This window comes from Methanococcus maripaludis (assembly GCF_013760955.1).
GTDB classification, from domain to species: domain Archaea; phylum AGJL01; class Methanococci; order Methanococcales; family Methanococcaceae; genus Methanococcus; species Methanococcus maripaludis_A.
Genome location: NZ_JACDUL010000002.1, coordinates 115,343 through 173,013, shown reverse-complemented (window position 1 = coordinate 173,013; position 57,671 = coordinate 115,343). Strand labels below are relative to the sequence as shown.

The 57,671-nt window shown below is 33.3% G+C and carries 58 protein-coding genes (1 of these 58 cut by a window edge); 27 read left to right on the top strand and 31 right to left on the bottom strand.

Annotation, left to right across the window (positions count from 1 at the left end; genetic code table 11):
* The 4 genes from hemC to HNP90_RS03740 form a co-directional block, all read right to left on the bottom strand.
* A protein-coding gene (gene hemC, locus HNP90_RS03755) for a hydroxymethylbilane synthase (protein WP_011976527.1) crosses the window boundary here: on the bottom strand, nt 1-349 show its 5' portion. 566 nt of this gene lie to the left of the window's left edge; 349 of the gene's 915 nt are visible here — the first part of the coding sequence; the start codon lies at nt 347-349; the stop codon falls past the left edge of the window.
* A gap of 125 nt (nt 350-474) precedes the next feature.
* The gene (locus HNP90_RS03750; protein WP_011976526.1) at nt 475-1,668 is read right to left on the bottom strand and encodes an ABC transporter permease; all 1,194 of its coding nucleotides are present in this window, start codon (nt 1,666-1,668) and stop codon (nt 475-477) included.
* A gap of 49 nt (nt 1,669-1,717) precedes the next feature.
* Nucleotides 1,718-2,671, bottom strand: coding sequence for a D-2-hydroxyacid dehydrogenase (locus tag HNP90_RS03745; protein ID WP_011976525.1), 954 nt, complete (start codon nt 2,669-2,671; stop codon nt 1,718-1,720).
* A 28-nt stretch (nt 2,672-2,699) separates the two neighbouring features.
* Nucleotides 2,700-3,137 carry a nucleoside deaminase gene (locus tag HNP90_RS03740; protein WP_011976524.1) on the bottom strand — a complete coding sequence of 146 codons (438 nt, stop codon included), beginning with the start codon at nt 3,135-3,137 and terminating at the stop codon, nt 2,700-2,702.
* A gap of 172 nt (nt 3,138-3,309) precedes the next feature.
* Here HNP90_RS03740 and HNP90_RS03735 point away from each other — a divergent pair, with 172 nt between their 5' ends.
* The 8 genes from HNP90_RS03735 to bioA all read left to right on the top strand — a co-directional run bounded on the left by HNP90_RS03735 (nt 3,310) and on the right by bioA (nt 11,212).
* Nucleotides 3,310-3,495, top strand: a complete 186-nt coding sequence (locus HNP90_RS03735) for a hypothetical protein (RefSeq protein WP_048060397.1) — start codon at nt 3,310-3,312, stop codon at nt 3,493-3,495.
* Nucleotides 3,496-3,580: 85 nt separating this feature from the next.
* A complete protein-coding gene (locus HNP90_RS03730) occupies nt 3,581-3,736 on the top strand; it encodes a hypothetical protein (RefSeq protein WP_155810739.1) in 156 nt (51 codons plus the stop codon).
* 40 nt (nt 3,737-3,776) lie between these two features.
* Nucleotides 3,777-4,409, top strand: a complete 633-nt coding sequence (locus HNP90_RS03725; RefSeq protein WP_011976522.1) for a hypothetical protein — start codon at nt 3,777-3,779, stop codon at nt 4,407-4,409.
* 159 nt (nt 4,410-4,568) lie between these two features.
* Nucleotides 4,569-6,377: a tetratricopeptide repeat protein gene (locus HNP90_RS03720; RefSeq protein WP_011976521.1), complete on the top strand. Its 1,809-nt coding sequence runs from the start codon at nt 4,569-4,571 to the stop codon at nt 6,375-6,377.
* 346 nt (nt 6,378-6,723) lie between these two features.
* Complete coding sequence (locus tag HNP90_RS03715) at nt 6,724-7,893, top strand: quaternary amine ABC transporter ATP-binding protein (RefSeq protein ID WP_011976520.1); 1,170 nt, start codon at nt 6,724-6,726, stop codon at nt 7,891-7,893.
* Nucleotides 7,894-7,906: 13 nt separating this feature from the next.
* A complete protein-coding gene (locus HNP90_RS03710; protein WP_011976519.1) occupies nt 7,907-8,740 on the top strand; it encodes an ABC transporter permease in 834 nt (277 codons plus the stop codon).
* Nucleotides 8,741-8,755: 15 nt separating this feature from the next.
* Nucleotides 8,756-9,643 carry a glycine betaine ABC transporter substrate-binding protein gene (locus tag HNP90_RS03705; RefSeq protein ID WP_011976518.1) on the top strand — a complete coding sequence of 296 codons (888 nt, stop codon included), beginning with the start codon at nt 8,756-8,758 and terminating at the stop codon, nt 9,641-9,643.
* Nucleotides 9,644-9,808: 165 nt separating this feature from the next.
* On the top strand, nt 9,809-11,212 hold the full coding sequence (bioA, locus tag HNP90_RS03700) for an adenosylmethionine--8-amino-7-oxononanoate transaminase (protein WP_011976517.1): 1,404 nt from the start codon (nt 9,809-9,811) through the stop codon (nt 11,210-11,212).
* A gap of 53 nt (nt 11,213-11,265) precedes the next feature.
* Here bioA and HNP90_RS03695 read toward each other — a convergent pair whose 3' ends face one another.
* The 12 genes from HNP90_RS03695 to nifH form a co-directional block, all read right to left on the bottom strand.
* Complete coding sequence (locus HNP90_RS03695; protein ID WP_011976516.1) at nt 11,266-12,432, bottom strand: cation:proton antiporter; 1,167 nt, start codon at nt 12,430-12,432, stop codon at nt 11,266-11,268.
* Nucleotides 12,433-12,441: 9 nt separating this feature from the next.
* Nucleotides 12,442-12,918: a CBS domain-containing protein gene (locus HNP90_RS03690; protein ID WP_011976515.1), complete on the bottom strand. Its 477-nt coding sequence runs from the start codon at nt 12,916-12,918 to the stop codon at nt 12,442-12,444.
* A 149-nt stretch (nt 12,919-13,067) separates the two neighbouring features.
* The gene (gene ablB, locus HNP90_RS03685; protein WP_011976514.1) at nt 13,068-13,892 is read right to left on the bottom strand and encodes a putative beta-lysine N-acetyltransferase; all 825 of its coding nucleotides are present in this window, start codon (nt 13,890-13,892) and stop codon (nt 13,068-13,070) included.
* Nucleotide 13,893: 1 nt separating this feature from the next.
* A complete protein-coding gene (kamA, locus tag HNP90_RS03680) occupies nt 13,894-15,195 on the bottom strand; it encodes a lysine 2,3-aminomutase (protein ID WP_011976513.1) in 1,302 nt (433 codons plus the stop codon).
* A gap of 576 nt (nt 15,196-15,771) precedes the next feature.
* Nucleotides 15,772-16,092 (bottom strand): NifB/NifX family molybdenum-iron cluster-binding protein, encoded by a 321-nt coding sequence (locus tag HNP90_RS03675; protein ID WP_011976512.1) that lies wholly within the window; start codon nt 16,090-16,092, stop codon nt 15,772-15,774.
* On the bottom strand, nt 16,058-17,434 hold the full coding sequence (locus HNP90_RS03670) for a nitrogenase component 1 (RefSeq protein ID WP_011976511.1): 1,377 nt from the start codon (nt 17,432-17,434) through the stop codon (nt 16,058-16,060). Before HNP90_RS03670 ends, HNP90_RS03675 begins: the two co-directional genes overlap by 35 nt.
* 16 nt (nt 17,435-17,450) lie before the next feature.
* Nucleotides 17,451-18,893, bottom strand: a complete 1,443-nt coding sequence (gene nifE, locus HNP90_RS03665; RefSeq protein WP_011976510.1) for a nitrogenase iron-molybdenum cofactor biosynthesis protein NifE — start codon at nt 18,891-18,893, stop codon at nt 17,451-17,453.
* 23 nt (nt 18,894-18,916) lie between these two features.
* Complete coding sequence (locus HNP90_RS03660) at nt 18,917-20,305, bottom strand: nitrogenase component 1 (RefSeq protein ID WP_011976509.1); 1,389 nt, start codon at nt 20,303-20,305, stop codon at nt 18,917-18,919.
* The gene (locus HNP90_RS03655) at nt 20,298-21,728 is read right to left on the bottom strand and encodes a nitrogenase subunit alpha (protein ID WP_011976508.1); all 1,431 of its coding nucleotides are present in this window, start codon (nt 21,726-21,728) and stop codon (nt 20,298-20,300) included. Before HNP90_RS03655 ends, HNP90_RS03660 begins: the two co-directional genes overlap by 8 nt.
* Nucleotides 21,729-21,781: 53 nt before the next feature.
* The gene (locus tag HNP90_RS03650) at nt 21,782-22,147 is read right to left on the bottom strand and encodes a P-II family nitrogen regulator (RefSeq protein ID WP_011976507.1); all 366 of its coding nucleotides are present in this window, start codon (nt 22,145-22,147) and stop codon (nt 21,782-21,784) included.
* A 9-nt stretch (nt 22,148-22,156) separates the two neighbouring features.
* Nucleotides 22,157-22,474, bottom strand: coding sequence for a P-II family nitrogen regulator (locus tag HNP90_RS03645; RefSeq protein ID WP_011976506.1), 318 nt, complete (start codon nt 22,472-22,474; stop codon nt 22,157-22,159).
* Nucleotides 22,475-22,516: 42 nt separating this feature from the next.
* Nucleotides 22,517-23,344, bottom strand: a complete 828-nt coding sequence (gene nifH, locus HNP90_RS03640; RefSeq protein WP_011976505.1) for a nitrogenase iron protein — start codon at nt 23,342-23,344, stop codon at nt 22,517-22,519.
* A 331-nt stretch (nt 23,345-23,675) separates the two neighbouring features.
* On the opposite strand from nifH, the gene HNP90_RS03635 reads away from it, so the two are divergent.
* Genes HNP90_RS03635 through HNP90_RS03625 form a run of 3 tightly spaced genes read left to right on the top strand, consistent with a single transcriptional unit; the run spans nt 23,676 to nt 26,243 of the window.
* Nucleotides 23,676-24,152, top strand: coding sequence for a pyridoxamine 5'-phosphate oxidase family protein (locus tag HNP90_RS03635; protein ID WP_011976504.1), 477 nt, complete (start codon nt 23,676-23,678; stop codon nt 24,150-24,152).
* A 55-nt stretch (nt 24,153-24,207) separates the two neighbouring features.
* Nucleotides 24,208-24,837, top strand: coding sequence for a DUF1847 domain-containing protein (locus HNP90_RS03630; protein WP_011976503.1), 630 nt, complete (start codon nt 24,208-24,210; stop codon nt 24,835-24,837).
* A 44-nt stretch (nt 24,838-24,881) separates the two neighbouring features.
* Nucleotides 24,882-26,243, top strand: a complete 1,362-nt coding sequence (locus HNP90_RS03625) for a transglutaminase-like domain-containing protein (RefSeq protein ID WP_011976502.1) — start codon at nt 24,882-24,884, stop codon at nt 26,241-26,243.
* A gap of 6 nt (nt 26,244-26,249) precedes the next feature.
* Here the strand turns inward: HNP90_RS03625 and HNP90_RS03620 are convergent, their stop codons facing one another.
* Nucleotides 26,250-27,503: an APC family permease gene (locus HNP90_RS03620; protein ID WP_011976501.1), complete on the bottom strand. Its 1,254-nt coding sequence runs from the start codon at nt 27,501-27,503 to the stop codon at nt 26,250-26,252.
* A gap of 24 nt (nt 27,504-27,527) precedes the next feature.
* The gene (locus HNP90_RS03615) at nt 27,528-28,151 is read right to left on the bottom strand and encodes a LysE family translocator (RefSeq protein WP_011976500.1); all 624 of its coding nucleotides are present in this window, start codon (nt 28,149-28,151) and stop codon (nt 27,528-27,530) included.
* A 247-nt stretch (nt 28,152-28,398) separates the two neighbouring features.
* Here HNP90_RS03615 and msrA point away from each other — a divergent pair, with 247 nt between their 5' ends.
* On the top strand, nt 28,399-28,872 hold the full coding sequence (gene msrA / locus HNP90_RS03610) for a peptide-methionine (S)-S-oxide reductase MsrA (RefSeq protein ID WP_011976499.1): 474 nt from the start codon (nt 28,399-28,401) through the stop codon (nt 28,870-28,872).
* Nucleotides 28,873-28,904: 32 nt separating this feature from the next.
* The gene (locus HNP90_RS03605) at nt 28,905-29,504 is read left to right on the top strand and encodes a COG3904 family protein (RefSeq protein ID WP_011976498.1); all 600 of its coding nucleotides are present in this window, start codon (nt 28,905-28,907) and stop codon (nt 29,502-29,504) included.
* Nucleotides 29,505-29,530: 26 nt separating this feature from the next.
* Here HNP90_RS03605 and HNP90_RS03600 read toward each other — a convergent pair whose 3' ends face one another.
* From HNP90_RS03600 to HNP90_RS03585, 4 genes are all read right to left on the bottom strand, one after another.
* On the bottom strand, nt 29,531-29,800 hold the full coding sequence (locus HNP90_RS03600) for a hypothetical protein (protein ID WP_011976497.1): 270 nt from the start codon (nt 29,798-29,800) through the stop codon (nt 29,531-29,533).
* 689 nt (nt 29,801-30,489) lie between these two features.
* Nucleotides 30,490-31,221 carry a Bax inhibitor-1/YccA family protein gene (locus HNP90_RS03595; protein ID WP_048060396.1) on the bottom strand — a complete coding sequence of 244 codons (732 nt, stop codon included), beginning with the start codon at nt 31,219-31,221 and terminating at the stop codon, nt 30,490-30,492.
* A 113-nt stretch (nt 31,222-31,334) separates the two neighbouring features.
* The gene (locus HNP90_RS03590) at nt 31,335-31,562 is read right to left on the bottom strand and encodes a hypothetical protein (RefSeq protein ID WP_011976494.1); all 228 of its coding nucleotides are present in this window, start codon (nt 31,560-31,562) and stop codon (nt 31,335-31,337) included.
* A gap of 104 nt (nt 31,563-31,666) precedes the next feature.
* Nucleotides 31,667-32,065, bottom strand: a complete 399-nt coding sequence (locus HNP90_RS03585; protein WP_011976493.1) for a hypothetical protein — start codon at nt 32,063-32,065, stop codon at nt 31,667-31,669.
* Between the two features lie 940 nt (nt 32,066-33,005).
* Between HNP90_RS03585 and HNP90_RS03580 the strand changes: the two genes are divergently transcribed.
* Together HNP90_RS03580 and HNP90_RS03575 are read left to right on the top strand one after the other, a co-directional pair.
* Nucleotides 33,006-33,593: a TetR/AcrR family transcriptional regulator gene (locus HNP90_RS03580; RefSeq protein ID WP_011976492.1), complete on the top strand. Its 588-nt coding sequence runs from the start codon at nt 33,006-33,008 to the stop codon at nt 33,591-33,593.
* Between the two features lie 70 nt (nt 33,594-33,663).
* The gene (locus HNP90_RS03575; RefSeq protein WP_011976491.1) at nt 33,664-34,128 is read left to right on the top strand and encodes a hypothetical protein; all 465 of its coding nucleotides are present in this window, start codon (nt 33,664-33,666) and stop codon (nt 34,126-34,128) included.
* Between the two features lie 14 nt (nt 34,129-34,142).
* Here HNP90_RS03575 and HNP90_RS03570 read toward each other — a convergent pair whose 3' ends face one another.
* Together HNP90_RS03570 and HNP90_RS03565 are read right to left on the bottom strand one after the other, a co-directional pair.
* Nucleotides 34,143-34,811, bottom strand: coding sequence for a M48 family metallopeptidase (locus HNP90_RS03570; RefSeq protein ID WP_011976490.1), 669 nt, complete (start codon nt 34,809-34,811; stop codon nt 34,143-34,145).
* 25 nt (nt 34,812-34,836) lie between these two features.
* The gene (locus tag HNP90_RS03565) at nt 34,837-35,028 is read right to left on the bottom strand and encodes a hypothetical protein (protein WP_048060395.1); all 192 of its coding nucleotides are present in this window, start codon (nt 35,026-35,028) and stop codon (nt 34,837-34,839) included.
* Between the two features lie 134 nt (nt 35,029-35,162).
* On the opposite strand from HNP90_RS03565, the gene HNP90_RS03560 reads away from it, so the two are divergent.
* Complete coding sequence (locus HNP90_RS03560; RefSeq protein ID WP_011976489.1) at nt 35,163-35,768, top strand: ribonuclease H1 domain-containing protein; 606 nt, start codon at nt 35,163-35,165, stop codon at nt 35,766-35,768.
* A gap of 38 nt (nt 35,769-35,806) precedes the next feature.
* On the opposite strand, the gene HNP90_RS03555 is transcribed toward HNP90_RS03560, so the two are convergent.
* A complete protein-coding gene (locus HNP90_RS03555) occupies nt 35,807-36,928 on the bottom strand; it encodes a double-cubane-cluster-containing anaerobic reductase (protein WP_011976488.1) in 1,122 nt (373 codons plus the stop codon).
* Between the two features lie 222 nt (nt 36,929-37,150).
* On the opposite strand from HNP90_RS03555, the gene HNP90_RS03550 reads away from it, so the two are divergent.
* Nucleotides 37,151-38,455 carry an MFS transporter gene (locus tag HNP90_RS03550; protein WP_011976487.1) on the top strand — a complete coding sequence of 435 codons (1,305 nt, stop codon included), beginning with the start codon at nt 37,151-37,153 and terminating at the stop codon, nt 38,453-38,455.
* A 65-nt stretch (nt 38,456-38,520) separates the two neighbouring features.
* Entirely contained in the window at nt 38,521-39,384 is an 864-nt protein-coding gene (locus tag HNP90_RS03545; protein ID WP_011976486.1) for a uroporphyrinogen decarboxylase family protein, read from the top strand.
* Between the two features lie 57 nt (nt 39,385-39,441).
* Here the strand turns inward: HNP90_RS03545 and HNP90_RS03540 are convergent, their stop codons facing one another.
* The 4 genes from HNP90_RS03540 to HNP90_RS03525 form a co-directional block, all read right to left on the bottom strand.
* The gene (locus tag HNP90_RS03540; protein ID WP_011976485.1) at nt 39,442-41,220 is read right to left on the bottom strand and encodes an ASKHA domain-containing protein; all 1,779 of its coding nucleotides are present in this window, start codon (nt 41,218-41,220) and stop codon (nt 39,442-39,444) included.
* Nucleotides 41,220-42,248: a methylcobamide:CoM methyltransferase MtbA gene (locus HNP90_RS03535; protein ID WP_011976484.1), complete on the bottom strand. Its 1,029-nt coding sequence runs from the start codon at nt 42,246-42,248 to the stop codon at nt 41,220-41,222. Before HNP90_RS03535 ends, HNP90_RS03540 begins: the two co-directional genes overlap by 1 nt.
* Before the next feature lie 123 nt (nt 42,249-42,371).
* Nucleotides 42,372-43,463, bottom strand: coding sequence for a uroporphyrinogen decarboxylase family protein (locus tag HNP90_RS03530; protein ID WP_011976483.1), 1,092 nt, complete (start codon nt 43,461-43,463; stop codon nt 42,372-42,374).
* A gap of 24 nt (nt 43,464-43,487) precedes the next feature.
* Nucleotides 43,488-44,147 carry a corrinoid protein gene (locus HNP90_RS03525; RefSeq protein ID WP_011976482.1) on the bottom strand — a complete coding sequence of 220 codons (660 nt, stop codon included), beginning with the start codon at nt 44,145-44,147 and terminating at the stop codon, nt 43,488-43,490.
* A gap of 233 nt (nt 44,148-44,380) precedes the next feature.
* Between HNP90_RS03525 and HNP90_RS03520 the strand changes: the two genes are divergently transcribed.
* The 9 genes from HNP90_RS03520 (at nt 44,381) to HNP90_RS03480 (ending at nt 54,889) form a co-directional block, all read left to right on the top strand.
* A complete protein-coding gene (locus HNP90_RS03520) occupies nt 44,381-44,902 on the top strand; it encodes a hypothetical protein (RefSeq protein ID WP_011976481.1) in 522 nt (173 codons plus the stop codon).
* Nucleotides 44,903-44,986: 84 nt separating this feature from the next.
* The gene (locus HNP90_RS03515) at nt 44,987-45,334 is read left to right on the top strand and encodes a hypothetical protein (protein ID WP_011976480.1); all 348 of its coding nucleotides are present in this window, start codon (nt 44,987-44,989) and stop codon (nt 45,332-45,334) included.
* A 182-nt stretch (nt 45,335-45,516) separates the two neighbouring features.
* Nucleotides 45,517-45,840, top strand: a complete 324-nt coding sequence (locus tag HNP90_RS03510) for a hypothetical protein (protein ID WP_011976479.1) — start codon at nt 45,517-45,519, stop codon at nt 45,838-45,840.
* Nucleotides 45,841-46,245: 405 nt separating this feature from the next.
* Entirely contained in the window at nt 46,246-46,467 is a 222-nt protein-coding gene (locus HNP90_RS03505) for a YdbC family protein (RefSeq protein ID WP_011976478.1), read from the top strand.
* A 995-nt stretch (nt 46,468-47,462) separates the two neighbouring features.
* Nucleotides 47,463-47,612: a hypothetical protein gene (locus HNP90_RS03500; RefSeq protein ID WP_155810667.1), complete on the top strand. Its 150-nt coding sequence runs from the start codon at nt 47,463-47,465 to the stop codon at nt 47,610-47,612.
* 30 nt (nt 47,613-47,642) lie between these two features.
* Nucleotides 47,643-47,990 (top strand): hypothetical protein, encoded by a 348-nt coding sequence (locus HNP90_RS03495; RefSeq protein WP_011976477.1) that lies wholly within the window; start codon nt 47,643-47,645, stop codon nt 47,988-47,990.
* Nucleotides 47,991-48,052: 62 nt separating this feature from the next.
* Nucleotides 48,053-48,283 carry a hypothetical protein gene (locus tag HNP90_RS03490; RefSeq protein WP_012194555.1) on the top strand — a complete coding sequence of 77 codons (231 nt, stop codon included), beginning with the start codon at nt 48,053-48,055 and terminating at the stop codon, nt 48,281-48,283.
* A 1,276-nt stretch (nt 48,284-49,559) separates the two neighbouring features.
* Nucleotides 49,560-49,856, top strand: coding sequence for a hypothetical protein (locus HNP90_RS03485; RefSeq protein WP_011976476.1), 297 nt, complete (start codon nt 49,560-49,562; stop codon nt 49,854-49,856).
* Nucleotides 49,857-53,842: 3,986 nt separating this feature from the next.
* Nucleotides 53,843-54,889 (top strand): hypothetical protein, encoded by a 1,047-nt coding sequence (locus tag HNP90_RS03480; protein ID WP_048059352.1) that lies wholly within the window; start codon nt 53,843-53,845, stop codon nt 54,887-54,889.
* Between the two features lie 8 nt (nt 54,890-54,897).
* On the opposite strand, the gene HNP90_RS03475 is transcribed toward HNP90_RS03480, so the two are convergent.
* Nucleotides 54,898-55,659 (bottom strand): EFR1 family ferrodoxin, encoded by a 762-nt coding sequence (locus HNP90_RS03475; RefSeq protein ID WP_011976474.1) that lies wholly within the window; start codon nt 55,657-55,659, stop codon nt 54,898-54,900.
* A gap of 570 nt (nt 55,660-56,229) precedes the next feature.
* Nucleotides 56,230-56,622 carry a hypothetical protein gene (locus HNP90_RS03470; RefSeq protein ID WP_011976473.1) on the bottom strand — a complete coding sequence of 131 codons (393 nt, stop codon included), beginning with the start codon at nt 56,620-56,622 and terminating at the stop codon, nt 56,230-56,232.
* Nucleotides 56,623-57,671 lie beyond the last annotated feature (1,049 nt).

Below are 57,671 nucleotides of genomic sequence, written 5' to 3'. Positions count from 1 at the left end.
ATTCGTCATGTTCGATATCAAAATCGCTGTCTTTTCTCCAGATTATAATATCATCAGGACTTTCTCGTTTTGGGGTTGCAGTAATCTGTAATTCATCACTCCAAAGGGTTGGAACGTCTTTTAAACTGTGTACTGCAATATCAATTTCGTTTTCAAGCATTTTGCTATCAAGTTCTTTTGTAAAAACTCCAAGTCCAAGATCTACAAGTTTTTTAGTCTGATCCTTATCCCCAGTAGTTTTAACAATAACAATTTCTGTTTCAACACCGAGATCATTTAAAAGACCTGCGATATATTCTGTCTGGACCATTGCAAGCGTACTGCCCCTTGTTCCGATTCTTAACTTCAAAATTTCACCGCTAAATATCTAAACTATAATAAATATCGAAATCGAATAAATTTAAAATTTATAACTTGCTTTTAATTTTTAAACATTTTATTCTTATTACTTTTGCTTTAATTAATTTTTTAAAATTATTCCCCTCTCAAAGTATCAACAGGGTTTAATTTTGCACCGCTTCTTGCAGGGAAGTAGCCGCTTAAAATTCCTACTACAAATGAGAATATTAAAACTCCAACAATTAATTCCCAGGAAATCCACGCCTTTATAATGCCGTAACCAGAAGCTGCTGCAATATATTCAACTGCCTTTGCAATTAATATTCCAATTATCGTTCCGATGATTCCACCGAATAATCCTAAAAATCCAGCCTCAACTACAAATATTGAAAGAATCGTCGTGTTTTCTGCACCAAGTGCTTTTAAAATTCCAATATCTTTTCTTCGTTCTAAAATACTCATGTGCATCGTGTTTGAGATTCCAACCGCTCCAACAAGCAATGAAATTCCTGCAACACCAACTAAAAATATTGTTAAAACCTTAAAGATGTTGTTAATCGATTCAGCAAGTTGTTCTGCCGTTAAAACGGAAAAATTTTCGTCCCCCCTTGAATCTTCCACTTCTTTCTGAATATCTTCTGAAACCCGAATTACATCCTCGCCAGATTTTACGGATACAATCATCCTGTTGTATTCGTCATCAATTTCGAAAAGTGCCTGACCTACATCTTTTGATAAAATAGCTGAATTTTCGGTTGCAGGGTTTCCTGTTTCTTCGAGTATTCCTATAACTTTATATTTTGTACCATTTATCGTTATTTTATCCCCAATATCGATATCATTGTCAAAAGAGTTAGTTGCAAGTGAATATCCAACCATACAGGAATATTTATCACTGTCTTCAATCCAACGCCCCTTGTATGGCTCGTAACCCCAAGTTGTTGAGTATACGTAAGTAAATTTTGAAGGTTCGACTACCAAGATATTTCCATAGATGGATTGATCCCGATATTCCAGCTCGTAACTTCCTATCCATACAGCAACAACTTCGTCAACTCCCCTGACGCTTTTTACAGCATCAACATCGTTATCATTAAAAGTTTTTGAAACTGCAGGACCTCCAAAATTCTGCGAAGGGATAACTGAAATAATATTTGCACCGATAGTCGTAATCTCGCCAGTTATGTAATTTTGAACACCATATCCAAGGGAAATCAAACTAACTATTGCCAAAATACCTATAACTACCCCAATTATTGTTAAAAAACTCTGTGTCTTTTTTTGAGTTATATTTCGCCCGGCAAAATTCACAACATCGGCTGGTTTCATAAAGTTATCTCCCATCTTAAAAAAATTAATTTTTATGAAAAATGTATTTTCATTTGTTTACAATATTTATTGGGTTTCCTTCGATAAATGACTTTACATTGTTTACAGTCACATCCATCAGTCGTTTTCTCGCTTCGTAAGATGCCCATGCAATGTGCGGGGTTATAATTGTATTTTTGGCGTTGATTAAGGGATTATTCTCTTTTGGAGGCTCGGTTGAAAGTACATCTAAACCTGCTCTGGCAATATTATCGAGATTTAATGCATCTGCAAGATCTTTTTCATTGACGAGTCCTCCCCTCCCGGTGTTTATCAACATTGCAGATTTTTTCATCAATTTAAGCGTTTTTTCGTCAACAAGTTCTTTTGTTTCGTCAGTTAATGGACAGTGTAGCGTTAAAAAGTCAGAATTTTTAAAAATTTCTTCTTTAGATACAAATTTAACATTCAAATTCGTGTTTGAAACAGTTCTCGTGTTTACAAACACATTCATTCCAAAAGCAATTCCAATTTCTGCAACTTTTTTTCCAATTGCTCCAAATCCAATTATTCCAAGATTTTTACCTGCAAGTTCAATAATAGGAAATTTTCGGTATGAAAAATCTTTTGAATTTACCCAAGTACCTGATTTTACGCTTTCATTATATTTGGAAACATTTTGCACATGTTCGAGGATATATGAAAATACTGCCTGTGCTACTGAATCTGTCGAATATGCTGGAACATTTGTTACAACAATCCCCAGTTCTTTTGCTAAATTGGTATCTACAACATTATAACCCGTTGCGGTAACTCCAACGTATTTTATGTTTTTACATTTTTCAAAAACTGCCTTGTCAATTATTATTTTGTTCGTAATAACAATTTCAGAGTCCGAAATTCTTTCAATTACTTCTGATTCAGAAGTTCTATCATAAATTGTAAGTTCACCAAGTTCTTCCAAATTTTCCCACGATAAATCCCCAGAATTCATCGTGTATCCATCAAGTACGACTATTTTCATTAAAATCACTTTTTAGCACTATTTTAAATTATTCTCCGATATCTTCATTCCATAATTTTGGGTTATTTTTTATAAAATCTTTCATCATTTTTACGCATCTTTCATCATTTAAAACTTCAACAGCGACTCCATTTTTTAACAACAGGTCTTCTGCACCTAAAAAAGTTTTATTTTCTCCGATCACTACTTTTTTAATTTTGTAAAGCAAAACTGCGCCACTGCACATGATGCAGGGCGAAAGTGTTGTGTAGAGTTCGCAATTTCTATAAACGTCTGAAGTTAGCCTTCCTGCATTTTCAAGCGCGTCCATTTCAGCGTGCAAAATTGCGCTGTTATTTTGAACCCGTCTGTTGTGTCCTCGGCCAATAATTTTATTTTTATAAACCAAAACTGCGCCGATAGGAATTCCGCCTTCTTTAAGTCCCAGCTTAGCTTCTTTTATTGCTTCGTCCATAAAATCAGTCAATTTTCCACCATTAATCCAAAATTATCTAAAAAAATTCTTTTACAAACAATATTTATAATTTCTGAAATGAATAAGTCTAAAAATTATTTTTATCGAGTCATTTTTAATTATATATACTGTTAAATTTATAATATTACTCCGACAATAAAATGACGTTTATCTGGTGTTTATTATGGGAATTATTGAAGATGCGGGTCGAAAAACTCTCGGGGAAATAATTATCACATTAACGTTCTTCTTAGTACTTCCAATAACTGGGTTGGCCCTTATATTGGGGCACTCAGTCATAGGCATTTTGGGTTTAGTGTTTTGCATAGTTTTACTACATTTGGGTACTGACTTAAAAAAGCGAAAGTAAAAAAAATTTATTTTATCGAATCAAAATCGACATTTTTAAATATACTTTTTTAAAAAAATTTAACTATTAAATTTGAGGTGGGATAATGGCCAAAGGTCCAACTACGGCACAAGGCATGGTTAATAAGATGTTAACGGGGGACGGAAGAAAGAGTTTTAGTAAACAAGTTGCAAACGAAATTTTAGGTGCAAAACCAAAAAGTGCTAAAAAAACTACTAAAAAAGCATGCAAGAAAAAATAATTTCTTCATCTTTTTTTTACTAACTTTGAGGGGGATTTTTATGTTAGGCGGACTTTTTCCAAAGGTTCATGATAGTGTTAAGGTTTGGAAACCAAAATTTTACCCAAACGAAAAAGGTTATCAAGATGACTTATTTCACCATCTTAGAACGAATTTAAACAATAATTCTTTTTTCGGATCGTCAAACTACTCAGTTCGAATGGAAAGCGGTAGAAATTTGTGTGACATTGCAGTTGAACGGGCAGTTGGAATTGAACTTAAACATAACCTTGATAAAAAAGCAAAAGTAGACCGTTTATTAGGACAAGTTAGTCGATATATGCAAGATTATTCTGAAGGTGTACTTATCGTATTAACTGGTGAAACCAGCACCAAAACACTTGAAGATTTAAAATATGAATTAAGAAGTATCAATACAGGAGACTCTATGGGATTTTCCCAAAAAAATATTAAGATTATTGAGAAAAAAACGCCAAAATTAAGAACTACAAGTAATAAACCAAAAGCTAAAGAGCCAGGATCTAAAAAACCGACAGGCAAAACTTCAAAACCAAAAAGTGCTAAAAAACCAGCGACTAGTAAAAAGCCTGCTGAACCGAAAAAAACTAGTAAAAAATCTAATGATCCATTTAAAATCGAACTTCCAAAATTAGAACTTCCAAAATTCTTTTAAATAACTTTTTCATAAGTTTTATTTTTTTGTTGAAGTTAAATCGATAATTTAATAAGGGTATAAATATAATTTTTATGGGCATAAAATGGCCCATTAAGACATGATAAATGTGCAATTTTTACAACTTTATTTAATTAATAAAAATAAATGGTGATTATTTTGAAAATAAAGGGGGTTTTACTACTATTTTCAATTTTTTTTATTATGAATACTTGTTATGCTGGGACGATTGGATCATCTACAGAAGACTGGATTGACAGTGGACTTGAGTATTTTGGAAACGGAAACTTTGAAAAATCAATTGAAAGTTTTGATGAAACTTTAAGGATTAATCCGTACAATATGGAAGCACTGGTCAGCAAGGGCTATATTTTATATGCCATAAATGAGTCTGAAAAAGCCATAGAATGTTTTGATAAAGCATTGGAAATCAATTCTGACTATTACGACACTTGGCAGTACAAAGGATATGCATTGCATGATCTTGAAAGATACGAAGAAGCCATAGAATGTTTTGATAAGTCATTGGAAATATATGAAGAAAATCCAGAAGTTTACTATATGAAAGGTGCCTCTTTATATGGTCTTGAAAGATACGAAGAAGCCATAGAATGCCTTGATATCGCTTTAGAAACCTATCCAAATAACATATACATGTTAACGGATAAAGGAAATACTCTTTATGAACTCGAAAGATACGAAGAAGCCATAGAATGTTTTGATAAAGCATTAAAATATGTTAGTTATCTAAATGCTTGGAATGATAAAGGAAATACATTATGTAAACTTGAAAGGTACAGTGAAGCAGTTCAATGTTATGATAAAGCTTTAGAAATAGATTCTAGCAGTTATGTTTTATGGGGTAATAAAGGATATGCTATTTATGAACTTGGAAAATATGAAAAAGCCATAATATGTTTTGACAGATCTTTGGAATTAAATTTTGATTATCTCGAGTCTAATTACTATAAGGGGGATTCACTTTATGAACTCGAAAGATACGAAGAAGCCATAGAATGCTATGATAAAGCTTTAGAAATAGATCCTAAAAATGAATATATTTGGTATAGTAAAGGCTGTTCTCTTTCAAATCTTGAAAGATACGAAGAAGCTATCGAGTGTTTGGATAAGGCTTTAGAAATAGATTCTAAAAATGAGAAATTCTGGAATAAAAAAGGATATTCTTTAAACGAACTTGAAAGATACGAAGAAGCTAGCGAGTGTTTGGATAAGGCTTTAGAAATAGATTCTAAAAATGAGAAATTCTGGAATAACAAAGGTTATGCTTTAGCAGGACTTGAAAGATACGAAGAAGCAATAACCTGTTATGATGAAGCATTGGAATTAAACAATAACTATAGTAAGGCATATAAAAACAAAGGATATTCTTTGGCAGGACTTGAAAGATACGAAGAAGCCATAGAATGCTATGATAAAGCTTTAGAAATAGATTCTAATTACACTAAAGCACAGCAAAATAAAGGAAATGCCCTTTTTGAACTTGGAAAATATGAGGAAGCACTTGAATGCTATGATTTAGTTATTGCAGTTGATAAAAGCAATGAAAAAGCATGGGCCGATAAAGGAAATGCCCTTTTTGAACTTGAAAGATACGAAGAAGCCATAGAATGTTTTGATAAGGCCATTGAATTAGATTCCAATGACAAAGAAATTTGGAATAACAAAGGGGATACTCTTTATAAACTCGAAAGATACGAAGAATCAATTGAATGCTATGATGAAGCATTGGAATTAGATTCAGAAGATGAAGAACTTTGGAATAACAAAGGAAACATATTTTTTAAACTTGAAAACTATGAAGAAGCCTTAAAATGTTACGATAGAGCATTGGAAATAAATACAAACTTTGAATTGGCAAAACTTGGAAAACAAGATACTGAAGATCAACTCAATAGTTTTTCATACATTTTAGCTAATTTCTTCAAAAAAATTTTTGGTGGTAATTAGATAACCCCAATATAATTAAATAATCCATATCCTATTTTTTCTAAATTTTAAAGATACATTGTTTTTCAGGGGTATCCCATATTCAATTTTAAAAAGTCAGTATAATCAGGTATCTTAACCGAATTGACAGTTTTTACGTTTTTTTGATTACCTACTATAAATACTTAACTCCATACGTATATAAAGTATGGTTTAGAAATTTAAGGTATTCTTACAAGCATTCTTAAATTCGAATTTGGAAATATTTTTAAAATTATTTTCTACTCGAAACTCATTTTTCGAAGAATAATTCGTTAAAATTCATAATTTACATTTGAAACATTATTGTTGACTTAAGAGGGATTAAATGAATGACCCCATAATCCAGATAACAGAATTATACAAAATATTCGGTAAAAAACCAGAAAAAGCATACCCATTAATTAAAGAAGGTTTTTCCAGAAAAGAAATAAAAGAAAAAACAAAACAGGTTGTTGGACTTAAAAACATCAATTTTGACGTTAAACGTGGAGAAATTTTTGTAATCATGGGACTTTCCGGAAGCGGTAAATCCACACTGATAAGGTGCATCAACAGGCTCATAAAGCCTACCTACGGAAAAATAGTTCTTGAAAATGGCGTTGATATATCCAAAATGCGTGAAAAAGACCTCCTTGAAATTAGAAGGAAGTATTTTGGAATGGTATTTCAAAAATTTGGACTTTTGCCAAACCGTTCAGTTTTAGAAAACGTGGCACTCGGACTTGAAATTCAGGGAATTGGACTTGAAGAAAGAATTGAAAAGTCAGAAAAGGCTCTTTCTCTCGTTGGGCTTAAAGGCTGGGAAAAAAGTAAAATTTCGGAATTAAGTGGCGGAATGCAGCAGCGTGTCGGTCTTGCAAGAGGTCTTGCAGTAAATCCGGAAATATTATTGATGGATGAACCATTCAGCGCACTTGACCCGTTAATCAGACTTGAAATGCAGGAACTTCTTTTAAAAATTCAGAAAAAGATGAAAAAAACGATTATTTTCATAACTCATGATTTGAACGAAGCGATAAAGCTCGGCGACAGGATCATGATTTTAAATGAAGAGGGAAGCCTCGTTCAGTTGTCACAACCTGAAGAAATCCTTTTAAATCCTCAGAATGACTTTGTTGAATCCTTTGTAAAAGAAGTCGATAAAACAACAGTAATTCGGGCTGAATCACTTGTTAAAAAACCAGAATTTACACTAAATACGCGAATGGAAAAAGAAAATGCAATTAAAATTTTAGGCGATTTGAGCCTTGATTTTGCATACGTACTCGATGATTCTGGAAAATACGTTGGAGTCGTAAATAAAGAAGAACTTCAAAATTCAGAACAGATTATCGATTGTATTCAAAAAATTAAACCTTTAGAAGATGTAAAAACCATTAATCAAGGGTTGCCTCAGTTTATTTCTTCAGATTATCCCGTTCCAGTTGTTGACGATGAAAATAACTTTTTAGGATACGTTGAATTTGAAGAAGTAATTAACCTGATAAAAAATTAAGAGCGTGATTTCGTTGGCAGATACATTTAATCTTGGAATTGGAAAATTTTTGGTAAATTTAATAGACTTTTTAATCGATAACTACTCGGGATTTTTCGACATTATCTCATCAGTAATCCAAAGCATTGTGGATTTCTTCCTATTCTTGCTTTTTGCAATAAACCCCTACTTGATGATTATTTTAATCTCGATACTTGTCTGGAAAACGGTTAATCTTAAATCGGTTCCGTTTACGGCATTTTTCCTGGTTATTATCTTGATGATGGGCCTTTGGGATACATCAATGATTACACTATCGCTAATAATAACATCTACACTGATAGCGCTTATTTTTGGCATTCCTTTTGGAATAGTAAAAGCACGCTCAAAACTAGTCAGCACACTGCTCGATCCATTGCTCGATGTAATGCAAACGCTTCCCTCGTTAGCATATTTGATTCCAGCAGTGTTATTCTTTGGAATCGGGGAAGTTCCAGGGGTTATTGCAACTGTAATTTTTGCAATGCCTCCCGCAATAAAACTTACATCGCTTGGAATTGAGCAGGTGTCTGAAGAATTAATTGAAGTTGGGAAGGCCTTTGGAGGTACTTCCTGGCAGATATTAACAAAAATAGAACTGCCAACAGCAGTTCCTTCAATAATGATGGGCGTAAATCAGGCAATCATGCTATCATTCTCAATGGTAGTTATTGCCGGATTCATCGGCTCGGGCGGGTTAGGTGAGGTTATAATTTCCGGTATCCAACGATATAGCTTAGCACCTGCTCTTGAAGCAGGTATTGCAGTTACATTTCTTGCTGTAATTTTTGATAGGATTACCCGTAACCTCGTGGGATCTAAAATATAATAAAAAGGTGAATTTATGAAATATGGGACTTTATTTGCCATAGCTATTTTGGGTTTGGCAGTCATGTTTTCAGGATGTGTTCAATCCTCCCAAGTTGTGGAAGATACACAAAAAGGCACGATAAAATTCGGATTACCCCCTTGGCCAGGAGTTACCGTTAAATCAAACGTTGTAAAAGTCATTCTCGAAGAACAGGGCTACGACGTTGAATTAAATCAGCTTGATGCAGGAATTACCTATGCAAAACTTGCAGATGGCGAACTCGATATATTACTTGCAGGCTGGTTACCAACAACTCATCAGGATTACTGGGAACAGTATGGAGAACAGCTTGAAATGGTTCATGTAAACGTTGGAAAAACCGCACTTGGTCTTGCAGTTCCAACATACACCTATGAAGCAGGAATTCAATCAATTACTGATTTGAACGGTAATGAAGAATTATTCGATGGAAGAATTGTTGGAATTGAACCCGGTGCTGGAATTATGTCCAATACTGAAAAAGCTATTACATTATACGGCTTAGAAGGTTACGAACTACAGTCAAGCAGTACTCCTGCAATGATGGCTGAACTTGCACGTGCAATGAATGAAAACGAAAATATAATAGTTACAGTTTGGGAACCTCACTCAGTTTTCTTCAAATTCAACATAACGATGTTGGATGACCCTGAAAAAGTATATGGTGATGGTGACAAAGTATACACCATTGCAAGAAACGACTTTAAAGATGACTTCCCTGAAGTCTACGAATTCCTCCAAAAATTCGAAGTTGATCCAAGCGTTCAGAGCGAATGGATATACAAATACAGTGACGAAGGAATGGATCCAGAAGAAGTTGCAGAAGAATGGGTTGCAAATAACCCTGAACTTGTAGCAGAATGGACTTCACACATGAATTAAATAAAAATTCTTTATTTTTTTATAAGTTTTAAAGAAGCTATTTTAAACATTTTTAAAATTTTTTTCGAAAAACCTTATATCTGCTAAATCCATATTTTTGAGATAATATCTGATAAAAAAAACTTAATTAAATTAAAAACAATTTAAAAACCTCTGGTGTTTAAAATGAACTCTGAAAACTATTCAAAAAATGACCTTGAAAAATGGGATAAAGAATACGTTTGGCACCCATTTACCCAGATGAAAGAATATTCAGAAGGAAATCCCCTTTTAATTGAAGAAGGGGATGGAATTTACCTAATTGATGTGAACGGCAAAAAGTATATGGATGCAGTTTCATCAATCTGGTGCAACTTCTTTGGGCACTCTGAGAAAAGAATAGCTGATGCAATTTCAAAACAGGCATTGAAAATTGGACATTCCACCCAACTTGGTTGTGGAAATGTTCCTTCAGCAATTCTAGCAAAAAGATACGTTGATTTTTCACCAGAACAATTTACAAAGGTATTCTTTTCAGAAGATGGTGCTGAGGCTGTTGAAATTGCCGTAAAAATGGCTTTTGAGTACTGTAAATTAAAAGGATTTTCCAATAAAACAAAATTTGTATCAGTCAAAGAAGGCTATCACGGAGATACCGTTGGTGCAATGAGTGTTGGTGGAAGTGAACTCTTTCACGGGTGTTTTAAACCATTATTGTTTGACGGGTATCACGCAAGTACGCCATACTGCTACAGGTGTGAATACTGCAACTTTAAAGACACTGATGAACAAAATAAATTAGGATGCGAAATGAAGTGTCTAAAAGAAATGGAAAATTTAATTAGAACGAATAAAGAAGAGATATTCTGCGTTATTTTAGAAGCTGGAGTCATGGGCTCTGCAGGAATGATTCCATATCCAAAAGGATACATCGAAGGCGTTGCAAAACTCTGTAAAGAACTTGATATTATATTCATACTTGACGAAATCGCAACCTTTGGACGGCTTGGAAGAGCATTTTATTCAGATATAGATGAATTAAAAGAATTGGAAAAACCAGATATCATCTGCCTTGGAAAAGGAATTACTGGTGGATATTTGCCACTTGCACTGACCCTTGCAACCGATGAAATATACAACGCATTTTTAGGAACTTTTGACGAGTGTAAGCAGCTCTTTCACGGTCACACGTATGCAGGAAACCAGATTATATGTGCATCTGCAATTGAAACCGTAAATATTTTAGAAGAAACAAACATCTGCGAAGAAATAAGGCCAAATATCAAATTATTGCATGAAAACCTTGATAAATTAAAAGAATTCCCCTGTGTTGGAGATATTCGAAAATCAGGCTACATGATTGGAATAGAACTTGTAAAAAATAAGGAAACTAAAGAACCATACAATTACGGCTACAAAGCAGGATATAAAACTGCCGCAAGACTTCTTGAAAAAGGAATTTACATCCGGCCAATTGGAAACACTTTGATATTCGTACTTCCATTGATAATTAAACCGGAAGAAATTGAATTGCTTACCAAAAAAATTTATGAATCAATTTCTGAACTTTTAGATGAAAAAATACTCTAAAAAATAAATTTTAATTGATTTTATTTTCTTTTTTAAAATTTTAATAATTTATATCACTCAAAAACTTTTTTTAAGAGCGGTGGTGTTATAACTATCGAAAATGTAACAAATATCAGCGTTGCAGCAATAAACTTTGAAATATTTTCTTCTAAGATTACTCCTGCAGAAACTGCAATCATTAAATTTATCAGCGCTATTTCTGCCCTTGGAACTGATGATGATGCAAGCTGTATTGATTTTTTAAGATTCCATTTACCCATCAATTTTGCTCCAAGTCCCCATCCAACAAACTTACTCAACACTCCAACTACAATAAAAATTGTGGCGAGTATCAAAGCCTCGTGATTTAAAAATGCCGTTAAATTTAGCCTTGCTCCAGTATATATAAAAAATAACGGAATTAAAAATGAATTTCCAATTGATTTTATCTCTTTTGCAAGCATTTTACCTTCAGAAGTTTTTGAAAGGATTAATCCTGCCATGAATGCGCCTTCAATTGCAACTTCAAACCAGCTTTCTGATAAAAATGAAAATAAAAACATTAACGCGATTGTAAATGAAAGAACGGTTTTTTCAATGTGGAATTTTTCTGCAAAAATTAAATATTTGTTAATCAGTTTCCATCCAAAGTACCCAGTAATTATGAAAAATACTGTAATTTCTGAAATTAACCCGAGCAAACTTCCAGAACCAACAGCGAGGATAAGGAGGATAAGCCCCAAAAAGTCATCAAGAATACTCGCACTGATTGCAGCAGCACCCACATCTGTTTTTAAAACTTTTAAATCCATCAAAAGCCTTGCAGTAATTCCAATACTCGTTGCAGTAAGAATTACTCCCCCAACAATGGATTCTTTGGCAGTATAACCAAATTCAGAAAGAACAATATATCCCAAAATTAAAGGAAATATCGCGCCAAATACTGCTGCAACTATCGAGATATATTCAGTCTTTTTTAGTTTGTGTATATCTATTTCAAGCCCACTTAAGAACAGCAAAAACATAATTCCAACCGTGGACAAAAAATCAAAAATATCATTTTCGTGAAGCGTTAAGTGGGTTGGATCAACTATTCCGAAAAATAAAAGATTTCCAAATATTATTCCAACAATTATTTCCCCAAATACACTTGGAAACCCGATTCTCCACATTATTTCGTTTCCAATTTTTCCAAATATAAGACATAGCCCAACAGTAAACAGTACCCACGAAATACTCAACAAAAACACCTAAAAGCAGAGATCAAGAAACTTATTTATCAATATCCTGAGGCTAACTTCCCCAACAAGCTTATTTTCATCGTCAACTACGGCTAAAAGTTGTAAGTTATAATTTTTCATCTTTTCGAGTGCATACAATATAGATTTATTGTAGTTTATTTTAATCGCACTTTTTTCCATTACTTCGCTTGCAACTTCCGCCCCGCCCTGTATCGACATTAATACTGTTCGAGTAGTTCCAATAAATGTCGAATGTTTCTCCGGAGGCATTATAAAATTAATAACGTCCAGATAGCGGATTACTCCAATAAGTTTTCCATCGTCCTTACAGTTTATTACCCAAACATGGTGGCGGGTCCTAAGTATTTCTAAAACATCTAAAATTGAAGAATCATTGCATACAACAGGCAAGGTATCTTTTGGTGGAAGAATATCCTTTAATTTCATTGCATGATACTTGGCAATTGCCGTTTCAAGTTCCTTCATAAAACCCCTCAAAATAATTCTGGTATAACTTATGTTTTTTTAAAATAATTAAACTTTTCATTTTAATTTTAAAAATAAGGGTGGAATTAGCAAAAATAGAAAAAAATTGAAGTTAATTTAAAAATTAAAAAAATAAAAGAGTTAGAAAGTTATTCTACGAGCTTATACCAAAAGTTCATGTCTTCAAAGTTTCCGCAGATGTTTGTATTGTTAATTGCAGTTCCACTGTAAGTATAACCCATTTTTTTGAAAGTGATATTCATTCCATAGGATATGCTTCTTGCAATCGTGTAAAAAACTCTGTATCCGTTGTCTTTCATTATCTTTTCCATGATATATAATAAGTATTTAGAAAGCCCTAATTTTTGGTATTCTTCAAGAACTGCAAAATCAGTCATTTCAACGCATTTGTTCTTACTATCCATTTCACAAGACGCCGCTGCAACGATTTTACCATTATCTTCGAGTATGAAGTATTTTACGTTTGTCTGCATTGTCTTTAATATGTAATTTGGGTCATTTATTGGAAAAGGGTACGTTTCAAAAACTTTCGAATAGTGTTTCGAGAGGTTTTCCGCATCCGTTTCATTTGCAATTTTTAAGTGGAATTTTTCATCAATGTTTGCAGATAAATCTACGTCAACAGTATCCACACAATTTAAAACATCTTTAGCTTCTTTTGAAAATTTTGATATATTTCTTGATTCTTCAAAAAATTTAGACATGAAATATGCATCATCATCCAAAAAGTAATTTTTAATTTTTCCTTCGCAGATGTACCCATTTTTTTCAAAAATTTCCTTTTTATTTCCAGAAACTTTTGCAAAAACTTTCGAAAGGTTTTTTTCCTTGCATACGTTATTTACATTCCCAATTACTCCATCTGCATCTTTTCCAAGTTTCATTATGTATATCCTATCATTTAAGTCACTTATTTGAATTACTGAATCGTTTATTTCGATTATTTTTTCCATTTTAGTCATCCCTCCGGGCTACGCGCTCGTTGTTTTCAGGGATTAAGGAGATTGAATTATCTACATCGGTTATTAACTTTTCAATTCCTGTTTGATTGATTTCAAAGTCACCGATACACATTCTGTCACACTTATCGCAGCTTTTACTGCATCCGCCATAATTTGATGGTTCAACATAAGTTGTAATGATTCCTTCATAATTTCTCAAAATTACCCTATCAGAACCCCAAGAAACTATGTAATTGGGCATTACTGGAATTTTTCCACCGCCTCCTGGTGCATCTACAACGTATCTTGGAACTGCAAAGCCTGTTGTGTGTCCGATTAAACTTTCGATAATTTCAAGGCCCTTGCTAACGGGGGTTCTAAAATGAGAAATTCCTTTTGATAAATCGCACTGGTAGAGGTAGTACGGCCTTACTCTTGAAGAAACGAGCTTTTGATTTAATTTTCTCATAACATATGGACAGTCATTAACTCCTGCAAGAAGAACCGTTTGGTTTCCAAGTGGAATTCCAGAATCAGAAAGTTTGTCGAGTGCTTTTTTAGATTCTTTTGTAATCTCCACAGGATGATTATAATGAGTATTTATCCAGATTGGATGGTATTTTTTTAGAGTATTGACTAAATTATCAGTAATTCTCTGAGGTAGAACCACAGGAACTCTTGATCCAATTCTTATGAGTTCAACGTGTTTTATGCTGCTTATTTCTGACAATATCCAGTCCAAATATTCATCAGAAAGTAAAAGGGGATCCCCGCCTGAAAGTAAAACATCCCTTATTTTATCATTATTTCTAATGTAATCTATTGCTTTTTGAATTTCTTCTTTTGAAGGATTACTGCTTTTCTCTGAAACTTTCCTTTTTCTCGTGCAGTGTCTGCAATACATTGCACAGTTTGGATTTATGTAAAACAAAACCCTATCTGGATACCTATGAGTTATTCCTATAACCGGAGAGTCCTCATCTTCAGATAATGGGTCTTCCATTTCAAAATTTTCAAGTATGAGTTCTTTTGAAGATGCCACACTTTGCTTGTAAATTGGGTCTTTATCTAAATTTTTTATATCGATTAAACTTGCATAGTAAGGGGTAATTGACATTGGAAATACTTCAATTGCTTTTTGAATTTCCTTTTTTTCTTCATTCTCCAGAGTTATTCCAAGAAAATTTTCTAAAGTATCAACATCTTTAATTGAATTTGAAAGTTGCCACTTGTAATCATTCCAATTATCAATCGTAGCATTTTCTGAAATTTTTTTCGTATATTTTACTATACTTTCGTCACTTAATTCGTTCAAAATTATCACCTAAAAATATAATCGATATATCTAAATCTTTCAAAATTTAAACGAGACATATCAACATGAGGGGGTATCCCAAATAACAAATTGAAAAACCGAAAATATGAGGTTTCAAAATTTAAAAAGGCTTATACATCCTTTTTTTAAAAGATAGTATATATAATTAATGGATAACACTATTATAACATAAGCTAAAAATTAAAATCTGAAAAAAGTTTGTTAATACATTATCATTAAACCTGCCACAATATTCACATAATTATATTAACCCATAAAACAAATATCCATATGTAGGTTTAAGATAATTAAATCTGCTGTAAAGTTTTTTAAAAAAATCAGTGTGAAGTGGGGATCTGGGGGGATTATTTCACTAGTACACACTGTACCTCTCTTTTTTTAAATCTTTTTGGCCTAAGAAAAAGAATTTCAAAAATCAAAAGCTAGAAGTGTGGTTTTAGCGAAATTAATGATAAAACCCTAGAACCACGTTCATCATATATTATTAAGTTCTTAATTTTGGGTAATCGTTTTGAAAATCGCATAATAACTAAAATTTGATAAGTAATAGATAATTTAGGCGGTTAAAAACTCTTTTAAAGCTTCTTTTAATGTATTTTCTGTTGTGACTATTTTCACACCTTTTCCTTCGAAAACGGATTTGGGGTTGTCACCAATTCTACTACAAAAGATTGCACCACAGTCTTTCAAAAGATCAAGTGCGTAATTCCACCTGTCGGTGTGTTCTTTTATTGTTGTTGTTGGATTTTCCCTAAATTCCATAAATTCTGCTACATTATCTTTTATTTCAAAAATAAGAAAATGTGTGGCAGCTCCAAAGTGCATGTTGACATTTACACCATCAGTTGATGCAATTGCTACTTTCAAAGTCTCCATGGTCTACCTCTGTATCTTCATTTAATGCCCAGCCAAACTCGTCAAAGTATCTGTCGAGTATGGTGTTGGTTATTGTATCTACAAGCCTAATTCCTGCAGTATATCCTACGCAAGTTATTCTTTGAGCTCCAACTCTATCATAGATTGGGAAACCCATTCGAATTAATGGAATATTTTCGGCACCTGCAATTCTTGAACCGTATGAATTTCCAATGAGGAGATCCACTTTTGATTTTTTAATTTCTTGATGGAGATCGTAGAGATCCCCTGGAGCTAAGATTACTGGTTTATGTTTGCTATCTTTAGTTACTGCTTCGATGTCTTCAACGAAAGTTTTACTTTCGCTTCCGGTACATACAATTGAAGGAATCATTCCAAGTTCTAAGACAAATCTTGTAAATCCAACTACGACATCGGGATCGCCGTAGATTGCAACTTTTCTTCCGAAATTATGTTGGTGGGCGTCGATCATGGCATCGATTAATTTACCACGTTCTCTAGTTATCTGTTCAGGTATATCTTTATTCGTAAGTTTACAAAGTTCATTAATGAATTCATCAGTACTCTGCAGACCTATTGGAAGATAAGGTGAGACTGATTTTATACCGTAAGCGTCATGGAGGAATTTGGCGGCGGAATTTGCATGCTTACAGAGTGAAATCGTTGCAAATGAATTTGCAGTGTCTTTAATTTCTTCCACAGTAGTTCCTGCAGACATCACGAATGAAACTTCTCCATCGTAAGGGGCGTCCATAGATTCCGAAGTATCGGTTAGAATTATTGATTCTATCCCCATTTCAAGCAACAACTTTTTGGTTTCTGCAATATCACCTGGAGAAACCATTCCAGTAATCACGTTTAATTTGGAATTAGGCTTAGATGAAGTTGCTAAGTGTTCCACTAGTGCTTTAACTGTTGAATCGTATCCTTCTACGTGCGTATGTTTATAGCTTGGGGTTGATATAGGGACTATTTCAGGCAAATCATCATTTTGTTTCTTGAATAAACGGATAATTCCTTCAACGTCGTCACCAATAGTTTCACTAAGACAGCTTGTAGTTACACCAATTATTTCAGGACCATAAATTCTGCTCACGTTTCTGATCGCATGTTTTAAATTTTCTTCACCACCGAGTACAGCATTTGCCTCACTCATTGATGTAGATGCCACGTTTACAGCTTCTTTAAAATGACGTCCAAGTTGGAATCTCATGTACGTGCTGCATCCGTGCGATCCGTGTATTAACGGCATTGAATTCTTTACACCCATTAATGCGAATATTGCACCCATTGGCTGGCATATTTTACAGGGATTTATTACAGCAAATTTTTTTTCAGTCATAATATTCCTCTAATCATCATTTTCTAGAAAGTTTCCACACTGGCGTCATAACTGCGGTATGTACAACTCTTGCAAAATTTATGAAACCCTGAAAACCTGAGAATGCAGTTATCCTGTCGTGATTGAAATCACAGTGAGGAACTCCACTTTTCAGGGATAGATATTTTTCTTTAGCTCCAGAAATTAATATATCAGGTTTGTATTCTTTGAGAAGTTGTACAAGTTCCATTGAACTTGCATCGTCTACAATTAATGTACCTTCATTGACATGCTCTCTGATTTTTTGGTAATCTTCTGGCTTTCCGTTTTGGGTACCGCTCATGATAATTTCCATGTCGAGTTCACCAAATGCGCTTACCAGTGCCCAAGATTTGTGGGCTCCGGAATATATCGCAACAGTACTACCAGCTAGATCTTTTTTGTATTCCGAAATTTCATCTCGAAGATTTTTAACTTCTGATTTTATCAATTCTTCGGTTTTTTTAATCATTTCTTCGTCACCGAAAAATTCTGCAACTGCCCTTAAGGACTTTGTAGTTTCGTCGATTCCAAAGAAATTCACTTTGAGGTTAGGTATTCCGTATTTCTTCTGCATTTGGGCAGCTAAGTAATTAGATGATTTTTGACATTGGACTATATTTAATTTAGATCTGTGCGCACTTGCAACTTTTTTGACAGTTGAGTCTCCAGTAATTGCAGTGTGTACTTTTACACCCATTTTTTCATATAATGGAATAATTCCCCAGAGGTCTCCTGCAACATTGAATTCTCCAATTATATTAATACTGTAAGGGTGCTCTTCTTCTGGCTCTTCTGTGCCAATTAAATAGTCAAGCATTGCGTCACATGCGAGTTTGTGACCTGCAGATTTATTAAAGCTTTTGAACCCTTCTGACTGTACCGGAATAACTCTACAACCTGTTGCTTCTTCTGCCTGTTTACAAACTGCTTTGATATCATCTCCAATCAAGCCTACTACGCAAGTGGAGTAAACAAATATTGCACCAGGGCTGTAAAGCTTATGTACTTCCAGAATGGATTCATAAAGCTTTTTTTCCCCTCCAAATACAATATCTGATTCCTGCAAATCAGTTGTGAATCCGTTTTTATAAAGTTTATCTCCTGTAGATTTACTTCCACGAATATCCCAAGTGCATGCTGCGCAGCCTACTGGCCCGTGTACGAGATGTACTGCATCAGTTATAGGCATCAGAACAACTCTTGCTCCCCCGTATACACAGGATCTCTGGGTAATTATACCTGGGGTCGAGTTTTTGTCACATGTAGGAATTGAATCGTCTTTTCCCGAAATACACATTTGCGATTCTCGGGCTTTTAACGCTTCAATAGATTTTAATTTTTCGAAAATGGATTTTGGGATTTTGACTTCTATGTCAAAATCATCACAGTTATTTCCATTTTGCGTTTTCCGGTTTTCTGTATCAAGGTTCAAAACCATAGTATTCCTCTTTAATTTTGGGCTTACTGTTGGAGTTTCCAGTCTTGAGGTTCGTAGTATTTATCGATGATTGTATTTGTTATTCCATCGACAAGGTTCAAAGCACCATTGTATCCGATGATTGGTCTTCTTTGGTATCCTACTCTATCATATACTGGGTATCCTACTCTGTAGAGTGGTATTCCGAGGTCTTTTGCCATCAATCTACCATCTGAGTGGCCAATCAATAAATCGACTGGGTTTTCTTTTAAGTAAACATCCAATGCTCTTAAATCTTGTCCAGAAAGTGCATCGATATCTTCGTCTGATTCTTTAGCTACTTTTTTCAAATCATCAATAAAGTAGTCATTTTTAGCTCCGGTACATACCACTTTAGGAATCATTCCAAGTTCTGTTATGAATCTTGCCATTCCTACTGTTATTGATGGGTCACCGTAAATTGCTACTGTTCTTCCGAATAAGTATCTTGATGCAACGTCTGCCATTGCGTCAATTACAATACCTCTTTCGTCAAGGATTTCTTCAGTAACGTCATTTCCTGTGAATTTTTTAACGGTTCTTATGAAGCTGTCGGTATTTTTAATACCAATTGGTGCTTCGCTCACTTTTGAAGGCATGTTGTATTTTTTCTCAAGTGAAGCAGGAGCACTGCTTGCATAGTTAGCAAGTGAAATTGTACCAAGTGAATTTGCACAGTCTTGAATTTCTGCAACAGTTGTTCCACCTTTTTGGTAGTAAGGGGTTTTCTCAGCAACTGAAGGTCTGAGTGGTGAATCAAATGGATCAGATGTATCAGTAAGTAATATACCTTCAACTCCCATGAGTGAAAGCATGTGTTTTACCTCTCTGATGTCTCCAGGGTTTACAATTCCTGGAACGATATTTAATTTTCCATTTTCTTCATCTTTTGGTTCAGCTAAGGTATCAACAATTGCTTTTATTGCATTGTCGTATCCTTTGTACTGGTGTTCAACGAAACTTGGGGTGTTAATCTGAACAATTTTTATTTTTGAAGCAGCTTCTTCACCCATTTTTTTGATAATTTCTTGTTTAGCGGTTTTAATGAAACCACCAACGTCATCTCCGATGATTTCACTTGAACAGGTTGTTACAACACCCATTACATCAGGTTTGAATCTTTGTGCCAAGTTTCCAAGACCGGAAATCAGGTTTTTTCTTCCACCAAATACTGCTGCATCTTCGTGAAGTGAAGTTACTGCAATATCTGCAGGTTCCCTATAGTGTCTTGAGAATCCGTATCTTACGAATGTTGAACATCCCTGTGATCCGTGAACTAAAGGCATTCCTCTATAAATTCCCATTACTGCATACATTGCACCTAATGGCTGGCAGGTTACGAGCGGGTTGATTACTGAAGTTCTTTCTTTTTTGATTACGTTTAATTCACTCATTTGTATCACCTGGCTCTTCGTCTTCAAATTCCATTAAACTCCAAGCTGGGTTGTAGATTGCTGTGTAAATATCTTTTGCAAGGTTTACGAATCCTTCAAATCCAATGTATGGACCGTTTTCGTAAGAGTGTATCATTACTGAAGATACTCCTAATTTGTGGAAGAAATATTTCTCTTTGATACCTCCAAGAACTATATCTGGGTGGTATTTTTCAACTACTTCTTCCATTTCAAGGGTGTTCGGGTCATCAATGATAATTGTACCATCTTTTGCCCTTTCTTGCATTTTTTCGTATCCATCTTCGTGTTCGAAAAGACCTGAAAGTGCTACCACGTCCATTCCTAAGTATTCTTCAAGTGGTTTAGCTAAGTGCCAGCTTTTTGGCCCTCCTGCTGAAATCCAAACTTTTTTACCCTGTAATTTTGATTTGTAGAAATCAATTTCAGGCTGGATTTTTTCCATTTCTTTTTTAATAACAGCTTCAGCTTCAATTTCTTTTCCAAAGAATTTACCTACTGTTCTTAAGTTTTCAGCACAGTATTCTGGTCCGAAGAAATCTACTTTAATATATGGAACACCGTATTTTTCTTCAATTAATTTTGCTACGTATGTTGCAGATCTTTGGCATCTTACAAGGCTTAGTTTTGCTTTGTGCATCCAGCAGAGCTCATCGTGGCATGCATCTCCTGTGAATTTACTGAGAACCCTAATGCCCATAGCATCGAAGTATTTTTCAAGAACCCAGTAGTCACCATCGATGTTATATTCTCCAATGAGGTTGATGTCGTAATCAGTTGTTTCAAGAGGTTCTTTTGTTCCAACTAATTTTTCGAATATCGTGAAGTTTCCTACGTGGTGTCCTTTTGATTGTGTTGGTCCTGCAAATCCTGGAGCGTTGAACGCTACAACATCTTTTCCAAGTTCTGCTTGCATTTCTTTACATACTGCATCTAAGTCGTCTCCGATAAGACCTGTTGTACATGTTGCGTAAACATAGATTGCATTTACGAATGGGTACTCTTTTGCACCTTCTCTAATTGTTGCTTTAAGTTTTTTCATTCCACCAAATACAACATCGGATTCACTTAAGTCTGTTCCGACAATGTGTTTGAGGTTGAAATTTTCAACTGGGAATGTGCTTCCATCAGGCATTGTTGAGTTTGTTGGGTATCTTTTTGTTGTACCGTTTCCGTATGCGGAACATCCAACAGGCGAGTGTACTACTTGTAGTACGTCTTTTATTGCACCAGTAATCACACCTTTTACCCCTGCAAAAGCACAGCCTCTTTCGGTCATACTTCCTGGGATTGTGGTGGTATTACATTTTTGGCAATGTCCGTTTGTATCTTTTGAATCTTTGATGTAAACGTGTTGTTCTCTTTCAGGAATATCTTTATCTACATCCAATAAACAGAATGGCATGTTCGCTCTCCTAAAAAATTTTTAAAGGGTATATTTATTCGGGGTTAATTTAATTAAAGTGCAGATTCTCCTCTTTCAGAGGTTCTTACTGTGATTATATCCTCAATTGGGCAAACGAAAATTTTTCCGTCACCATATTGACCAGATTTGTTAACTTTCATAATTGCTTCAACTACGAGGCTTGCATCCTCATCGGGAACAATTAATGTCATCATTGTTTTTGGGATGTATCTCATGTCACCAGGCTGGTTTAACAATTCTTTGTTGTCGATTTCGAATCCGAGTTCTCCAACAATTGCTTTTTGTTTTCCTCTTCCAAGAACTCTGTTTGCAGTCATTGCTGGAAATCCAAGGCCTTCGAGGACATTTTTTGTTGCAGCCATTTTACTTGGCCGGATTATTGCGATTATCTCTTTCATAGAATCACCTTATAATCCGCATGATCTTGTTCTAACGGTGTATGCTTCCTCTACAGGACTTATGAATATCTTACCGTCACCAAAGCTTCCGGTGTATGCAGTTTTTGTAACTGTTTCAACAACGCTTTCTGCTGCATCGTCTTCAACTACAATCATTAGCATTGTTTTTGGAAGTTCATCGTAGTAGATTTGGTCGATTTTAATTCCTTTTTGTTTTCCTCTTCCGATAACGTCCATTTTTGTTAAAGCTACGCATCCGGATTCAGCGAGTGCATCTACAACTTCTTCAGCTTTACTTGGTCTGACTACTGCTCTAATCATTTTCATTTTTTGCCCTCTTGAAAATTTAAAGTAAGTAATTTAGTGTATTTAATCTAAGAAACCGTATTTTGAAGTTAATTCTTCTAATTCGTCCATTGTCATTGGGTTTGGAATTACAAGGTTTTTGTTGTCAATGATTTTTTGTGCAAGTGCTTTGTATTCCAATGCTTGGTTACATGAGTCATCGAAGTCAACAACAGCCATTTTCTGGAACTCTGCTTTTTGAACGATGTTGTCTCTTGGAACGAAGTGGATTAATTGTGTTCCAATTTTGTCACAGAATTCTTGTAATAATTCAAGTTCACCATCTACGTTTCTACTGTTACAGATGATTCCTCCAAGCCTTACACCACTTTGTTCTGCGTATTTAACCATTCCTTTACAAATGTTGTTTGCAGCGTAAAGAGCCATCATTTCTCCTGATGCTACAACGTAGATTTCGTCTGCTTTACCATCTCTTACAGGCATTGCGAATCCACCGCATACAACGTCCCCTAAAACATCGAAGAATACGTAGTCAAGGTTGTCTTCGTAAACACCTTGTTGTTCCATGAGTGTAATTGCAGTGATAACACCTCTACCTGCACATCCCACTCCTGGCTCAGGTCCTCCTGATTCTACACATTTTACGCCACAGAATCCGACGTCGATAACTTTTTCAGGAGTACATTCTTCTTCCCCTTTTTCTCTTAATGTATCCATCATTGTTGTTTGCTGTTTACCGTGCAAGATTAACCTTGTACTGTCTGCTTTTGGGTCACATCCGTGGATCATAACTTTTTTGTCGTGAAAGTAAGCCATTGCAGCTACTGTGTTTTGTGTGGTGGTTGATTTTCCAATTCCACCTTTTCCGTAAATTGCGATTTTTCTTACCATTTTTTAGGCCTCTATATATTGTTGTCTTTCGGAAATTTATTTCCGATCTTTTAGTTATTATACGGAAGCTTCTTTCCGGTGAACTATCCTATACTACTATTCAATATATAAAGTTTTCGATCCAATCAAAAAAATAAGGTTGATACCCCAATAAAAACTAAAAAAACGTCCTGTAATTCTTTTAAATTAACTTTTAAGAAAAAAAGTAATGAATAATAATTAATAATTGGAAAATTTATCGAAATATAATTAAATTTTCATAAAGTACATAATATATTAATCTTAAAAATTAGATAATATCATATGAAACATTGTTTTGGAGGGATTTGAAATGGTGTTTAAAATTCCTAAAATGGCTCGTGAAGAGTACGATTCACTTATAGAGAAAAATTATATTTCAAGAATTGCATTTTTGGGACCAAAGTATCCATACATTGCACCATTTTTATATGTATTTAACGAAAATAATATTTACTTTCTTTCGACAAAATATGGTCGTAAAATTGATCTTTTGAAAAACAACCCCTACGTTTCTGTTGAAATTGAAAAATTTTCAGAAGATATGTCTTGTTATAAATTTATAACACTTCAAGGAAAAATTGTTCCAGAATATCACTTGGAAAAAAAGAAAGAAATTAGAAATCAGTTTGTAAATTTAATTATTTCAAAAAATTTATCAAATATGGTTTTAGAAGCACTTGGACAGAACCCTGATGATCCAATAGATAGTTTAATTACTGCAGATAACACTTATGTTTGGAAATTAACTGAAGTAGAAGACATTGTTGCATTAAAAAACAGTGAATAATTACCAAACAAAAAAACTTAATATAAATATAACAGTATGTACTTTGGTGAATTTAATGTATTATTGTGCACTATGCAATATAAAAGCCTGTAAATCGGGCGAACCTGAAAAAATGCCGAAAAAATGTCCAAATTCTAATGAAATAGTTGAAAAAAGTAAAGAATTATATTTAAAAGAAGAAAATGAAAAAATTGCATATAATTCCGCACTTGTAGAATCAGAAGGATACTGTAAACTTACGCGAATTGAAGAAACTATTTTGTTTGCAAAAAAAATGAATTATAAAAAGCTTGGAATTGCATTTTGCACCGGACTTTCAAATGAAGCTAAAGTTTTACAAAACATATTTTTGGATCATGATTTTGAAGTTGAATCAGTTATCTGTAAGGCCGGAAGCATTCCTAAAGAATTCCTAAAAATAACCGAAAATGAAAAAGTTCACGAATTTGAATTTGAAGCCATGTGTAACCCTATCGGCCAAGCATTATTTTTAAACGAAACAAAAACAGATCTAAATATCATACTCGGGCTCTGTGTGGGACACGATTCACTATTTATAAAATATTCAAAAGCGCCAGTTACAATAATTGGTGTTAAAGACCGGGTTTTAGGACATAATCCTTTAGCGGCCATTTATACCGCAAATAGCTACTATAAGGAAAGATTATTTAAAAATAAAAAATAAATATTTATTTTAGATAATTTCCACATCTTTCTTTATGGTAGACTATGAAAAAAATTGTTTTTTCAGCAGTTATTTTTTTTATAATGCTTTCTGGATGCATTGAAGATTCGGAAATAGTTAGTGAAGACTTTAATATTTTAACGAATTTTGAAACCCTAAATGCAGATATAAACTCAGAAACTTTTGAAAATGGCGATGAATTAACGATTAATGGTATTTTAATTGGAAAAAGCTCTGAAGTTAATATTGAAATTTCAAAAAATGGAAGTCCAAATTATATTATTTCAGAAAATGTTTCCCTTTCAAATTTGATGTTCGAATTTAAAATAAATACAAAATCTCTTGAAGCAGACCAGTATTCTGCTAAAATAACTACGCCATCTGGAACTTGCAAAATTTTAAATTTTGAAGTAATAGAAAATGAAAACTATGCCCTAAATGACAATTACGAATCGTTAAGCGAACAATATTGCCCAGACACCCATGAAAACTATTACTCTAGAAATTATTCATGGGATTACGACAATAAAAAATGGCATTTGGAATTATCACTCTCAAAATCAGCTTATGAATATTATAAAAATAAACCTCACAATCGTGAAGACAATTATGCACAATATGCACTCTCAGATTATGATAAAACATGCCTTGACATGATGATCCAGAGTTTTGAAGAAGCTTCACTTAAAAATGAGTATTCTAAATACGATGAAGCACTTTTCATAGCCTCTTTTGTACAGTCTTTAGATTATACTTCGGATAATGAAACCACCGGATTTGACGAATACCCCAGATACCCGTTAGAAACACTCGTTGATATGGGTGGAGATTGTGAAGATAAATCAATACTGGCTGCTGCACTTTTAAATGAGCTTGATTACGATGTTGTACTCATAGATCTTTCAGACCACATGGCAGTAGGCATTGGTTGTGATGGGGAAGTTTATGGATCGTACTATGAATATAACGGCAAAAAATACTATTACCTGGAAACTACCGATAAAAACTGGGTTATTGGAGAAATTCCTGAAGAATATCGGGATGAAAAAGTAATAATTAGACCTTTGATTCAAATTCCTCGCATAATTATGAATTTTTTTGCTGAAAGAATTGCTTACGATAGAACTTACGTATACTATAATGTAACATGCAACTTAGAAAATTTAGGCCCTGGAACTGCAAAAAATCCCAAAGTAAATATTGCTGCAATTGCAATTGAAAAAGGAGAAAACTATATCTGGAAACCAGATATCACGGTAGAACTAGAAAATTATGAAGAAGGAGATTATGGTGTTGTTAATTCCATATTAAAAATTCCAAGAAATAAAGTAACAAAAATCCAATGTACAATATACGGGGACAATTTTAAAACAGTTGAAGTATCTTCAGAAGAATTCAACACGTAATCAACACTATTTCAGTTTAAAATTACTCTTTTTTAAATTATTTGCAATAGTTCCAAAAAACATTACCAAAATAATTATTATTACTATTTTTGAAGAAAATAAAAACATTGACAGGAATGAAACCGCCAAAAATATTGCAAATCCCTTTTCAAGTAAATTATCAAAAACTTTTATCGATGCAATTGCAGCCATGATTATATTACTAATTAAAAATGCATTTACTGCCGCAATTATTCCCGTAAGCGAAATTAAATCTAAATATACTGCAAATAATGTCAAAAAGTTTGTAAAAACCATTAATAATATTCCTGAAAGAGGAGCATTTGTTTTTGACCGGTATTTAAAAATTTTTGGAAATACTTCTGCCCGAGCCTGTGCATAAACTAATCTTGATGCACCGCCAATTAACATTAGAAAACTACATAAACAAAGCCCTGTTATCGTAATTGATAATATAATGCTTGAATAATCCCCAAATAACGGGTACAATATTAATGAAAGTCCTGAAATTGGATTTATGGGTCCTAATTTTTCTACATCCAATACCTGAAGGGCCCCTGAAACTATTAAATAAACTACAGACATTGCAATTACACTTAAAAGTGCTGCCGTTGGAATTGTTTTTTTGGGATTTTCAACTTCCAAACTGTAATTTCCAAGAATTTCCCAGCCAATAATTGACCAAAACATTATCAAAAACGAATATCCTATATCGATTGTATTTATCGCAGTTTCGGTAAACAAAACTTCTTTTCTGTAAAATAAAATTGTAAAAAGTCCGCCAACTACCAGTATTGTGGAAATTACTGAGGAAATAATCATTGAAATTTTACCTACCGAAGAAATATTTCTTGAAAGGATTATTCCGCCAATTATCATTAAAATTGCTGAATAAAACTCTGCTCCAAACATGAAATTTGAAAATAATACTGAAAGATATTCACCTGCAACCATTATCACAACTAATGGCCCCATTGCTAACGCAATAAGCAGATAATAAGCATTTAGATCCTTATAGGATTTTCCAAAAGAATGACCAACTACCTCAGTTAATCCAGAATCCCCTGGAAATTTTAAACATAATTTACTTGCAAAATATGCAAAAATTCCACCAATGACCATCATGATTACCCATGCAAATATGGAATAATCTTTTAAAATATCGTAAACTATTGGCGGTATTATAACAATTCCTGATCCAAGTATTGGCCCCACAATAAGTCCGCTGAGGGTGCAGGGCCCTAATTTTTTAGAACTCATAATTTTTCACATTATTAACTGATATTACTTTGTAGAAAGTGCCAGCTGAATCCCAATTACACCAAAAATCCCTGCTTTAGCAATATTAATATATTTTCCAAATTTCTGACTTTTTAATATTTTTTCTCCAAAAAAGCTCGAAAAAACTGCAACAGCTGAAAAAATTAAAATTGCCTGTAGCATGAAAACTAAACCCAAAATTATCATCTGAATCGAAACACTTCCAGAATTTAGATTTACGAATTGCGGAAGAAATGCAAGGAAAAATAACGAAATCTTGGGATTTAATAAATTCATAAATATTCCTTTTTTATAAAGTGCCATTTTATCTAATTTAACCACTGATTCAGAAACTAATGCAGATTTATCACATAATACAGTTACTGCAAGATATAATAAATACAAAGCTCCCAGATATTTCACAATTGTAAATGCTACGGCAGAATTATAAATTATTGCAGAAATTCCAATTGCGGCTGCAGTAGTGTGAACTATTAATCCAGTACATAACCCGAGTGCAGTTGAAATTCCAGCCCATTTTCCCCGAGATATACTTTGAACCGTTACAAATAGTATATCCGGCCCTGGAAGAATAGTTAGTGCAGCTGATGCAATTAAAAAATAAAATAACTGAGTAGTTTCGATCATCACGACACCATAATTTTTTAGGTTTTTAGTTATGTATTTATGATATTTAACCCCTACGGCCAGTTTCAACGTATTTCAATTAATCAATCTTTTAAAAAATAGATTTTGGATTCAAATAAACATTTATAGGACTAAATTTATAATTAAATACATAAAAACTTCATAACTACAATAATTGAATGAAATGGGGCTGAATGGACATAATATACATATTCATTTAAGAAAGTATTTCAAAAGGTGGGGGACTTTGGCAAATACTGAAACTGCTGTTTTTGGCATGGGTTGTTTTTGGAGTGCAGAAGAATTATTTAGGCACGTTGATGGCGTAATTTCAACAGAAGTAGGGTATATGGGTGGCAATGTTAAAAATCCAACGTATGGTCAAGTCTGTCGTGGAAAATCTGGGCATATTGAAGTTGTTAAGGTGAGTTATGATTCGAAAATAATAACTTATGATGATTTATTAGAACTATTTTGGAAAAATCACGACCCGACAACACCAAACAGACAAGGTTGGGATGTTGGGGAACAGTATTCCTCCCATATATTCTATTTTACTGATGAACAACGAATTGTTGCTGAAAAATCCCTTGAAAAAATGCAATGTTATATGGATTTAAAAATAGTAACTGCAATTAAAAAAGCGAGCGATTTTTTCCCTGCTGAAGAGTATCATCAAAAATACTTCATGAAAAAAAATAATTGCATTTTAAATTTTTAAATCTAATTTTATCCAATTTGGCGGCAGATGATATGTTTTTTAGAAAAATTGGGGCTATTTTAATTATATTAATGATATTCACAGGATTTTCGTTATATAATTCAAAAAAAATTTCCGAACAGATTTTATCTCGCGAACCAGTAATTTTTGAAATTCAAGGCAATAGTGCCATAATGGTTGGAATAATTAACGAAAATATCGTCTATGAAGTAGAAAATCTGGTGGAAAATTATCCAGAAGTTAAAACAATTGTAATGTTAAATGTTCCCGGATCAGTAAACAGTAATGCAAATTTCAAAGCCGCAAGAATCGTTAGAACCAATAATATCAGCACAATTGTTCCAAAAAACGGATATATTGCATCAGGCGGAACTGTTTTTTTCTGTGCAGGCGTTAACAGAACAATTGAAGAAAATGCAAGAGTTGGAGTCCATTCGTGGAAAAATGAATTTATAACGGATGCTTCAAACATACCCCGGAATAATCCAGTTCACAAACCATATGTTGAATATTTCAAAGAAATGGGGATTTCTGAAGAATTCTACTGGTTTATGATTAGTTCAGCACCGTCTTTTGGAATGTACTACTTAAATGATTATGAAATAAAAAAATACGGGCTTATTACAAATTAATTTAAAAAATTAAAAAAAGAAACTATTTAAAAATTTTTAAGTCTTGAAGTTTTTATTTCTGCAATTTTTAAAAAACCAATCAACGCAATTGCTCCGATCGCCCCAAATTTGGAAATTTTAAGTAATAATTCGTTTCCAAAACATATTGAACAGGCACTCGTAATCATAACGCAGTATTCTGTAAAAATATCAGGATTGAGTATCTTAAAAATAAAGTAAAACGTTGTAACAATCAGTATTGGAGTAGTTACAATCAACGCAACATACTCCCTGATTTTGGGGCCTGCGTAGTTCATAAAACCACCCGCGGTTGTATGTTTTGATATTTAATTATAGGGATATATATAATTTGCCCATTTTTAGGCCTAAAATTTAACTTTATCATGTGAAATGTCCAAAAAAATAGTCATTGAAATGGAAGTTTGAATAGACTTGTTGATATTTTGATATTTTAAAAACTAAGTTTTTTTAAAAAATTAAATGACCATTTACATATAATGTCCCGTTAAAAACAACTATATAATAATAAAAACATGATATTTTACCCGACTTAAATCAAAAAATTAATATTTCATGCTGTTAAATTATTAGTACATAATTTAAAAAAGGATTTTTATGAACCTCAGACAAAATTTACAGGATATTTCTAGATTCTTAATTTATACAAATAATGCAATATTTATCCTCGTTTCGTACGCCATTTTCAAAATTTACACATTTTTAATTAACGATAAATCTAAAATAGAACAAATAGGAAACATTTTATGGCTTATTTGGTTTTTGAGCTCATTTTTAATAACATTTTTCTTTGCATACTTTGAAATATTGAATAATTTCAATGATTTGACAATATTATTCGATTGGAAGTTTTTAGGAAATACCGTTGTTCCAATCATAACACTATTATTTGGGAATATTAAAAACGGATTACTCGAAAAATGGAAGCGAATATCTGAATAACTTAAAAAAAGATTTAAAATTAAAATTAATCTCTACTTCTTAATTTTGCAAGCAACCTTAAGATTTCAAGGTATAACCAGATCAAAGTTACCATCAATCCAAATGCCCCATACCATTCCATGTATTTTGGTGCACCATATTTTTCACCTTGTTCAATAAAGTCAAAATCCAAAACAAGGTTTAATGCCGCGATTATCACTACAAAAAGGCTGAATAATATTCCAACTGGCCCGCTACCAAATATTAACGGTATTGGTATTCCAAATAAACCCAAAAGTAATGAAATAATATATATTAAAGCAATTCCACCTGTTGCAGCCACAATTCCCAATTTAAAGTTTTCTGTCGCACGGATTAATTTCGACTTGTACGCAAGTAAAAGGCTGAATAAAACTCCAAACGTTGCAATAACTGCCTGAAATATAATTCCAGGATACATTAACTCGAAATATCCTGAAATAATTCCTAAAAATAGCCCTTCAAATACACAGTAAAACGGAACTGTCATTGGTGCCCATTCCTTTTTAAATATCGTTGCAAGTGCCATTACAAATCCTAAAATTGGAGTTAATATCATTAAAATACCAGAATATGGGCCAAAAAATAATACGTCCCATGAAAAATATGCACAAATCGATACGATTCCAAGAGAAATTATTGTTTTATTTACAGTTCCATTTATTGTCATTTGATTTTGTCCGTAGGTATTAAATCCAGTAAATGTATCATTTGAAAGAGCAGGATTACTTGTTCTCATATTTATCGCCATAAATTGTTTAATTTAAATATAAATGTTAAAATATATATTTTCTTTGAAATTTTAAAATAGATTTTATTAATATAAATAACAAAATTGATTAAAAAAAGAAATTAACTTCGTTTAAGATTTCTTAAAACTTTTCTACCTTCATTCGATAAATTAAATACTACAACATTTTCATTCATTCTAACTTCAATTATTCCTAAATCCATTAATACTGCAAGATCTTTTGAACTTATTTTAACATTTTCTTTTGTTAAAATTACTTCAGAAAATCCGTTATCATTTATGTATTCAAGCGCCTCTAACACTCCCTCTTTCATAAAAATTTCTTCCAAAATACCACCGCTTGTTGATAGTTATTATTACCTATTTCATAAATATGGTTAACTATTTTTAAACCTTTGTATAACAACATTATAATTGGCACGTATTAAAAAGTTTATTTCAAATTTAATTCTTCTTTCAATATTTCAAAGAGTTTTTGCATTGAAAAGTAGTTTCCGATAATTATTATCGGCTTGTAACCTGTGACATATAATTTAATCTGTGTCGAAAACAGTGCTGCAATAAAAATTAAAACAGTCATTATTGTATGATAAGCCTTTAAATCAAGAATCGTATAGTACAAAGAATAACTTACCTCTTTTGAAACCATTAATAAAATATTTGAAGATATATACCACAAAAATCCAATCAATAGCACGATACAGTTCCCACGAGTATCAATTTCAAGAGCTGATACATCATTTACCTTAGCAGAAATATTTTGAAAAATGTTTTTCATAGTAAATATATTTTCATAAACAGTAATTTTTGTAAAACCCTGTCTGTAATCCATGTTGAACCACTTTTAAAAATTATTAATTAAATTATCTTAAAAAAAGAATTTAAAATTTTGTTTTTTTTTTGAAATAATACAAAAACAATAGTATTTGAAGCACTATCTAAATTAGGAGCTTTTGAGTTTTTGCTGAACCTATTTCATAAAAATAAGCTTTGAAAAATCATGGAAGGTTATCATCCAATTTATAGTTATGATATTACCGAGTAAAAATGTTTGGAAAATGTAAAATAGCACATACTGTGTTTTAATTACTTTGATAATTTAAAATCGTTTTAATTTTGATCAAAAAATAAAAAAAATAGATGCGGTTTAAAAACATGGTGTTTTGCATGAAGAAGAAAAACAGCTTTCATACAAAACATATCTTTTCTCAATATTTCCCTTTGCACAATAAGCACATGGAACTATTTTTTCCGTGTTTATTCGACTTTAATATATCCCCCTTAACCCCCGGAACCAGTTATTCCGAGGTAATATATATTTTAAAAATCCTCGTATTTAAATTTAGGGTATTTTTGGTTGAAAATAGAAAGTGTAACAATTAATCGTATTTAGTACATATTTGTTTTTTAATAAATTACTAAAATAACCATAAAATAACTCTTGAAAACATTTTAAAAATAAAAACTCCAACATTGTTAAAATGATCATTGATTAAGATTTAGATCTAAAATAACAATCTAGATCTAAATTTTGATCAATTTGATCAAAAATGCACGGTGTGAGCACCATTATATCCCGTTCCCAGCATAACTAGATCGAACTTAAATATATAGTTTTGTATAAATGATCCCAAAACAACAACATAATAGTTAAAAGATAAAATAATATGGCATAATTGAAAAATTAAAAGTAAATTTGAATTAATAATAAGACTTTAAATTTAATTTAAAAATTTTTGATTAGTGGCCCCGATAAAACTTGGAACAAAAATATGACACGAAATTTGATCTTAAAAAAATCAAAAGAATTGTTTCTTGAAAAAGGTTATAGTGAAACATCCCTTTCAGAAATTGCAAGAGCCTGCAATATTTCAAAAGGGGGCATTTACCACCATTTCGAAAGAAAAGAGGACCTTTATATAGAAACAATGATCTCGATACTCGAAGAAAATGGAAAAGCCGTCATATCGAGTATTGAAAATGAAACCCGCTTTGAAAACGCTATTTTTGAAGCCATAGAACAGGCAATTATAATAAGGACCAAATACATCAATAACTACAATAAAGATTGTGAAAAAACCGCATACTTCGGACCGGTTTCCGATGCAATCAAAAAATTCCCCGAAATTTGGGAATTCAATAATAATATATATAAAAACGCAATAGATACATTGGTTAACAAAATAATCTTGGCACAGGAAACAGGAGAAGTTAAAAAAGAATTAGATCCATATTCCGTTGCATTCCATTTTTGCTCAATATTTGAAGGCATACACCTAGTTTCATATTATACCAACCAAAAATTTGAAGATAAATCTAGACTGGTAATTAGTTCTTTTTGGGAACTTATAAAGAATTAATTTTTTATATAAAAAAAAACCGGCCGGGCGACCGGTAAATAACATAATCATAATAGGGCGGTGAAAATTTATGGATAATATATTTGAACTTGGATTTTCAGTATTTACTGACAATGCGCATACATCGTTACTTAGATATCTTTTAAAGTATGAAAAAGCTGAAAAGAAAGGTTTTGAAAATATTAGCCCGCGGGATGTAATGGAACTTGGTTTTGAAACTATGTTTATGTCGCAAGTATTTGAAAAAGAACTTTCAAAACTGGAAGTTAGCGGTCCCGAAAAACTTGCATTAAACATCGTTAGGAAATATAAACATCGGGAGTTTGTCCACCCAATTGAAAAAAACTACCTAGTATTTACAATATGGAGAAACAATGAAGGTTTTTTGAGATATACATTAGATAATATTAAAAAACCCCATAACGTAGAAAATGGCTTTGAAAAAGCAGACTGTTATTTAGTTCCGGCACTAGACGTTCTTCCACATTTAAGGCAGATATTTTTAAAAATTGCAATTGATAAAAACATATTTTAATAAAATAAAAAATTTTAGCAAATTTCATTTAATTTAATCTTCCTATTTTTCCAATCAGGCATTAATTCGGTTAAATAATTATAAAATTCCTTGCTGTGGTTTGGATATTTTAAGTGAGCAAGTTCATGAAACACGACATATTCAATACATTCTTTTGGTTTTTCGATTAATCTTTCATTTAATATAATTTTATTTTTATGAAAACTACAAGAACCCCATCGTTTTTTCATCTTTCTAACGGCAAAATCCGGTATATTTTTTGTAACTACCATATAACTATTTTTAAAAATTTCAAAAAGTTCAATTTCTGCATGTTTTCGGTAAAATTTTTGAATTATTTTTTTCTTTTTTTCAAAATCATCTATTTCTGAAATATGAAGATTAAAATAACCGTCCAAAATTTCCAAGCCTTCTTTTTTTGAAAGGTGAATTTTTAAAACGTAATTCTCCCCAAGATACTTGAATATTTCCCCGTCAACGTACCTTTTTTCAGCCGAGTTTGTATTCAACGATTCAAAATTATCAAGATGCTTTTTTATCCAGTTTTCCTTTTTCTTGATAAATGAATGGATATACTCATCAGAAACGTGTGGTGGTACCTTTAAAACAATCGAACAATCGGGATTTACAACCAGATACATGTTTTTGATTTTTTTACGGATTATTTTGACGTTTTCTATCATGTTATACCATTTAAATTAAAATAAATTATTTTTTAGATTTTTTAAGTTTTATTTGAAGTATAATTCCAATTACTAAAAATACAATCCCTAAATCTTTTAAAATCATGTAAATAATATTTAATTCCCCCATTTGTGATTTTAAAAATATTCCAAGCAGTATTGCAGATAAAAAGAATATAAATGCCATTAAATACGATTTAAATGGAGTGAATATCAAAATATCGCCTCATTTTACGAATAATATATTTCGTTCAAGAGTTTATAAAAATCTTTTGAAATTATAATTTAATATAGGAATTATCTTTAATTTATATTTATAATTTGTTTTAAAAATAAATTTGCGTGAAAAAAATGTCTAAAATCTATGCTGTTAGAAAAGGGCGAAAAACAGGACTATTTGAAACATGGGGCGAATGTGAAAATCAGGTCAAAGGATTTTCTGGAGCTGAATTTAAAAGTTTTACATCTAAAAAAGATGCAGAAATATATTTAAATCAAAAAACTGAAGAAAAACAAAATAATATACAGTCAAACGAATTTGAAAAAGATGTAATGTATGCATGGGTTGATGGAAGTTTTAATTTAAAAAATAAAGAATATGGGGCAGGAGTTCTAACAATATTCAACGGAATTGAAAAAGAAATTAAAGCTAAGGGAAATAATAAGGAGTTATCGAAAATGAGAAACGTTGCTGGCGAAATTTTAGCTTCAGAACTTGCAATGGAATATGCAGTTTCTAAAAATGTAAAAAATTTAATAATATACCACGATTATCTCGGAATTGAAAAGTGGTGTACTGGCGAATGGAAAACCAACAAGGAAGGAACCACCGAATATAAAGAAAAATGTAAAAATTATCTAAAAAAGTTAAATATTGAATTTGTAAAAGTTAAGGCGCATTCCGGCGATAAAAATAACGAAATTGCGGATAAACTGGCAAAAGAATCACTTTTGTAAAAAAAATAAAATATATTTTAAAAAAATAATTAAAAAAATTAAATCATTTCAACAAACGCTTCGAGTCTCGTTTTTATTTGCTCTTTATCACTTTCTGAATAGTCCGTTTCAATTCTAATAATTGGAATTCCTAAATTTTTGAGTTCTTTTTCAATTAATGCGCCTTCAACATTAAAGGTATGGCAGTATTGAAGAGTATAGTAAACAACTCCGTCAGCATTCTGTTCTTTTACAAGTTCTTTTATTCTTTCAATTCTGCTGTCATTTTTAAATGCTGATGCACAGTTGATTTTAAAGTACCGTTCTGCAAGGTCATCAATGGTATAACCGTTAACCAAATTATCAAATTTTCTGGTTCCAGTACAGGTTTCTTCGCCAACTACAAGTCCACCAACTTCTTCGATAATATCTACAATTTTAGTATTTCCTGCAACCATCGGGCATCCTGCAACCAGTATTCTTTTTCCAGAGTAGCCTTCGCCATTTTTAATCCGTTCTTCGAGTTCGGATATTAATTCTTTTAAAATTGCGATCCTATCGTTTATATTTAATAAAAATGACCTTTGAAATATTTTTAGTGCATCAGTTCCAGTTATTGGAGATGGAATTTTAGACCTTAATTCATAGAGTTTGTGTGATAACTTCCTTTCTTCGTTTTCTTCATCAATTGCTTCTTTTAATTTCTCTTCGGTAATTTCATTTCCAGTAAACTTTTCTACGTAATCTTTGAAATCGTAAACTTCTTTAAGCCATAATTCATACGATCTTTCGTCTTTAAAGTGTGGAAGATGCATAATATGCATTTCTGACATTTCTGCCATGTGTTCAAACATTTTTTTCTTTCCATCACACGTAGTTTCTCCAACAATAACGTCTGCAGCCTCAAAATAAGGGCATTTTTTATCTTTTTTGAAACCATATGAAGATTTAATCAGTGGACAAATGTTTCTTGGCAGATCTTCTTCTGCTGAAGGAATAGTAGATTCCTTTCCACCACAGAGTCCAACCGGAATTGCATCTGCCGCACATATAATTTCGGTTGGAACAAATACACAAAATCTACCAAATACTTTCTTTCCTTCGTTTTTTTCTCGATATAACTCATCTTTTCTTTTCGAATAGACTTCATCGAGCTTTTTGATGCTTTTTAATTCGTCCAAAATTTCACCGATTTTTATAGTTTAACCTATCTTCTAAGGTATTATTTAAATTCTTTTTCATTTTTTATAGTACTTAATATCTATTAGAATATCTATTAGTTGTAAAATAACTACTAAAATTTAATACCGTTATCAATATATATTCGTAATTAAATAGTCCAATGGAGGTCTTAGATTTTAAGATACCAAAAAAATTTAAAATAAATATTCTTGAGGTCATAAATGTTATCCAAAGACAACATCGGCAAAATGATGAAGTATAGATGGGTAATCTTTGCAGTTCTTGCGTTAGTTTACTTCTTTGTGTACTTCCACAGAGTATCGCCAGCAGTTATGGCTGGAGATCTTATGACAACGTTTGGAGTAGGTGCTACTTCAATGGGTCTACTCGGATCAGTTTATTTTTATGCATACGCACTAATGCAGATTCCTTCAGGGATAATGTCTGATAAATTCGGACCTCGAAGGGTCGTTGCTGTTTTTACACTTGTTGCAGCAGCAGGTGCAATCCTTACAGGTATTGCAACTGATTTTAACATGGTTATAATGGGAAGGCTTTTAATCGGTATCGGTGTAGCTGCAGTATACATTCCGATAATGAAAATGCTTTCAATCTGGTTTAGAAAAAACGAATTTGCTACCCAAAGTGGTATAATGCTCGCAGTTGGAAACGTTGGGGCATTATCCGCAGCAGCTCCACTTGCTTACCTTAACACGGCATTAGGTTGGCAGACAGTATTCATGGGGCTTGGTGTAGTATCAATTGCTCTTGCAATTCTTTCATACATTGTTATTAGAGATAAGCCATCAGAAATGGGTCTTCCAAATATTGAAGATATTGAAGCTTATGAAAATGGCGAAGCTGTTTCAACATCGGCAAAAACTGCGGAAAACATATCAATTATGGATTCTATTAAAATGGTTTTAGGTAAAAAATCATTCTGGCCTTTGTCAATATGGTTTTTCTTCTACTACGGATCATTAATGGCATACCAAGGACTTTGGGCAGGCCCATACTTCAAAGACATTTTAGGCTGGGACAAAGCAACATATGCAGGTCTTTTAACGTTTATCGGGATCGGTTTGATCTTAGGATGCCCTGTTTCAGGATACATCGCAGATAAAGTTTTAAAATCAAGAAAAAAGACATTAATTATCGGTACAATAATGTACACATTATTATGGTTTGCAGTCTGGTTCTTTAACGGAATGGACAATCCATTATTCTATAAAATCCTATACGTATTATTCGGATTCTTCGCAGGATTCTTCGTTGTATGCTACGGACAGGTAAAATCCCTATTCCCTATTTCGATAGCTGGAACATCTACATCAATCCTCAACTTCTTCCCATTCTTTGGTGGTGCAGTGCTCCAACAAGTTTGTGGTTTAGTAATCGCAAGCTACGGGCTTAATGCATTAGGGGGATTTACCAGTGCAGGATACCAGATGGCATGGTTATTACTTGCCGTTGGAATGGTTATTGCAACAATCTGTGTTTATTTCTCAGAAGAACAAGGACTTTAAGTCCATTAAATTTTTTCTTTTTTCTTTTTTAAAATTTAAAAATCAATTTAAACATGGTGGAATTTATGAAAAAAACATTTTCATGCATCAGCGACAATTTAGAAAAGATTCCAAAAGAATTAACTGAATCAAACAATTTAAAATTTCCAAATGTACATGAAAATCTTTCAGATATGGTGGAATTTTCAAAAATAATGAAAGAACACAAAAAAGACCTCTTTTGTAGAGTTCCATTCTGCATGACTGTTGAAGCAGAATCATTTGGTGCAAAAATTAATATGGGCGATGAAAAATATGGCCCAAGAGCTAAAGAATATGCTTTTAAAAATTTAGATGAGTTAGAAACCATAAAACCGATTGATTTAACTTCTGGCCGAATTAAAATAGTTCTTGATGCAGTCCATGCATTAAAAGAGTCGGGTGAAATCCCAATTCTTGCAGTTGAAGGGCCAATTACAATAATTTCCTCATTAATGGAGTCTAGAATTTTTTACAAAGAACTTAGGAAAAACCCCGAAAGAATGAATAATTTCTTAAATTTTTTAGAAGATGAAATTGTAAAATATATCCTATCGGGAATTGAAAATGGTGCTAAAATTATTTCTTTTGGAGATCCAGCAGGAAGCATTGATATAGTTGGTCCAAAAATCTTTAGGGAATACAGCGGAAAAATTGCTAAAAACATTATCGAAAAAGTAAAATCCAACGAAAAAAACTGTATTATTCACGTTTGTGGAAAAACGTCTGTTTCACTCGAAAATGAAGGAATGTATGAATTTAATCCAATAAATTGCAATTCTGAAACATATGGAAAAGCAATTTATGAAATAATCCGTGAAAACACAAAAACAAAGATTATCGGGCATAACTGCATCAAAAAATCAATTTATAAAATTCCAAAAAATACAATTTGGGAAATAAAAGAATAATATATTGTAAACGCTTTTAATACAAAATTAATAAATTATTATTTTAATTACTGATTTTTAAAAATTTAAAGAATCAACAAACAATTTTTCATAGTTTTCTTTTGTAGAGAGTTCAAAATATTTTATATCTCTAGAAACTGACTCCATTTCCTCCCGTGATTCTTTTGAAAGTAGGCACATTAAAGCACCAGTTTTGGAAGAATTTCCGATATATTTCACTTTTTTACCCAATTTTTCTGGAATTATTCCACTTCCAACGAGGCTTTCAACAGTTAAATGTTTTCCAAACTGTCCTGCAATTATTACTTCGTCAATTTCTCCCATTGTCAAATTATTTTCATCCAGAAGTGCTAAAAATCCCGAAACAATTGCTGCTTTTGCCAGCTGAACCTGCCTTATATCTTTTTGTGAAACCAGTATTTCAGGATTTTTTGAAATCTGTACGAATTTTTTTGAGTTTTTTTCTATTATTAAATTTTTATATTCATTATCTGAACCATTTGAATTAATTAACCTGCCAGTTTTACCAACAAGACCTGTTCTAACTATTTCAGATATTGAATCAAGTATTCCGCTACCACAAATTCCAACCGGATCTTTATTTCCAATAACTTTTAATTCAACCCCGTTTTCAGCAAATTTAATTCCTTCGATTGCGCCGTCTGCCGCCCTCATTCCGTAGCTTATATTCATTCCTTCAAGCGCAGGACCTGCAGCACAGGAACACGACGAAAGAATGCCTGCCTTTGAAAATATTATCTCCCCATTTGTACCAATATCAATAAAAAGAATATTTTTTTCAGTTTTTAAAAGTTCAGAAACGATAACTCCTGCAACAATATCTGCTCCGATATACCCCGAAACTCCGGGTAAACAGTAAATTCTACCAAACGGAGAAACATTTATCCCAATATCTTTTGAAGGGATACTTTTTCCAGATAAAAATACTGGCAAATAGGGAGATTTTCCAATTGACTCCGCATCAATGTTCAGTAAAAAGTGCATCATTGTTGTATTCGCAGCAATTGAAACTTCATAGATATTTTCAACAGCAATTTTATTATTACTAGCCAAATCAAAAATAAGTCTGTTTATCCCATCAATTATTGCATTGTGTAATAATTCGAGTCCATTTTCATTTTTGTTTGCAAAATCAATCCTTGAAAGTACATCTGACCCATATTCTTTTTGAGGATTTATCATAGTTTCAGATGCAATTTCTATTCCGGCTAAAACATCGATTAAAGATGCTACAACTGTTGTAGTTCCAATATCAACAGCAACCCCATATATTTTTTCATTTATTTCTGGTTCGATCCCGATTAATTCACCATTTAAAAAAATCGAAGTCAGATTTCCAGTTTTAAATGATTTCTGCAGGGCTTTTAAAGTTTCAATATCCTGTATTTTACCCGCATTTAACTCAGAATTAACAATTTCTTCATAATTATTTTTATTTACTCCGCATTCAGATAAATTAATAATTTTCTTAGTGATTGGAGGATTAATTTTTAAGTTTGGCATGTATCCGTCAGTTAAAATCTTGTGATTTTCGTCCAAATTTAATAATTCAATTTTTACATTTCCTAATGCTTTTGTGAGGCAACTAAGGCGGATTCCCCCATCAATTTCATCTTTTGACAAATGTTCAAGCTCTTCAGAAGATAATTGCGTGATTTCCCCACTAACAACCCTTACCTTACATTTTCCGCAAGTTCCAACCCCTCCACAGGGAACCTCTATTTTAATTCCATTTTCTTGAAGAATTTTAAAAATAAATTCCCCCTCTTTGAATTCAAATTTATTTTTATCGTTAGTTATATCCATTATTGCCATTATTCTCCCCTTTTGGAATTTTTGCAGACATTAACCATTGCTTGAATATTTTCCAACTTTGTTCTAACACCAATCCCACATGCAGGAGATAAAATATCAACCCCATATTTAATGCAAGCTCGACTCATTCGTTCAATAGATTCGGGAGTTCCATTTTCAAGAGTAAATGTGCTAACGTTTCCCATAATTGCTTTTCTTGACACGTTTTCGACCACCTGTCCAACGTCAGTAATTGAATCAAAACTTATCGCATCACTTTTTAATGAATTTATTTCTTCGTATACGCTCTTTAATCTACCACAAATATGGATTATAGTTCCAGTTTCTGCCAGATCTTTTGTTTCTTCAATGATTTTATTTAAATATGGAATTGCAAATTCTTTGAACATCTTTGGGCCTAATATCTCGCCTGTTCCACTTGGATCGGATATTGCTAAAACATCTGCACCTGCGTTTAGCTGTGCTTTTCCAAATTCAATTAAGTTTTCAGTCACAAAATCCATGAATTCTTTTGCAGCGTCAGGTTTTCTCCTAAGTTCCTTATAGTAGGTTACAGGTTCCATTAAGGACGATGCAGTGCTAACTGGGCCTGTGAGGTTTGCAATAATTGGAACTTCTGACTTTTTATCTTTTAAAAGTTCGATTGCTTCCAAAACTGTTTTTCCACGCCCTTCATCAATATTGATATGATTTAATTTTTCATATTCTGTAACAGAATCTATCGGATAGTTTGTAACTCTTGGTTCAGTAATATCTGTCCCCATTTTAACTCCTGCACCCATTGATTCAGCTTCAACAGTCATGCAAAATGGAACCCCATAATTTTCAAACCCTCCGTTTTCATACATTCCAACCGTGAGTTTAACCATTTTTTCAGCGTCAGTATGCGCTTCTGGCCAGTATACTCCCGTAATATCCATAATGTCTTTTGTAATCATGTTCATCATACCGCCAGGACATATGCAAGGAATTCTATCAACTTCTTCTCCTTTGAGGGCTTTTGAAAGCCTTTCTTTTGGCTTAATCATTAAATCACTCTTTTTACTTAAATTGTCAAATATAATGTATCATTTTAAACTAAATTCTAAAAAAATCAAACTAAAAATTTAAAAATTATAAAATCTGGGTGAATAAAGTAATAAACTGAATATTTAATCTTTGTATTTATCAATACTAAGTAAATAATCTAATTTTTCTCCTGTAATTGGCCATCCGGCTTCCCTTGCAGCATCCATCATTGCATCGATATTTTCAACAGGAACCTCTACCGGAAGACTACATCCAGACATTATCATATATCCTTTTTTAGCCTTAATTCCCTGTTTAATACACTTTAAGGTAGCTTTTCTAACATCTTCTCTTGAACCGGCATACAATACTCCTGAAGGATCGACATTTCCTGCAATAACCATCCTGTCACCAACAGTTTCTGCACAGTTTTCCAGATCTGCAATATCATCAATACTTAAAACATCAACACCCATATCCACAAGATCTTCCCAGATAGGATCGGTCTTTCCACAGATGTGAATAACTAATTTTCCAGTTCTTGCTTTGATATGGTCGATTAATCTTTTCAAATAAGGTGCTGAAAATTCTCTGAAGTGTTTTGGACTTACAACAGTACATGAAGAAAGTGGTTCTGAAACTGTAACTCCCGTCCCTTTTTCGAGAACTGCATCGGTTAATGCAATGCAGCTTTGGAGTGAAATTTCGCATAGTTTGTGAACTGATTCAGGGTCTTTTAAAAGCATTTTTGTCATTTTTTCTACGCCGATTAAAAAGAAAGCGTTTGTAAATGGGCCAACAACTGAAGCAGTAACTCCAACTTCACTTGCTATTTCATCCCGTACAATTTCAAGGGCCCTTAAATGAACAGGAATTCTACCATCCGTGTATGGGTTAACAACTTTTAATTTATCAAATTCTGACATGTCATTTATTGCAGGTTCTTCCAAATCTGCAGTATTGTCATAAGGCATGTTAATTTTCGCACCCATCGCTTCTGAAATCAAAAACAAATCTGTGAAAACTCTTGCACCGTCTGATCCAAATCTTCTGTATGTTTTAATAATTGCGTCCGCTAATGCTTCTGGATCCGTGTTAAATTGTGAAATTTTGTAGCCTGCAATTCTTGCCATTCCGTTTCCGATATTTGGGTTACATGCAATTCTATCGATTGGTTCCCCTTTCGCTTTAGCAGTAGCTCTTTCAACGGGTGTCATTTTGTCTGGGTAATCCATAATAATCTCTCCGTAACATTTAACTTAATTTTTTAATTTTGTAACCAATTCTTTTGCAATTCTTGCAGATTTTGAAGCCTCAGGTGCATAGCCGTCTGCACCGATTTTATCTGCGAAACTTTGTGAGATTGGACCTCCCCCAACCATTACAATCGTTTTTTCCCGCATTCCTTCTTCTTTCAAAAGGTCAATAACGACTTTCATATTGTCCATTGTAGTAGTCATGAGCGTTGAAAGTCCTACTACGTCTGCATTGATTTCTTTAGCTTTTTTTACAAATTCTACAGGTGGAACATCTCTACCCAAATCATAAACTTCAAACCCTTGTGTTTCTAACATGATTTTAAATAAGTTTTTCCCAATATCGTGAGTATCCCCTTCAACAACACCAACAACTGCCTTAAATTTGCTATCTGAATCTGCATACTTCAAATGAGGTTTTAATATGTCTAAACCGAGGTACATTGCATCAGAACAGACTAGAAGTTCAGGTATAAAGTATTCTCCTTCTTCATAAAGTACTCCTGCCCTATTCATCCCATCTGCAAGCCCTTCTGTAATTCCTTCGAATGCATCAAATCCATTTTCAACATATTTTTTAGATAGTTCTTCAGTTTTTTCTTCATCCATTTCGACAACGGAGTCGGAAAGTTCTTGTATTAGCCGTTCTTTTAATTCACTCATTTTTGACCTCTTGAGTTTAAAATTTAAAAGGTAAATTAACAATACAAATATACATTAATATATTTTATAGTTTTCATAAATAAAACTAATAATTATTAAGATTATTAAAAAACCTAATTATTAATCACTACTCAAATTTAAAAAATATCGTAATTTCGAAAATTAAAAAAGAATTTATTGGAAGTCGACTAATGGATAATTAAGTTTAAAATTTAAATCTGGTGCCTAAAAAAATGATTAAAAAAACTATTTCAAGCCTTAAAGTGGATGAATTTGATAATTTTGATGAAAATATTCTTTTTGAAATGCCATTTAACAGAAAAATAAGGGTTTCGAATATTAGGACAACACCGTCTGGAAAAACCTACTTTTTTGTAAAAACTGATGATTTTCAGGAATTTAAAATTTACGCTGATAAATTAAGCGAAAAAATTGAATTTATACTTAAAAAAGCGGATGGATTTGTAACCGACGGATACGACGTATTAAAATATGTAACATTTGAAAATCAAGCGCCTAAACATTTGAAAAATGATGATGAGAATACATTAACTCAAAAAAATGTGCTTGTTAAAATACCCCTATGGCTTGCAAATGAAAATAAACTTCATTTTGGAGAAAAAATTGGGAAATTTTGTTATATACACTTTAAATTTGTGCTCGAATCGGAAAAAGGAATGTGTTTTTATTCAAAAGAATTAGATAAAAACGTATGGCTTCCAAAAAGCATGATATCGTATGAAATCGAAAGATGATTTAAATCGAAAAAATATACGTAAATAATATATTTAATCAAAATAAAAGCAGTTTTGAATAGATACAATAATTAAGGTGTTATTTTGAGTAGTAAATTTGAAAAACTTTTCGAGAAGTTTGAAAGACCAGGATATATGGATTTTGAAAAGGTAGTTGTTGAATTAAGTGAAAATACTGATATTTGCAGTGGAAATCGTGCAAAAAGTTCAAAATATTTTATTTTTGATAAGTATTCTAATGAAAAATACCCCCTAAAATGTTTCTGGATTGTAGCTTTTGGAATTACAAATCAGATGGATTTAGAAGAAATTTATAAAAAAATTGGAAAATTAATTTCTGGCCCAGTTTTGCTGAATGAATTTGAATTTTTTGGAATAATGGTTGAAAAATCTAAAAAAGACGATATTCGATTTAAAATAATTATTGAATAAACTAAAAAAGATTGTTTCACCATTCTTTTGAAATTGGACATCTATTGGAATCTGTTGTTCCATATCATCTTTGAGATCTTGAATGCATTAATTATATATACTGTTTATGTAATAACTATTAATTAACTTTTTAGTAAAAATGTAATTAAAAGTAATTAAATACATCACAGATAGGGATTCTCATGGATGAAGTTGCAGTTCGAAGAGATATTTTGGAGTATCTTTATGAAAAAAGGGACTTTGTAAAAGGAAAAGACCTTGTAAATATTTCTGGGCTTGAAAAAGATGATTTAAAATATTGTATCCATTTTTTAGAAATTAAGGGTTATTTAATGGTGAAAAGCTCATCTTACGGCATGAGCTACTACACAAGAATAACGGAAAAGGGAAAAGACATTATCAAAGAAATTTTGGATAAACGAGAAGACAGAAATTCGAAAAAGAAACACGAACATAAAAAATATCCCCTAATAAAGTCGAGAAAACTACGATGCCCATACAAATAAATTAAATTTAAATTCAAAAATACTATTTTAAAATTTTAAAAATATTTTTTAGAAAATTATTTTTTTCAACAATTTCTTAAACTTAATATATTAAATTAATCTTTAATTTAAATACAGAAAACTTAAATAATATAACGCATACAATTAAGAATATCTCAGAAGTAAACGTCTGAGATGTTTAAGAATATCTATCCATTGCCGTAACATTTGGAAAACATGATTAAATATCAAATCTATCTATTATTAAAGATTTAATAGCCACAAATCTTTAACATTTTTGACCTCACCTATTTTTTCATATATTTTTGATAATGGTTTAATTCCAATTTTCAAAAATATCCAAACTTATTTTAAAAATGTTTATTAAATCTTTTTTAATTACAAATTTAAACGAGGTTTTATCATATGGCAGAAATTACATTTGAAATAGTCGAACATATAGGCGTACTTTATGAATACCCAAACGGCTGGAAAAAAGAACTTAACCTTGTAAGCTGGAACGAAAAAGAACCAAAATATGATATAAGAGACTGGAACCCCGAACATGAAAGAATGAGAAAGGGAATTACATTAACTGCAGAAGAATTAAAAGCTTTGAAAGGCATTTTAAGCGAAATTGAATTATAATACTTTAATTTTTAAATTTCAAAATTAAACCTAAATATTAATTTTTATGGCTAGTTACGTTCTTTAAATAAAAATTATTGCTAGTATTGTAAAGAAAAATAGAAAAGTATATATAGCTGAATCGCTTAAGTACAAGTGCGAGCAGAGGTGGTTGAGCTTGGCCAAAGGCGCCGGACTTGAAATCTCGACGGACTTTTTTAACGACGATTTCGCATGATTAAAACGATTTTAGCGATTTTAACTCACAGTTATCATTAACGTGTCATTGATTATATATTCGGACGCGCGCGGATTAGCTGATTAACACTTACACAGATATTGCGCATACTGTATTTCTTTTTTCGTGACATATTGCGCAGGACTACCACATTCCAAGTTTTACGAAACCGCGCAGGACGTTTTACGATACAATTACCCCAAATGTTAATGAGATTGATACATGGCGCATTCCTGATAACCATACCAAGTTGTACAATGTTCATTTAGGTACATGATACAATTAGCCACATAAAAACTTGTATACATGTCACCATAGAACTGTGAAAACTTGTATACATGTCACCATAGAACTGTGAAAATGTGTATACATTACCATTTTACACTGGTGTATGTCATTAATGGAATCACTTATCGTAGTCTGCAAAATGTGATGCACCTAAGACATTGCCGTTTTGAGGACGTTGTAGCTACCCTGTTAACCTTGGTAATGTAACACAAAGCACCGTGACAAAACGTGACTTTTTTCAAACACATTAAAGACCCATTTATAAACTTTTCGGAAAATTATAAATATCAGATCCAGATTTGGAACCGCGTGAGCGTGACTTACCGTAACATCTGGAAAATTATGTAATATGTTATATCTTACCAAGTCACCCCATATCACAGTTATATCGCGATATTTCTCTACCCGTATACCATAACACGTTAAATTTGAAAAATAAACCGAATTATTTATATATTGCGGATTCCGAGGTATTATAGAGATGTAACTTATGAAACACATGAAGAACCTACATCACGGAACCTGTAAAAAACATGCTGTATCGATCGAACGATTTGGAACGACGATACAGGATAAAACAGCATTAGATTTCGGTCGAGGGTTTTACACAACAGATATCCTCGAAAAAGCTATCGAATGAGGAAACATTAAGTTCGAGTTAAATCGGCAAATGGGTAGAGACTCTATCGGACCACCTGCAGTTGTACATTATTTGATAAACCATGAAGTGTTAGGCGAACTAAAATACCGACACTTAAAGGAACACGAAGCAATCGAATATGCGGTTTACTGTAGAATCGGAAGGCCACACAAACTAGATGAAGAACATTACGATATTATACAAGGTTATGTGATTGATAGAGGAATTAGTGAAGGTACAAGTAGATTACGTCGATTAATAGCTACAGGTAAACTCAGTGAAAATGATATAAGGAAATACAAAACCTTATCAACAATGTTGAAGCGTACCCATATGAACAGATCGTGTTCAAAACCGAAAGAAGTATTATGGCTTTGAGGTACGATGGATATACGAAATACAAAACTCCAAAATTTAAGCTATAACCTTTTGGTGATATCATGAAATACAAATACATAATCACCGATGTTGCGGAAACGATGGTTAAGGAACTACCTGGATTATCGTTAGAAACTGCATTCGAAATGATTACACAAAGTAACCTACCAAAGTTACTCGAAAACGACCTCTTGAGAGAACATACGACTGTTGAGGACTTTGTAGCTATCGCGTTTAACACTACACGAATAACTGTTGAAAACTTAAGTAAACACGCATCACATAATTTATAACACCACTTACTCTTTTTTATCGATTAATCAGACGTTTATGTTAATTAACCGAAGTTTTCGAAAAATTGTAAATTTTCGGGAAAACACTCCATATTACACTATAGAGTAATTAAGCGCGGAAAAACCGCGACATTTTTTGCAGGGGTACACCCCCCTACACCAATTTACACCACAGTTACACGACCCTACACTCCTGAATCACGATTATATAATGTTCTGCGCTTTTTTTATCGATTCAACATTAAACGGTCCGATATAAGTGATAGATGCTAAAAACAGTAGCATAAGTGATGGTACCCACAGTCTAAGGCGTATTAAGCGGATACAGGTAATGAAGACACGGTAAACGAGTACTGTGGTACCATAAGTGAGTAAACGCAGGAATGAATACCGTGAGACTTTAATCGCAATATAAGTGATATACGCATACACTGTGGCATGTGTTAACGTTTCTATGTGGGTAAGTGTACACGTGGAATACCTATGCACAGTAACAAGTGTATAATGGAACCACATGTGCACTTGTAATGAGTATACAAGTGGATAAGTGCGGTGGGCATACAAGTGAAACCCATAGACATGTTAAACTGTGTTAACGTTTCTATGTGGCCACTGGAACACTTGTATAGGTGTAGTGAGTATACAAGTGCGAACATATCCGCATTACATGATGAAAGTAATTATGGCGAAATCAAGTAAGTACGATGCTTTCGCCCTATGTATCAAACACAAGAACTGGGTAAAGCTATGAATCAGTGATGAGCGTCTCATTGTGAACTGTACAATTTGATGATCGCTACGGTGAGTGGCTTTGAAGGGTAATCATCATGTTTGAATTACTACTATTTTATTCAGAACCGCTTACCTCGATTTACATCGGTGACGTGCCAACGATTATAACCTACAACTAATGTAAATGATACCCGTGCACAAGTGTAAACATGAATAACGACTTCACTTGTCCAATAATTAATGTATAACTCAGTCAGAGTACATACCCCACCAAGTATCGACGTTTTTCATTTTTCTACCAACTAACTCTTTTCTACCCTATGTATCAAACACGTGAACAGCCAACTAATACGAATTGTTTGTGAGCGTTTCAGTACAAGAGTTTCAGAAATATGAACGCTACGGTAGTGAGCGTATATACCATTTAGCAAACTACAAAAGTTCCGATCGTAATACCCTAAACTCTAGAACCTACGATTTTATGTACTCGTACTATCTCACGGTAATTACGATAAAATAATCCAATCCAACACAAGGTGATATTATGAACCCTACAATTTCAACAGAACTAACAAACAGGATTATATCCGCGATGGAAACTTACGTATACACCAACGGTAACTGGACCGAACGAATTAACTGCTGCAAATCATACGTTGAATTAATCGTTCTTCTGAAATCAGAACTTATACATCACCCGATGACAGAACTCGGATCACTACGACCTGTGGTGTTATCCTACATCGTAGACTTCATTGACTGGGACACTGTCGCAGAACACGTGGTAAAACAGTATATTGAAGAAACAGGTACACCACTTCCATTTGAAATGCCGCAGTAATAATAACGGTAATGCTTTTTTGAAACGCTGATAACTGTGACTAAGCGCTATACGATAATAATATCAAAACTAGATCACATCACGTGAAAAAGGGTATGACCAATTTTGTCACACCAAGTTCAACGAACAATATTCAAAAAAGGGTATGACTCTTTTTTCAGACATTACGTTTTTTCAGTATTTACGTAACATCGACCAGGTTAACCGAAGGATAACGTGTACAGAAATGTTTTACCGATCTACATGTTTCAAGTCGCTACTCGAAAAAGGAAACCGAGTATATAATATTATCCGACACATGTACAAATACACGATTATTTTGTAAATTGTAGTACAAAATTATCCGATAATCGAAATTATATAGTAGCAACACCATATATGTTAAAGCCCAAGAGATTGCATTAAGTGGGGGCAATCTCGGGTAATGGTGATGCTGTGCGTTACGTTAAATGATATCGACGAATTTCAAAACATTTAGTAACTTCAGCGTTTATCGTGAGTTGGCTAAGATGATTTGATTTCTTCGTAGGGGGAATATCATTGTAAGTTCATCATTTTTACGTTATCCGCTTCAACGGAAACTCGTTTAAATCGTCACCAGTGGTTTAATTTGTCCATGTTTCTGACATGGACAGGTTACAAACCACAGAAATTGTTATGTAACTGTTTTCACGAACTCAAAAAACGATTATAGTATATGCGGGATATACTCTGTGAGTGAAGCCCATAAACTAACGATATTTTTACAGTTTTGTGAAAAAAGGGTATGACTCTTTTTTCAAACATTACGTTTTTCCAGTATTCTGTATATCGATCTTAGTAACGTGGAGATAACCCGTAAAAACACCAGTATCGATAGAAGAACCTTTTTTGTAAAATACCTAAAACATGTAGAACCATATACAAGTGGCACTGTGTCAAAGTGTTTTACAGCCATATGTAGCAATGTATATCATGTAGAACCATATACAAGTGGCACTGTGTTAACGGTACGTACATAGCACCGTGTAACCAATACACAAGTGTACAAGTGGTTAGTATATAAAATGTAGCACTGAATATCCGCCAATTACCGAAAAACTTATATATTGTCATGATCATACATAGTTATTAGCTAGCTTTAACTTTTTTATACGACTTACCCTAAATGGCAAGTGGTCCGAGCAATCGGACCAAAATTAACACGCGGGTGTCGAGTTAACAGATTTCACAAAAAAGCTGCAGGTCTATACAGAACGTACGATGTGAGTCACGCTCACAAAGTGGTAATGTGTTCACATTTTGTGTAATACTTTTGAACGGTTTTTTGTAAAAAAGGGTGCGATACTTTTTTGTATATTCACCAAACACTGGTTATGTTAATCATCACCTACCTATCGACTGCATATCACCGATTACAGTATGGATTGACCGTGAGCGTCAACCTATGGAAGGTACAAAAATCTGATAAGCCGTGTATGTAACGCTGATACGTTTTTTACATATTCATTACTGCAGTATTTCCAAATCATACAATCACAATACTCAAAAATCAGATCAAACGCGTTTAAATCGATTACAATAATAACATATATATGGTATCAACGATTGTGATAGAGTTACTACTAACATATGGAAGAACGTGCGGGACACGAGAACATATGAAATTCCATTAAATTGGATTAAACGTTCACATTGCGCTACAAAAGTGCAATGGTGGTTATAACGTACTGCCTGAACATCCCTCAGATACCCTCACCGACAGTAGGTTGGTGAAGTTAAAAGCGGACATGAGAGTTTAAATGGTTCAATCAGGAGTCATGTAACCATAACTGAAAAATGGTAAACGTGCTCAAGGTTATGGTCGATTTGGTCAGATTCATTTCGTAAGTTAACACACATGTAAGTGTAATGTTGTGTTAATAACGCCGGGAATTGGGTGATATCATACAGATGAACAAAATACCGGTTAACACTTATCAGATTAACTAACCGGACGTAAGCAAGTCATTTTATGTAAAATGTACATAAGATTAGACTATAAACAACTGATATGTAATATATAATAATTATAGCGCGGAGCGCCCAATACGAGTGTAATGAGGTGTGAGTTGACGAACACCGAGTGGGCGAAGCAGTGAGTAGATGAGTTAGTTCAAAAAGCGTAAAGCGTACAGCGTACAGCGAACGCGACTTTGAACATAACTCACTGTGTTAAGGTAATGTTTACGAATACTCTTTTCACCACGTTAACGAATCGGTTAGCCGAAGGCTTGACTGGTACGGTACATTGGTAATCCACTTCGAGATAACTGTAGGTCATGCAATACGGTTACAATCAAATAACGTCTCAGTAGTTACTAAACTGTGTGGTATCCCGGGTAAAAGTGAGTTGTGATAGCAGAGAACAACGAGCGACGATATCAGAGAAAATACGGTAAGTGAAATACATGATATATCTGCTGATTACGGTTAAACCATAACATACTCGAACATAACCGCTTTGTAAACCATTACGAGATTTAATGTGTTTTTTAACGTGAAATAACACACAAATACATCAACAATATTTAAACGGCGTTATCAGCACGAGGTAATTAACTCTTGAGTATTTTTCGGTAAAAGTGAGTTATGAACTACTGTGAATAACGAACGATGATATGCCGAGAATTGCCGTAAATGTACTGAAAGCTGAAACGTGAGTGAAATACAGCATACATTACCAAATAACTATCACTACCGTACCATCACATGAAATGCTCTCTGGAAATAGTACGTAGCAGTTGAATCAGCAGTACGTTCGGTAAATGCGAGTTGCGATAGCATAGAACAACGAGCATTAGCATTACGCAAAATTACAGTTAGTGATCTCAAAAGTTAATGTGAATTAATCAGCTTGAGTATACCCTGCTAAAAGTGAGTTATGAACTACTGTGAATAACGAACGCTAACCAATACAGATAAACCGTAAGCTACAGGGATGTAAAAACGTGTTGAGATGATTAGTTGGTTAATTCGCCATACAATTACGATAATAACGCTTTAGCTCTGCAAACTACGCTGGGATTACATCGTGACGATGACAATCAATTCATGTACATACTTCGATAAAGTATATATACTCACTACGACTTCCCCATATAAGATTACAAAGTACAACAAAACGTAGAAGGACTTGCGGGACAAGAGAATACGGTACTCTGTTCACTTAACTAAACGGAAATTAACTCTCATTGTACAAACTAACGTAGTACAATGGTATATGTGTGTAGGTCTGAACATCCCTCTGTATACCCTCAGTGATAATCACCTCAAGTCGGTGATTACGTGAACACAAGCGGACCCGATGAGTTTAAATGGTTCAATCAGAGTACACCCGCATAACTGGATAACGGTAGACATGCTTGAGGTTACGGTCGTTTCGAACTGTCGATTCGTAAACTAACAAACTCTGAAGTGTAGAGTAAAGGTACAAGACAACGTACTGAGTTAGTAAAGCCGGGAATTAAGTGATATCGTACGGTGAGTAAAAATACTGGTTAACACTTTACCGAATACATAACCAGACGTAAGCTACCAGTTTTATACGATTAGCGTATAAGATTGGAGTATATTTTTTTTACGTATTATATATAATTATAGCGCGGAGCGCCCAATGCGAGTGCAACGAGTTGTGAGTAACACGAACAACGAGTGGGCAACGCAACGAGACAACATATAACACTTTGGTACTACGACGAGTCATAGTTGAGGAGGAAAAATAAATTCTCACTTGTGACGTATCGTAACACTACGACGTCAAATTGCTCAGGAGTATAAATTTTTTTTTGATATTGTAAACACGTTTCAGGTTGCGGTAGCAATGCTAACGAATGCGGTATAATCATTTCACAATAATCAGTTGTGTTAATTAACAACGCATAAATAACAACCATTCGAATAGTACTGTACAGTTACAAATCATTTTAACGACCGTAATGGTTATCGGGGATCGGGGTGCAGTAATTATGTACAGTATCACTAACAAAAAGGCAGCGAAAGTCGAAGCTACCACGTTTTCGCAACTTGGGATGAACGAAAACGATATTGAAGAGATCTTGAGATGCAGTATCGATATGCTGTGTGATGATGAAGAATCACTGTTGATTGTTGGACGACAGGTTAAAAACGAGAAAAACGGTCGAAGTGATCTTACAGCAGTCGACAACAACGGAAACATTGTGTTAATCGAGATTAAGCGAGATAAGAAAGACATCGAAAACCGTAAAGAAGCGTTCGAGTTTCAGGCAATTCGATACGCTGCAAGTTATGCGAAAGTCGAAAGTCCCGATGAGTTAGTTAAACTGGTCTACGCACCATACATCGAGAAATACCGCAATGAATACGAAATCGGTGAGCTCACATCATATGAATTAGGAATTCGTAAACTTAACGAATTTTTAGATGCGAACGATGTTACCAAATTTAACGAGAAACAGAGAATCATTCTCGCTGCAGGTGAATACGACGAACAAACACTGTCAGCGGTAGCGTGGTTGAACAAGAATAACGTTGATATGAACTGTTTTCAGTTAACACCGTACAAAATCAACAATGAATGTTATATAAACGCTGAAAAGATTCTACCGGTTTCAGGATACGAAGATTACTACGTTAACCTGATGGATAAAGCAAAATACGTATCAAAGAAAACTAAAGACATCACACGACGTTCGTTACCTAAAATTAGTGACATGCTTGAATGGGGCGTTGTAAAACCTGGTGACGTGATAAAAGCGAAAGATCATAACGCTGAAGCAATTCTGTTGAAAAACGGAAATGTATCGGTTATCCCTACTGAAATGTCAATTGGATCAGCTGATGTTCGTAAAATACCAATGCAAACAGCTGTCGCTACCGAGATGTCAATGCAAACATGGCTAAAGAGTGTCTACGGATGGTCGAGTATCCAGACATACAACTTCGCAGTGCTTAAGGAAACTGGTGAAACACTATCAAAGATTCGTGAGAAGTATATGGAAAAGTTATCTAGCGAGAATACAGAATCCGAATAGTTATAACATTAACTTTGATCGTTTGAATCGATTATCTCGTTTACGGTTACATGTTGATTGATAAATCGCATACTACTTTTTTCGTTTTTCAAGTGAATCGCGTTTTGCGGACAGTTGTGGATACACGAATAACAGATATCACAGCGATGTAAAAATTCCGGTTTATCCGTTACTGAAATGTTATTTTTAGGACATAACTTCTCACACAATTTACAAGCGTTGCAGTTTTCGTTAACGATGAATTTCTTGTCTGCCATATCGAGCTTATTTTCATAAACGAATCGGTAAACTAACTTGGAAACGGTGTCCATCACTATTCCTTTTCGTTTGCATTTCGTTTTCTGATTGCGTATATCATTAACGATATTTTCTACGTGGGCTTCGATAAGCTTCTTATTTTCGTGTTTCAACTGTTCTTCAACTGAATAAAGCGGCAGATAGTTATCAACCATACAGATTTCGTTAGTATAGTTAAATGTGATACCTGACTGTTTTCCGAGATCTTCGAGCTGTTTTAGTCCCGATCCACTCATATTACCGTACGTCATTACAGCAAAAACGTAATTAGCGTTTAACGTTACACGTTTGATGAATTCAGCAACAAGTCGTGGAACACCAAAAGCATAACATGGAAAAACGATACCGATTGTTTCATCTTCGAATTCGAGATTACCGTCTTTTAACACCTGTGGTATCGAATAAAGTTCTCCACCAATTCGTTTAGCCACGTACAGGCTGTTACCAGTACCTGTAAAATAAAATATCTTCATTTAACCACTCTCTTCTTATTACATACCGATTATGAACTACATCATATAAATTATGATATCGAGAGAATTTGTCGCGTATTGTCTGTGTGGTTCATGGCGCTGAACGTTATGTACGGGAAAGCTCGCATTTCTAAAACAGTTGTTATGAAGCGTTGATACCAACATTTTAATCCATGATGGTTCATTGATTGTTTCGTCCCAACGTTTAGAACACAGTTTCGTAATCTTGTACATTTCAGCATACATTATTGAGTTTCGTATAAATCGTTAAACTCGTGTCAGACAATACATCGCCATGTTGACGATGTAATTATAATGTGATGTCAAACATCGAAACCAACTCATGTTCAACACATACTAGGAAGCTGATGAACCTGAAGCTGTCGCTACGGTACGCTCGTGTAAGATTTTGAATCTATGGTGGTTTGTTAATCGTATCGACCGGCTGTTTACGTTTCTAAATTCGCTTAATGAACATTGTATATATTTACTGAATAATACATCGCCTTCTTGACGATGTAATCAGATCGGATGGATCCAAAGTAATGTGTTGATACACAAATTACTTGGTTAACACATCTCTTGAGTTTCGAAATCGTACTTCTGTAATTTACATATAATATCATTCAACATCGATTCGTATTTTTTATCCATTTTCCGATTAAGATCCATTTCTACCGCTGCAATGTCCATACACATTTTTCTTACCTTACCGTTTCCAATAACGTTTATACCATAGTGTTTACCCTTAAAGTTAAACTCTTTAGCGTGGTACAATTCAGCAGTTACCGAATACATGTTTAATGACGTGTTTGATTCCCATTCCTCGAGAAGTTTAGAACCAATCTCCCAGTACTCGGAATCTATCTGGTTTCTAATTTTTGTGTATCCCCTTCCGCATAAGCCTTTGTGTGATAATGCGGTTGCCGCAAGTGACGGTATAGTTAATTCAGTTGTTTTCATAGTTTCACCATTTTTTGTTTGTTTTATCAAATTTTGTTATTTCATCAGTTCTGACTCACTAATGTGCGTCATCGTGTATGTTTAGAGTTATAGTGTGGTTTACATCGATATTTACCACATATACGCTCATTAGTAGGGTATATTGTTCAACGTGTCATTATATCACCTCGATATTGGTTATTCACTAGTATATCATCTATTAACGCTGCGTTTTGGAATACGTAGAGAGAAATCAGCTGAAAACGTGAATTTCGATCACACATTCTTGGAATCGTCATGTAGAATCCTAGAGTATCGTAAATACTCGCAGCTGACATGTTTTCATTATTATCGGGTTAAACGCGTTTGAATATCCACATAGATCACCACTTTTAGTTGTTTGATTTTGTACGGTTTGGTATTCGCTATATCTCTAAATCAGAAGCGCTACGTGAATACTTCGCCTATAGCCTACGCTATCATATATTATGTGATTGAGAAGCAGCGTGAGTTTGGTACTCGTCAAAGCCCGCGAAATCGTGTTTCATAAATTTCTAGAGTGAACACGTTTCTTTAATTTCCAAAGCTCACTATATCAGTAAATTTCTCGATACAGCTTACTCAAAATTACTAAAATAGAGTTATCGTTGTTGTAGATCCGATGTTTATCTATCCGGAACGTTAGGTACCGAAAACCGGTAAGTATATATCCTAAGAACCACTATAACATTTACATATATACATATACTAATTATTCTATTATCACTTATTATGTCAGGTAACGTTGCTACAGGCTTCTTTTTGGATTGCGAATTACTTTTTTCATACTGTCTATTTTGTGTTACCATCATTGTATCATTGTTACTCTTGTGTTACTGCTCAGGAGTAACGCGGTATATCACTTTGTTAGTTCATTAGACTGTGATACTCGCTTGTTTTACTTTCGATGACTTTCGTTTTTGATTCACCCTGCCAAATTTTTCTAACGTTTTGGTTAGTTGTATTTATATAGTATCTTCATCAGTGGTATTTTGAGAATAAACACTGCAAATACACTACCAATCAGTTGA

Excerpts from the sequence above, each read along its gene's own strand:
- HNP90_RS03530 (WP_011976483.1), bottom strand. The coding sequence starts at position 43,463 with ATGGATTACCCAGACAAAATGACACCCGTTGAAAGAGCTACTGCTAAA.
- ablB (WP_011976514.1), bottom strand. The coding sequence starts at position 13,892 with ATGGAAAAAATAATCGAAATAAACGATTCAGTAATTCAAATAAGTGAC.
- HNP90_RS03690 (WP_011976515.1), bottom strand. The coding sequence starts at position 12,918 with ATGAAGGAACTTGAAACGGCAATTGCCAAGTATCATGCAATGAAATTA.
- HNP90_RS03535 (WP_011976484.1), bottom strand. The coding sequence starts at position 42,248 with ATGATTAAGCCAAAAGAAAGGCTTTCAAAAGCCCTCAAAGGAGAAGAA.
- HNP90_RS03630 (WP_011976503.1), top strand. The coding sequence starts at position 24,208 with ATGTATTATTGTGCACTATGCAATATAAAAGCCTGTAAATCGGGCGAA.
- HNP90_RS03655 (WP_011976508.1), bottom strand. The coding sequence starts at position 21,728 with ATGCCATTCTGTTTATTGGATGTAGATAAAGATATTCCTGAAAGAGAA.
- HNP90_RS03585 (WP_011976493.1), bottom strand. The coding sequence starts at position 32,065 with ATGGATTACAGACAGGGTTTTACAAAAATTACTGTTTATGAAAATATA.
- HNP90_RS03470 (WP_011976473.1), bottom strand. The coding sequence starts at position 56,622 with ATGAAAACAACTGAATTAACTATACCGTCACTTGCGGCAACCGCATTA.
- HNP90_RS03490 (WP_012194555.1), top strand. The coding sequence starts at position 48,053 with ATGAAATACAAATACATAATCACCGATGTTGCGGAAACGATGGTTAAG.
- HNP90_RS03660 (WP_011976509.1), bottom strand. The coding sequence starts at position 20,305 with ATGAGTGAATTAAACGTAATCAAAAAAGAAAGAACTTCAGTAATCAAC.
- nifE (WP_011976510.1), bottom strand. The coding sequence starts at position 18,893 with ATGGTTTTGAACCTTGATACAGAAAACCGGAAAACGCAAAATGGAAAT.
- HNP90_RS03550 (WP_011976487.1), top strand. The coding sequence starts at position 37,151 with ATGTTATCCAAAGACAACATCGGCAAAATGATGAAGTATAGATGGGTA.
- HNP90_RS03475 (WP_011976474.1), bottom strand. The coding sequence starts at position 55,659 with ATGAAGATATTTTATTTTACAGGTACTGGTAACAGCCTGTACGTGGCT.
- HNP90_RS03625 (WP_011976502.1), top strand. The coding sequence starts at position 24,882 with ATGAAAAAAATTGTTTTTTCAGCAGTTATTTTTTTTATAATGCTTTCT.
- HNP90_RS03500 (WP_155810667.1), top strand. The coding sequence starts at position 47,463 with ATGAAACACATGAAGAACCTACATCACGGAACCTGTAAAAAACATGCT.
- HNP90_RS03520 (WP_011976481.1), top strand. The coding sequence starts at position 44,381 with ATGATTAAAAAAACTATTTCAAGCCTTAAAGTGGATGAATTTGATAAT.
- HNP90_RS03545 (WP_011976486.1), top strand. The coding sequence starts at position 38,521 with ATGAAAAAAACATTTTCATGCATCAGCGACAATTTAGAAAAGATTCCA.
- HNP90_RS03725 (WP_011976522.1), top strand. The coding sequence starts at position 3,777 with ATGTTAGGCGGACTTTTTCCAAAGGTTCATGATAGTGTTAAGGTTTGG.
- HNP90_RS03745 (WP_011976525.1), bottom strand. The coding sequence starts at position 2,671 with ATGAAAATAGTCGTACTTGATGGATACACGATGAATTCTGGGGATTTA.
- HNP90_RS03635 (WP_011976504.1), top strand. The coding sequence starts at position 23,676 with ATGGTGTTTAAAATTCCTAAAATGGCTCGTGAAGAGTACGATTCACTT.
- HNP90_RS03730 (WP_155810739.1), top strand. The coding sequence starts at position 3,581 with ATGGCCAAAGGTCCAACTACGGCACAAGGCATGGTTAATAAGATGTTA.
- HNP90_RS03675 (WP_011976512.1), bottom strand. The coding sequence starts at position 16,092 with ATGGAGACTTTGAAAGTAGCAATTGCATCAACTGATGGTGTAAATGTC.
- nifH (WP_011976505.1), bottom strand. The coding sequence starts at position 23,344 with ATGGTAAGAAAAATCGCAATTTACGGAAAAGGTGGAATTGGAAAATCA.
- HNP90_RS03620 (WP_011976501.1), bottom strand. The coding sequence starts at position 27,503 with ATGAGTTCTAAAAAATTAGGGCCCTGCACCCTCAGCGGACTTATTGTG.
- HNP90_RS03575 (WP_011976491.1), top strand. The coding sequence starts at position 33,664 with ATGGATAATATATTTGAACTTGGATTTTCAGTATTTACTGACAATGCG.
- HNP90_RS03735 (WP_048060397.1), top strand. The coding sequence starts at position 3,310 with ATGGGAATTATTGAAGATGCGGGTCGAAAAACTCTCGGGGAAATAATT.
- HNP90_RS03570 (WP_011976490.1), bottom strand. The coding sequence starts at position 34,811 with ATGATAGAAAACGTCAAAATAATCCGTAAAAAAATCAAAAACATGTAT.
- HNP90_RS03525 (WP_011976482.1), bottom strand. The coding sequence starts at position 44,147 with ATGAGTGAATTAAAAGAACGGCTAATACAAGAACTTTCCGACTCCGTT.
- HNP90_RS03715 (WP_011976520.1), top strand. The coding sequence starts at position 6,724 with ATGAATGACCCCATAATCCAGATAACAGAATTATACAAAATATTCGGT.
- HNP90_RS03595 (WP_048060396.1), bottom strand. The coding sequence starts at position 31,221 with ATGAGAACAAGTAATCCTGCTCTTTCAAATGATACATTTACTGGATTT.
- HNP90_RS03645 (WP_011976506.1), bottom strand. The coding sequence starts at position 22,474 with ATGAAAATGATTAGAGCAGTAGTCAGACCAAGTAAAGCTGAAGAAGTT.
- HNP90_RS03510 (WP_011976479.1), top strand. The coding sequence starts at position 45,517 with ATGGATGAAGTTGCAGTTCGAAGAGATATTTTGGAGTATCTTTATGAA.
- HNP90_RS03600 (WP_011976497.1), bottom strand. The coding sequence starts at position 29,800 with ATGAACTACGCAGGCCCCAAAATCAGGGAGTATGTTGCGTTGATTGTA.
- HNP90_RS03650 (WP_011976507.1), bottom strand. The coding sequence starts at position 22,147 with ATGAAAGAGATAATCGCAATAATCCGGCCAAGTAAAATGGCTGCAACA.
- HNP90_RS03540 (WP_011976485.1), bottom strand. The coding sequence starts at position 41,220 with ATGGCAATAATGGATATAACTAACGATAAAAATAAATTTGAATTCAAA.
- HNP90_RS03615 (WP_011976500.1), bottom strand. The coding sequence starts at position 28,151 with ATGATCGAAACTACTCAGTTATTTTATTTTTTAATTGCATCAGCTGCA.
- HNP90_RS03485 (WP_011976476.1), top strand. The coding sequence starts at position 49,560 with ATGAACCCTACAATTTCAACAGAACTAACAAACAGGATTATATCCGCG.
- bioA (WP_011976517.1), top strand. The coding sequence starts at position 9,809 with ATGAACTCTGAAAACTATTCAAAAAATGACCTTGAAAAATGGGATAAA.
- HNP90_RS03495 (WP_011976477.1), top strand. The coding sequence starts at position 47,643 with ATGGGTAGAGACTCTATCGGACCACCTGCAGTTGTACATTATTTGATA.
- HNP90_RS03505 (WP_011976478.1), top strand. The coding sequence starts at position 46,246 with ATGGCAGAAATTACATTTGAAATAGTCGAACATATAGGCGTACTTTAT.
- HNP90_RS03705 (WP_011976518.1), top strand. The coding sequence starts at position 8,756 with ATGAAATATGGGACTTTATTTGCCATAGCTATTTTGGGTTTGGCAGTC.
- HNP90_RS03480 (WP_048059352.1), top strand. The coding sequence starts at position 53,843 with ATGTACAGTATCACTAACAAAAAGGCAGCGAAAGTCGAAGCTACCACG.
- HNP90_RS03580 (WP_011976492.1), top strand. The coding sequence starts at position 33,006 with ATGACACGAAATTTGATCTTAAAAAAATCAAAAGAATTGTTTCTTGAA.
- HNP90_RS03560 (WP_011976489.1), top strand. The coding sequence starts at position 35,163 with ATGTCTAAAATCTATGCTGTTAGAAAAGGGCGAAAAACAGGACTATTT.
- HNP90_RS03750 (WP_011976526.1), bottom strand. The coding sequence starts at position 1,668 with ATGAAACCAGCCGATGTTGTGAATTTTGCCGGGCGAAATATAACTCAA.
- HNP90_RS03670 (WP_011976511.1), bottom strand. The coding sequence starts at position 17,434 with ATGACTGAAAAAAAATTTGCTGTAATAAATCCCTGTAAAATATGCCAG.
- HNP90_RS03605 (WP_011976498.1), top strand. The coding sequence starts at position 28,905 with ATGTTTTTTAGAAAAATTGGGGCTATTTTAATTATATTAATGATATTC.